The sequence below is a fragment of the Neisseria sp. 83E34 genome (assembly GCF_001308015.1).
Lineage (GTDB): Bacteria > Pseudomonadota > Gammaproteobacteria > Burkholderiales > Neisseriaceae > Neisseria.
The window spans coordinates 57,672-115,342 of record NZ_LGYH01000002.1 but is presented as its reverse complement, the minus strand read 5'-3'; the positions used below and the strand labels follow the sequence as shown (position 1 = coordinate 115,342).

Below are 57,671 nucleotides of genomic sequence, written 5' to 3'. Positions count from 1 at the left end.
GTATTAAAGTGCTGCTCAAGTTCTTTGACAATATTTGCTTTTTGACCTTCGCCAGCAAACTCATATGCACTATAAATAACCGCCTTTTGGGCTTGGTTACGTGATAAAGTCAAATCTTGGTATTGGGTATAAATTTCAGGTAAAACCTGAAGGCGCTTCTCTTCAGCCACAACATAAATAAAGTTTCGAAATGCTTCACTTTTCATAGCTTCAGACTCACTCAACAACCGGGCAAGTTCATCTGCTTTTTGAGTGCTACTCATCTCGGTTTCTTCAATCATTGCGGCAACCGGAGTTTGCTGCACAGACCATGCTAATTCTCTTAGTCCGCCCAACCAAGCTTCAATTTGATTTTTCTCAACTGCCAGCTCAAATAATGCTTTCGCATAAGGTCTGGCAATGGTTGCGAACTCGGCCATAATATTACAGCTCCTGTTTCAGATTGCTTAACAACTGAGCGTGCTGTGCTTCATTTACTTCGCGACGCAAAATTGATTCAGCACCTTTCACAGCCAAGACAGCTACCTGTTCACGCAAAGCTTCGCGTGCGCGATTAGCTTCTTGTTCTACATCAGCTTTAGCTTGTTCTGCAATACGGGCAGCCTCTGCAGAAGCTTGGTTTTTAGCCTCTTCTACAATTTGCGCTGCACGTTTTTCGGCATTGGTTACCATCTCGGTAACTTGGTTACGCCCTTCGGCCAAGAGTTCTGCAACTTTCTTTTCTGCCTGCTCAAAATCACTTTTTCCTCGCTCAGCTGCCGCCAGGCCTTCTGCGATTTTGTCGGCGCGCTCATCTAATGCTTTAGCGATCGGAGGCCACACAAAACGCATGGTAAACCATACCAAACCGATAAATACAAGAATTTGCGCAAATAAGGTTGCATTAATATTCATTACTTAACCTTCGCATTTAGGGTTAATCAAACAAACGGATAAATATCGTTTGTATCGAAACAGTTTTCTGTTTTGATTAGCCTTGGAACGGGTTAACGAAGGCAAACAACAGGGCAATGGCCACACCAATCAGGAAAGCCGCATCAATCAAACCTGCAATCAGGAACAGTTTAGTTTGCAAAGGACCAATCAGTTCAGGCTGACGGGCAGAAGACTCTAAATATTTAGAACCAACCATGGCGATACCGATAGAAGCACCCAAAGCGCCCAAAGCCACGATCAAACCACAAGCGATAGCAATCAAACCCATCTCAAAAACTCCTTAAAATTGAAAGAAAAACTAAAGGTTAAAACAACGTTAAAAAAAACGACTAAACTAAACAACTTGAAAAACTTAAATTAGTGCGCGTCATGCGCCTGGCCAATGTAAACAAAAGCCAAAGCCATGAAAATAAAGGCTTGCAATGTAATAACCAAAATATGGAAAATAGCCCAAATCAAACCTGCAATAAGATGGAAAACAAACATAATCGGGTCTAAAACACCTATGCTACCAGATGCAGCCCATGCACCACCCAATAATGCAATCAGCAAGAAAACCAATTCGCCCGCATACATGTTACCAAACAATCGCATACCGTGCGAAACAGTCTTCGACAAGAATTCAACGATATTCAAGATAAAGTTTGCAGGACCTAGCTTCGGGCCAAATGGTGCACTGAACATTTCATGTAACCAGCCGCCAAAACCTTTAATCTTAATATTGTAAAATATACATATTGCCAATACACCGATAGCCAACGCCAAAGTAGTATTCAAATCTGCTGTAGGCACAACACGTAGCAAGGCATGGTGCTCACCGGTAACGGTTTGCCAAGCTACCGGTAACAAATCTACCGGTAGTAAGTCCATGGCATTCATCATGAAAATCCAAACAAACAAAGTCAAGCCTAATGGCGCAACCAGTTTACGGGACTGCTCATTATGAACAATGCCCTTACACATATCATCGACAAATTCAAACAGAATTTCTACTGCTGCCTGAAAACGTCCAGGAACACCGGCAGTTGCCTTCCGCGCGCCAAGCCACAACAGAAAACTACCGAATATACCTGTTAATACGGCAAAAAATATCGCATCTATATTGATAAATGAAAAATCAGCGATATTTTTCAGGCCTTGCCCTTGGGTCACATCCGACAAACTGGTCAAGCTTTGCAAATGGTGCTTGATGTAGTCGGCAGCGGTCATTGATTCACTTGCCATAACGTTGAACTTTCCAAAATACTAAAAAAACCACATGACTGACTGCCAGCAAACCGAATAAAAACGGAATAAAAACCAGCGTTTGATGCCATATTGCAAACACAATTAACATCATTACCAAAGCCAGTACTATTCTTAAGCCTTCTCCGAGCAAAAACCCATAACCTGCAAATTTCGGGTAGGGATTAAAAAGCCTTAAGACTAATACCGTTACAGAGGAAGGCACCAAGTAACACAAGCCGCCCGCCAAAGCCGACAACGAAGCCGGAACACCGCCTACAACACCTAAAATTGCTGATACGATAAGCAATACGCCTGCTTGCAATATTAAAATCTTACCCATGTTTATCCGCAATTTTGTAGCACGCAGCGGCCATATATTTAACGGCCCTACTATAATAAAGAGCAGTGTGAGCGTCAAGAAATTTGTTAATTTTCGTCAACCTTTTGATGCCTTTTTTTATTAGACGCCAGCTAAGATTTAGCTTCAAAAATCTTTGAAATTTCCTGCTTTTCATCTAGCCCGTATTTCATCTTAATTCCCTTAAAATTACAATAGATTACATTAAAATCGCAATAAAATCTTACAGTATACAAAAAAGATGTCATTTACTCACACATTGCCACATCAATCCAAAACTACAAAAAATAGCTTATTAATTCAATATAAATTTAATTTTTAGTATTAAATTAATTTTTTGGAAAAAATTTAATTCGATATTTCATTTACAGCAAATTATCTCTTAATTCTTTTTAAGAACCAGCCGCAAATTCATGCCATGTTTTTCAAGTAAGAAAAATATCGTTATGCCAATTTTACATTTGAATAAACTAAGAATGCCTGTCTGAAAACAGGCTTGCTTTCAGACAGGCATTTTGCAAACGGTTAAATATCATTAAAATGATAATCGAAAACCTTTAAATATATTAAGAAGTTACTCAATCAAATTGAATACCCAATTTGTGTAGCAAAGAATCCAATGTTTCAGGACTATCAAAGTGCAAAACAATTTTGCCTTTTTTATTATTTGAGCTACGTATCTCTGCATTTACGCCAAGCGCTTCTGTCAGTAAATCGTTAAGGCGCTGAATGTCAGGATTATTCTTTTTTAATGATTCTGTTTTCTTGCCGTGTTGTGACAATTGGCTTCTGCGCTCCACTTCCCGCACCGACCAACCATATTTCACAGCTTTTTGTGCAAGCTCAAGTTGTTCTACAACCGGCAAAGTCAATAATGCTCTGGCATGTCCCATTTCCAATCGGCGCTGATACAGCATGTCCTGCACCGGCACAGGCAAGCCAAGCAAACGTAAACTATTAGAAATGGCGCTGCGGCTTTTCCCAACTGCTTTGGCAATGGTTTCGTGCGTAAGGCTGAATTCATCTGCAAGACGTTTCAAACCTCGGGCTTCTTCAATAGGGTTGAGATTTTCCCTCTGCAGGTTTTCAATCAGACCCATTGCCAGCGCAGTTTCATCGCTGATACTTTTAATTACAACCGGAATTTCGGTTAATCCCGCCAATTGGCTGGCGCGCCATCTGCGCTCTCCTGCGATCAACTCATATTGTGAAAGCCCGTGCTCACGCACGATAACCGGCTGAATCACGCCTTGTGCTTTAATAGATTCAGCCAATTCCTGCAAAGCTTCGTCATCCATTTGTACACGCGGCTGGTAACGACCGGGCTTAATGTCGCCGATGGGAACAGTAGTTAGTTTGTCGCCGCTACTATCTTCTATATTGCCGGCCAATAATGAATCTAAACCTTTGCCGCCAAGGCCGCCTTTTGGTTTTGCCATAATGATGTTTCCTGTAATTGTTGCGGCTATTTTAGGCATTAGTTTTCATCGTTTGACTTCCGATTTTTATCACACGCCGCGATTAATCGAAATATTGTTGCGTACGGTTTGTATTTGAACTGATTGACTGTACCAGTAACAAACACATCTTTCTGTGAACAATAAAATGCAAAGCTACCAGTGATGCCGCTATGACCGCAAATCTCACGAACGCCACCCAAAAAATATGCCACCAACGATGCAACTGTTAGCTGCATCATGCCGCTTCCGTATTTGAGGGGGCGGAACTGGATGGGGTGGAATGTCGGGCGGGCAATATGCGAGGGGCTGAAAAGCTTACCACCAAAAAATGCACGCGTAAAGCGCATTAGCTCACTGTTAGTTGCAATGATGCCGCCTTGATAAACTTGGCTTGCAAGGTACTGTTGACAGGCAACTACGTGTGCGCCGTTATATATTGGTGCTATTTTTTCGCTACCATCCGCCCAATGTGTCCGCACAAGATCAAGTGGCCGGCAAATATGATCAGCCAATAATTGCTTGGCAGATTTGCCGGTGATTATTTCAGCAGCTTTGCCTAACAGCATAGCATTGACATCAGCGTAGTATGCCCTTTGTCCGCCCAGCTTTGATTTTGGTAACAGCCGGGAAACAATCTCAAGCACCTCCTCAAATTCTACCCGCCGATCATGTTGAAAAATCTCATTCATCAACACTTTACCATTTGGCTGGCGATCCATTTCATAATTAGGGAAACCAGTATTCTGGTCAACAAGATGGCGGATCGTTACATCCTCAACCTGCGGTAAATGTTTGGTAATATCGCGCGGCAAAACATCAGTCAATTTTGTTTCATAAACCAATGCGCCACCGTCAATTAGCTGAAAAATCAGTGCATGCGTATACAGCTTTGAAACACTGGCAATGGCAAACGGCGAATCATTAGTCATACGGCCTTTAGACTCGTCAATACACTTGGCATCACCGCGGTATACCAACAGCGTAGCATCGTGAATAGCCTTATTTTTTAGAAAATTTGTCATCACTGCATTCTTTTCTACTTCTCTTTCGTTTTAACATCTCTGGTTAAAAACCAGAAACCGCTCTCACTGGCAACACACTCACAAGAGAAAAGCATCTATCCCATCTTTAACTCTCCTCTCTCAATTAACAACATCGTTATGCTCTCTATAATCCCCCTTCTAATTTAGACGATATATAGTGCATCAACCGTATGCCTTACTCCGGAATAAAACACGCCTGTCTGAAAATATTTTCAGACAGGCGTATGGAAATATCTGCTACACGCTGTGTTACACACGGCTTCGGTTTGCCTCAGCCAGCAATTCAAGCAGCGCTTCAGTTTCCCCCCAACCGATACAGGCATCCGTAATACTTTGGCCATAAGTTTCAGGTTTGTCCTGACGGCCTTCTATCAAATGGCTTTCCACCATAACACCCATGATGTTGTTTTCGCCGTTACGAAGCTGCTGTGCAACATCTTGAGCCACTTCCATTTGACGTTTGTAATCTTTACGGCTGTTCGCATGGCTGAAATCAACCATCAATTTTGGGGTTGCGCCCGCTTTAACCAACTCTTCTGCCGCCGCTTTCACATGCTTGCTGTCATAATTCGGTTCTTTGCCACCGCGCAAGATAACGTGGCAATCTTTATTACCGGCAGTATGTACGATGGCGCTGTGGCCGGTTTTGGTAACCGAAAGGAAATGGTGCGGATGTGAGGCTGCGCCGATGGCGTCGATGGCGATCTTCAGATTGCCGTCTGTGCCGTTTTTGAACCCAACCGGGCAAGACAAGCCGGAAGCAAGTTCTCGGTGAACCTGACTCTCCGTTGTGCGGGCACCGATAGCGCCCCACGAAATCAGATCAGCATAATATTGCGGCGTGATCATGTCTAAGAACTCTGTAGATGCCGGCATACCCAAGGTGTTTAAATCTAATAATAATTTACGCGCTTGGCGCAAGCCGAAATTAATGTCGAATGTACCGTCAATGTACGGGTCGTTAATCAAACCTTTCCAGCCTACGGTGGTGCGCGGCTTTTCAAAATAAACGCGCATCACAATCAGCAATTCTTTTTCATATTTTTTCCGCAGCGGCAGTAAGCGTTGCGCATATTCGATTGCGGCTTTCGGATCATGTATGGAACACGGCCCGATGATGACCAACAAGCGGTTGTCTTTCCCATGTACCAAATCAGCAATTTCCTGGCGGGTTTTCACAACCAAATCAACAATTTGATCGGTAACCGGCAGCTCGTATAAATGGGCAATCGGCGGCAATAATTCATCAATAGCATTGATGCGTACATCATCTGTTTTTTGTAAGCGGTTCATATTATTCTCAATTTATTTTTGGTAAATAATGCTGCTTAGGTTAGCGTTTTTATCAGATTTTGACAAGCTGTTTTCCGTTTGATTTGTTATTTAATTGCGTAAATTTCTTATATTTCATTAATTATAAAATTTAATTTCTACAATTCTCACAAGTGAAATATAAAATGCCTGCCTGAAATTCAGACAGGCATTCTCAACTACCGGGCCAATTCCGCATCAATCTGCTGATACAAAGCTGAAAAATCCGGTTCTCCCACGAAAGTCTTTAACACTTCACCATTTTTATTAATCAATACAGAAGTCGGGTATACCATCGTATTAAACGCTTTTCCTACTTTACCGTCTGCGTCGTACATAACAGGAAAAGGCAACGCCCGGGTTTTCGCGTAGTTTTCCACGCTTTCCAACGGATCCATCGGCTGGGCGACTCCATATACTTGGAAGTTTTTACCTTGATAATCCTGCGCCATTTTAATAACTTTCGGCATCTCGCTCACACAACCGTGGCAAGTAGGAAACCAAAAGTTAATGAAGGTCACATTACCTTTCAGACTGGCATTGTTATACGTTTTACCGTCTAAACCCTTTAATGAAAAATCAGGCGCAGGATCTGCTTTCGGCATTAAAACATAGGCAATCAAGCCTCCAATCAACACCAACACAGCCAATATCAAAATTTTTTTCACACATCCCCCTCAAACAAATAACTCAGCTTTTCTCTCAAAGACGCAGGCAAGCTGACAGCTTTTCCATTTTGTGTACTCAACAAAGTTACTTCCGCTTCTACCGCCGCTTTTCCCCCTTGAACAAAAAAGATAGCCTGTTTAAATTTAATCTGGCGCGGCAGAATTTCAGTCAAGCGGGTACCCGTTTCCAAAACATCACCTTCAGTAGCGCTGCGCCGGTAGCGGATATCAATGCGCGACACCACCATCTGTATGCCTTGCAAAAGATCAGACAACCCTTTTTGCTCAAAAAAAGCCCAACGCGCTTCTTCGAGAAACTCAAGATAGCGCGCATTGTTTACATGGCCATAACCATCGAGATGATAGCTTCGTACGGAAATCGTCATATCAGCTTAACGTAATCGGCTGGAAAGATTCACGCGCCAAAGGCTCGGCAGATAAATCGGTAACGATGGTGGAAAGTTGGATATCAAACCATTCTTGAAAAATATCAGGGTGAAAGTCCGGCCACAGGCTTTCATCTTCACACCAGTCAGCCAACTCGGCAGCAAATATCTCTTCAAAACGTGATTCGATTTCTTCCCACACCTGCTCAACATCATCACAAGGGCTGATCAGATAGGAATTCGCATCAGCTTGCAAATCTTCTAAAGTAAAGTCTTCTGCATCCACACCAATATCTTGCAACCAGTTCCAGAAAGGATCCAGCGGAATCAGCAAAAATACACTTCGGTTTACTTCATACATAGTCTTTTCCTTTAAATCACAACCGGCTTGGTTGGTTAATGATAATGCGAAACGGCCTGCACGTCATTACTTGCAGCTAAATTAGAGGGCTGGCATTCAGCTATTGAAATAGCCTTAAGCAAAAAGCCGGGACATATAGTGAAATTCCCGATAAACCGGCACAACGTCATGCCTGTCTGAAAAGAAAGTTTTCAGACAGGCATGCTCATCATTCATATCATTTACCTGCATATTCAAACTTGCCTCGAGCATCTCTTTATAGCTGTGAAATAAAAAGCAAAAAAAGAGCTTCTTTAATAATACTATTAAAGAAGCTTTAAGTTAGAAATACAGCTTAAATTATCAAAGCAAACACCCCCTGTCTGCCCGATAATGGATTGCAGGCACAAATCCATGCAAAAATATTTATGCCTGCCAGCCGGATTACAGATTTTCCCCCGATCATACTGCTCAACCGACTGAATCCTTTAACTGCGGATCTTAAACCAACGGATTACGGTGATTCCGATAACCCACTGCGCCCGCATTAGATAGTGCATTGACTGCTTAATGTGTTTGGCCTGTGTTCTTTTTGCGCTTTTTACTGCTGACGCTTTCCCCTTAATGTATTTGGCCTATTGTTTCCCTTGAATTAATTTTTTGAGTAATCAGACGTTTCCCTAATAATGTATTTACTTAACGCTTCCCCTTTCCTGCTTGATTCCGTGATGTGTTTGGGTATTTTTCTTTCTTTAAGTTTTTTTTTGCGTTTGAGACGCTTACCGTAATGTGTTTTGGCTTTAATTAAATTAATTTCCCTTAATTGTGTCTGCGCTGCTTTGCAGACATAAAATATCCAGCACTTATCATGCCAATTTATAAATTAAATTAGAAAAATATTATATCTTATTGTTTTTAATAAATATTAAAAAATTACGAACAAATTTTCCAACTGATTGACCAATTACTTCCTATCATGATGCGTCTATTTTTTGCCATTTTTTGTCATAACGAACATTTACTGCCAAATTGCCGATGACATTTTTTGTCATATTTCTTTCATATAATGATAAAACTCAATCTTTATATAGAAATATAGAGAATGCCTGTCTGAAAAATACTTTCAGACAGGCATTCTCTAATATGGCAGTATAAAAATCAGAATTAATCTACTTGCGCCACCGTTATCGGAAGATTACGGATCGCAGAGAGCATGGTATCTGATTTCTCACGTTGCTGATTGAAATGCGCCATATTTACTTGCTCCATTTTTGGTGTAGGCAAGGCAACTGTTGTAGGGTTCACATGTTGGCCGTTAATACGCGCTTCATAATGCAGGTGCGGGCCGGTAGAGCGGCCTGTGCTGCCCACATAGCCGATTACATCTCCTGCTTTCACAGCAGAACCTATCGGAGCATAAGCACTCATGTGTCCATACAAAGTTTCCACACCATTCGCATGCATCAGCATAACGGTATGGCCGTAGCCGCCTTTCCAGCCTTTCCATGTTACTGCACCGTCGGCAGGTGCACGAATCGGTGTACCTTCAGGCGCGGCATAATCAATACCCGTGTGCATTTTTACCGTATGAAGCACCGGGTGCATACGCACACCATAGGGCGACGAAATTCGAGTATATTCAACCGGCTTCACATTAAATGCACTGGTATGCTTTAATGATTTTCCGCGCTCGTCATAATAGCTACCGCCCTCATCGCCTTTATCATAATAGTAGGCTTTGTAGGTTTTGCTGCCTTTAATCACTTCAGCTGCCAAAATATCGCCTGCAGCCATCTCCTGACCGCGGAAATACATGCTGTTATACAACAAGCGGATTTGATCGCCCGGACGCAGCTCGTCAACATTTACTTTGTCGCTGAAAATATCGCGCAAGGATTCACGCAACTCAATGCCGACACCGGCCTGCGCCAAGGCACCTTGTGCAGATGTGCGCACAACGATAGAGCGCAAAGACGGCATAGTCTTCATGGTAATTTCAGATGTAGAAGCCTGCCATTGGCCGTTGACTTTCTGAATGGCTACCAAGTTGCTTTCGCCATTATCGTCATTGGAGAAAAACTGGATATCTGTGGCATCGCCTGTTGAATCCAAACGGATACTTACAGTTTGCCCCGGATTCAGTTTTTTCAGATTGTTATCGATTTTACTTTGCTGTAAAGCTTTCTTAATGCTGCCTTCCGAAATACCCGCGCGCGCCAGCACATCGGTCAGACTGTCGCCGACCTGAACGGTTTCGGCAGTCCAATAACTGCTTTGCACTTCATTACTTTTTACAAACACAGCCGGCAGTTCTTGCGAGACACGCTCAGCTTTATAAAGCCCTTTGGGTAACGGCTCGGTCACAGCATAAGTGGTCATTACGGCGGACACGGGCAGCATAATGCCCAATAGAGTCCAGCGGATCGGTTTTTTAACTGTTGTTGCTATTGGTTTCTTTTCTGTTGTCACGGTTCTGTCCTGAATGTTTCGTGGTGCGGGTTGCGCACCGTTTACGCCTTCAAGATGACGTTTCACAATTTGAATTAATGTCAGATAAATAAATTTTCGTCAGTATTATCAGGGCTATCTGTCGAATTGACATTATCGTTTGCTCTTTTTTACCCAATTTATCTCAATAAATATTTTAACATAAAACTGCCTCCCGCTTCGAACGCACATACACCAAACTACGGCAAGCGCTTAAAAAATAACGTAGAATGCGGTTTTTACATTTTTCGTTGTACCCAGCATGGAGCTAACCATCGCCCTTCCGGCACTAAATCAAAACAATCCGGCGCAGATGCCGGCCTTGCATACGCCTGTTTTAAACGAGCTGTTGCGTTTCGGCACACTTATACACCGCCCTGCTGATGCTTCTTCATTTTTTGCATCTTTTCTATGGCAAGGCAGCTTGATTACACATGCCAAACAAGCACTTAGTATCGCGCCTCAGCAAAACGCCGTATTTGCCAGCCCGGTATGGCAACAGATAGGTATGCACAACGCCAGCATGTTGGGCGGTTCGGGCTTAGGTATTTCAGCGCAGCAAGCTGAAGATTTTTGCCGGGGATTAAATCATTTTTATGCAGATTCAGATTGGCATTTTCATGTTTACCGGCCGGACTTATGGCTGGTAGAAACATCCAACCAACCCGACTGGCAGGTTCCCTGCATACTTGATGTTTTGGGTTCGCTAGACGGCGCAACACGCGCGGAAGGTGCCGACTCAACGCAATGGATGCAATATGAAACCGAAATCCAAATGTGGCTGCACTCATGCAGCATCAACACTGAACGTGCCGCCCAAGGCCAGCCTTCGGTTAACGGCATTTGGTTATGGTCCGACCTGATTGGCACACAAACCCTTGCTGCACCGCTTGCTACCGACAACGAATGGGCTCAAGCCCACACCGGCCCGAAATTCGATGCTCCTTACGACTACGCTGCCTGGCAACATTTGGTAGCAGAAGCGCCTGCTTCAGACAGGCATCTTATCTTTCTGGACGACTTGGCCAACACCGCCCATACCAGTGATGTATGGACATACAAACATACCTTGGAAGCTTGGGACGAACGCTTTTTCGCCCCGGCATGGCAAGCGCTAAAGCAAGGCCGATTAAAGCAGCTTACACTGGCCACCGACGGCCCTGCCGGCGGCACATTAAACATCAAAGCCAAAGCCGGGCGCGCTTTCTGGAAACGCAAACGTAATTTCCAAGGCAACTGGAGTCAGGCTTAAATTTATCAATGCCTGTCTGAAAACCATGTTTCATACAGACATGCAAATATCCCAAACGTGCATTATTCTTTATAATATAGCCGTGCATTATTAAATACCGAATATTTTTCAGACAGGCATTCAATGCCTGTCTGAAAACATCTTACATTTAAAGAAATACAGTTATGAAATTTATAGACGAAGCAAAAATCGAAGTTGCAGCAGGCCGCGGCGGCAATGGCGCAGTCAGCTTCCGCCGTGAAAAGTTCGTACCGCGCGGCGGCCCAGACGGCGGCGACGGCGGACGCGGCGGCAGTGTTTACGCAATGGCAGATGAAAACATCAACACCCTCGTCGAATACCGCTTCGTCAAACGTTATCAAGCTAAAAACGGCGAGAAAGGCCACGGCTCCGACCGCTACGGCGCAGGTGCCGACGATATCGAACTGCGCATGCCGGTGGGCACCCTCATCCGCGACGCAGACACCGATGAAATCGTGGCCGATCTAACCCGCCACGGCCAAAAAGTCTGCTTAGCCAAAGGCGGCAAAGGCGGCTTGGGCAACATCCATTTCAAATCTTCGGTTAACCGCGCACCCAAGCAAGCCACGCCCGGCGAAGAAGGTGAAGCACGCAGCCTGATTTTGGAACTGAAAGTGTTGGCCGACGTCGGTTTGCTGGGCATGCCCAATGCCGGCAAATCCACCCTTATCCGCGCCGTTTCCGCCGCCCGCCCCAAAGTGGCAGATTACCCGTTTACCACATTACACCCCAACCTCGGCGTAGTGCGGATCGATGAAAATAACAGCTTCGTTATGGCCGACATTCCCGGCCTGATTGAAGGCGCAGCAGAAGGCGCAGGCCTCGGCCACCGTTTTCTAAAACACCTCTCCCGCACCGGCCTCTTATTGCACGTTGTAGACTTAGCCCCGTTTGATGAAAGCGTCGTTCCGGCTGAAGAAGCCTTGGCCATCATCAACGAATTGCGCAAATACGATGAAGAGCTTTACGACAAACCACGCTGGCTCGTGTTGAACAAACTCGACATGCTCTCGCCCGAAGAAGCAGAAACCCGTGCAACCGGGTTTCTAGACGCAATCGGCTGGGATTATCCCGAGCCCGACGACCGTTTCGGCTTCGACATGACCACCCCGCGCCTCTTCAAAATCAGCGCCCTAACCCACGAAGGCACACAAGATTTAATACATCAAATCAGCCTGTACCTTTCAGAGAAAAAACGGTTGGCAGCCGAAGCAGCCGAAGCAAGCGACTCGGAAATCCCTGCTTCACAAACTGATACTTCGATATTCAAAGCAGAATAATGCCTGTCTGAAAATCATTTCAGTCAGACATCGCAAGCAGCATGGTTTGCATAGCCGAAAACTTATGTATCCCGCATAAGTCGAACCAACGCTGTGAAACATTCCGATATTTTCTTTATGGTTAAATATGGTTAAAATAATTTAAGCACCTATAAAGCAGAATGGTAAATCATTCAATGCCAAAGCAATTTGGGGCTACCGCCCGTATAGCGGCAAAACCTACCATTTATAAACCTAATCACACGCAGATAGCATCGGGCAGGATAATACGAAACGGCAGTTATATATTCCAATTAATATAATAAGCCGCATCATTTTCCAAACAAATTCCCGAAACACTTACCCAACTTCCAACACAGAGTCAAACTGTATGCTTACTGTTTACAACACCCTAACCCGTCAAAAAGAACAGTTCGTTCCACTCAACCCCGAAAACGTGCGCATGTATGTATGCGGCATGACCGTTTATGACTATTGCCATTTAGGGCACGCCCGCGTAATGGTCGTGTTCGACATGATTGCCCGCTGGTTGCGCCAGTGCGGCTATCCGCTCACTTATGTGCGCAACATCACCGATATTGACGACAAAATCATCGCGCGCGCCGCAGAAAACGGCGAAACCATCGGCGAACTGACCGCGCGTTTCATCCAAGCCATGAACGAAGATGCAGCCGCTTTGGGCGTGATCCGCCCCGATGTCGAACCCAAAGCCACCGAACATGTGCGGCAGATGCTGGCTATGATTCAACGCCTGATTGACAACGGAAAAGCCTATCCCGCCGAAAACGGCGACGTTTATTACGCCGTACGCGAATTCTCCGCCTACGGTCAGCTTTCCGGCAAATCGCTGGACGACCTGCGCGCCGGCGAGCGTGTCGAAGTGGACGGATTCAAACGCGATCCTCTGGATTTCGTGTTATGGAAAGCCGCCAAGCCCGGCGAGCCGGCCTGGGAAAGCCCGTGGGGGCAAGGCCGCCCCGGTTGGCACATTGAATGCTCAGCCATGAGCGAAGAATTATTCGGCGATACTTTCGATATCCATGGTGGCGGCGCAGATTTACAGTTCCCCCACCATGAAAACGAAATTGCCCAAAGCTGCGGTGCCCATGGCGGCAGCTGCGGCCACAACCACGGCGGAAAAACCATTGAAAGCCACGTTAAATACTGGCTGCACAACGGTTTTATCCGTGTAGATGGCGAAAAAATGTCGAAATCATTGGGCAACTTTTTCACTATCCGCGATGTGCTGAAAGCATATGATGCCGAAGTGGTGCGTTTCTTCATTTTACGCGCACACTACCGCAGCCCGCTGAACTATTCCGATGCCCATCTGGACGATGCCAAAGGCGCGCTTACCCGCCTCTATACCGCGTTGAAAAACACGCCACCTGCGGAATGTTCAGTAAACGAAAACACCAACGACTACACCCGCCGCTTCTTCGCCGCCATGAACGATGATTTCGGCACGGTGGAAGCCGTGGCCGTATTGTTTGAGCTGGCAAACGAAGTCAATAAAACCAACAGTGCAGAGCTTGCCGGATGCCTGAAAGCATTGGGCGGTATTATCGGTTTGTTAGAGCGTGATCCGCTGGAATTCTTACAGGGCTGCGCCGCTTCAGGCTCACTTTGCAATGAAGAAATAGAAAACCTGATTGCCCAACGCAAACAGGCACGCGCCGAGAAAAATTGGGCCGAGTCCGACCGCATCCGCGATTTGCTCACAGCAGAAAACATCATTCTCGAAGACGGTGCCAACGGCACAACTTGGCGGAGAGCATAAGTTTAACCAACAGCCAATATGCCTGTCTGAAAATAGCCGCTATGTCTGAAATGAAATAAGCTCGGACGTAGCGGTTATTTTCAGACAGGCATTCCCATTACAATGAAAAACTTGCCAAAACACCAATAAGTTGCGATAATCCCGCCCTTATCTCATCTGAAGCATAGGCACAACCCCTATGCCCGCTAACCAAAAGGAAATGAAAATGAAACAAGGTGTTCATCCCGATTACCATGATGTAAACGTAACCTGCTCTTGCGGTAACAAATTCGTAACCAAATCTGCAATGGAAAAAGAAAACTTCACCATTGAGGTTTGCTCACAATGCCATCCTTTCTACACCGGCCAACAAAAAATCGTTGATACCACCGGCCGAGTGGACAAATTCAAACAAAAATACGGCAATATGTTCAAACGTTAATCTTTGGATAAATTGCAAAAAAGGCTGCTTCGGCAGCCTTTTTTAACCGCTGGCGAAACAGCCGGAAAATTCAGAAACCATTACACTTTAAAGTAATTTCACAATAATCCTGCTAAACTCTTTCCATCAAGCAACACGCCTATCGCATTATGCTGACTTATCTGCCCCCCGACCAACGCCCTCCCGCCCCTACCCATGAGAAACCGTGGCTGCTACTGCTACTGGTATGTGCTTGGTTGTGGCCCGGCGTGTTTTCACATGATTTATGGAATCCTGCCGAACCTACGGTTAATGCCTCCATCAATGAAATGTTGGCTGGTGGGCGCGCTTGGCTGCCTACTGCATTGGGCGAGCCGCTTTACAAAGTATCACCTGTATATATCTGGCTGGCTGCAGTCTGCCGCCAACTCTTTTCACCTTGGCTGGCAGATGCTTATTCCGCCTCCCGATTCGCCAGCGTGATTTTTACCGTTATAGGCCTGACTGCCTCAGGCATGGCTGGCTTTCATTTGCTTGGCCGCCATCAGGGACGCAGCGTAGTGCTGATTATGGTCGGCTCGGCAGGCTTGATTGGCGCGGCACATATGTTGGGTAATATGTCTGTACAATTTGCCGCGCTGGGCTTGATTTTATATGGATTTGCACTGGCACGTACCCGCGTTATTATGGCCTCCTTGCTCTTGGGTGTCGGGCTGGCATTACTTTCACTTTCTGCCGGCTATTTAGTGCCGCTGGCTGTTGTACTAACCGCGGTTTCTTTGCTGTCCAGCCCGCATTGGCAGCATAAACGGTACTATATTTCGCTTTTTGGCGCACTGGCAGTAGGCTTGCCGCTGATGGCGGTTTACCCTTCCGCTTTGTTTAAAACCGACCCCGTCGCATTTGAAACATGGCGTTTGTATCACGCGTTTGGTAGCTTTGGTGGATTTGAAAACTTCCGAGTAGCATTTAGCGCGGGATATTATCTGAAAAACCTGTTATGGTTTGCCTTCCCCGCTTGGCCTCTGACTATTTGGACACTTTTGCGCGGCGATCTGGCAAAAGAGCCATGGATGGCGCTTTCCTTGGCATGGCTGGCGGAGATGGGGCTGCTGTTAGCCGCAGATCCGTCGTCTCATCAAGATAATTTGCTATGGATTTTGCCACCGCTCGCGCTTTTGGGTGCCGCTCGACTCGACAGCCTACGCCGCGGCCCTGCCGCCTTTCTCAACTGGTTCGGCATCATGACTTTCGGCTTAGCCGCCGTGTTTCTATGGGTGGGCTTTTTTGCTATGAATTATGGCTGGCCTGCCAAACTGGCCGAACGTGCCGCTTATTTCAGCCCGTTTTACACACCTCATATTGCGCTGATTCCCATGCTGGTGGCTGTTTTATTCAGCCCGATCTGGCTATGGGCCATCACGCGGAAAAATATCCGCGGGCGACAAGCTGTAACCAACTGGGCCGCAGGCATGACATTAGTATGGGCATTACTAATGACCCTGTTTCTCCATTGGCTGGATCAGGCTAAGAGCTACCGCCCGGTAGTTGAGCAGATGGAAGCTGCCGCACCTGCTGATTTACAAAGAGGCACAGCATGCATCAACATTCCTAAAAATGAACACACCGCGCGTTTGGCATGGGGCGAATACAGCCGCCTACCTTTACGCATTCAAGATGAAAGCTGCACTTACAAGCTTGTCCGTACCCATATTGAAGATATTCCACCTTCCGGCTGGCAGAAAGTATGGCAAGGCAACCGCCCGCGCAGCAAAGAAATGGTTTTTGTATTGACGAAAAAGCTTCACAATACTGAACACTGATTTTTTACGACAATTTAAATAAATAACCAATGCCTGTCTGAAAATGTTTCAGACAGGCATTGGCTTTTCAAAATCTATAGTCAAATCAATCCGCTTATGCCCCTCTGAAACCGACTTTCAAAAAAATAGCGCATGATTCACATAGACTTACATAATATCGGGATACACTATAGCTACGGGCATTAAACTTATTTTTACCACTATAATCAATCAACTTAACTTGTACTGTCTTCGGCTTGCTGCCTGGTATCAATGTGTTGATTGACTATACAAGTTTCATGGCCACAGATCGCCCGCTTTCTTAACAAATGGTGGCACTTTAAATTACCAAAACCAAAAGATTACATGCCAAGCCTATGTTTTTCTTATCCATGCCGATTGATTTCTATTTTGAAGCCTATCCTGCCGTAGCCGCCGCTACTGCTGAATCTGCTCAAACCTTCGCAACCAGCCACATCCCTCAGGGGCAGCGTTTTAAAATTGTTGCCAACCTCGGTGAAGCGCAAAAAGCCGCGCAAGACCCGGCACTGCGTTACCTGATTATCAGCGATGGCAAACATCATGCCCTGTTTCAAAAAGACGGCAACGGCGATACCAACGCAGGTCTCAGCGGCTGGAGTGCTTATTTTGCCAAAGCCGGTTATGTACCGGCTGCCGCTTTTTACAGCGGCAGCGGCGAAATTTCAGCTGCCGTCAATAAGGCTATGATTTCCGCGAAAAAAGCAGGATTAGGTGTGAAACTGGGTGTCAATCAAACTTACACCAGCGAATCTCAAATCAAAGTTTTGCAAGGCGTGAAATATCTGCATGGCAACGGCAGCACGATTCAGGTTGGCGCCGGAGTGCGCGAATCAGCCGTAAAATTTGAAACCGGCTTGCAAAACTCAACCATCGACGGCTTGGTGCTGAATATGAACAACCGCCCGCTAAGCGGCATTCTGGCGCAAGGCACGCAGCACACAACCATCAGCAACAACACGGTTTACAACACCGGCGCCAATGACAAAGCCGCCATCTCCATTACCGGCGTTTCCAACCCCAACAACCGCTTAAGCACCAACAATGTATCCGTCTTAAACAACCGAATCATTATGCCCGACGGCAAAATGGAGCGCGGCAGCGGCGGCACGGCCATTTATGTGGGCGGCTATCCCATAGCGCCAAAAAGCAAAACGCAGGCCGAGAAGCGCCTATATGAAGCAGCGGCAAAAGATGTGCCTGCCGGCCAAGACTTAGGCCGCTGGAGCCTTTACGCCAAAGGTAACGGCAAAGTAGCAGAAACCAATCCGGAGGCCAAAGCAGCCAATATCACCATTCAAGGCAACTATATCGATGGCGGCCGCTACGGTATCGGCTTTAACGAAGTAAGCGGCAACAGCACCATCAGCCACAACTACCTTACCAACAATACCCGCAACATTTCCCTACAAAACAACGTGTTTAATGTCGCCATTAAAAACAACCTGCTCACCGACGCCCTATCGGCCGGTGTGTTACTCGGTTACAACGCTGATCACAATACCATCAGCGGCAACATCATCAACAGCACCCGCTTTGTCGGCCAAGCATTAATCATTGCCGTGCAAGGCAGCAATCACAACACCATTACCCGCAACCACCTCGATGCAGCCAAACCGTCAGGCAGGCATGAGCCGGGTAAATGGCTGATTTACGCAGGCTCCGATACCAGCGACAACAACATTACCGACAACATCATTTCCGGCTCCGCCAAAGGCAGCGCGCTGGGCTTGGAAGCCATTTGGGACAGAGCTTCTGCTTCAGGCGAACGCGCTGCCTATACTACCGGGCTGCCGATACATTACAACGGAGGCAACGGCAGCACCAAAAACGTGAGCATTTCCGGCAACATCATTGCCCCCTCCTTTCCTGCTGCGCCCGTATTGTATGTGGGTGCCGACACATCCAAAGGTTGGAACAAAAAAAGCAGCGACGGCTCATTCGATTTCCCGGCCAGAAACATCATCGGCCACATTACCGGCCTAAGCCTGAAAAACAACATTGTTTTAGGCACACAAGGTACGCATTTCAGCGAGCTGATCCGCAAACATGAAAACGGCGGCGCAACAGTAAACGGAGGAAAAAAATTGGAGGGCTTGCAGGTCGGAGCAAACGGCATCACCCGCCGCAATCAAACTGTATATGCCATTCACAACCACAGCTTAAACGGTAAAGACAACACCTTGGTGTTAATAGGTAACCAAGCCATCAACGGAAGCGGCGGCCCACAAGATGACATAATCACCGGCAACGCCCAAGCCAATGTATTAAACGGCGGCGCAGGCAACGACACTCTGGATGGCGGTTACGGACATGACGTATTAAACGGCGGCGCAGGCGCGGACACATTCGTGTTCAGCAGCAAATTGAGCGACACGGAAAATATAAACATACTGAAAGACTTCAATCCCAACGAAGGCGATAAAATCAGCCTGCATCCCGCCCTCACCGGCAATAATCCGCCGGCAGCCTGGTTTGCCAAGGCAGGTGCGGAAACACCCGCCACGCGCGTTATCCAAAAAGGCAATACTCTTTATTATGATGCCGACGGCAGCGGCAGCGCATTCCAACCGGTAAAATTTGCAGTTTTGCCTAACAATGTCCAGCTTAATGCAGGGCATTTCAAATAGCCTTCAATAAAACAATGCCTGTCTGAAAACACGTTTTCAGACAGGCATTGTTTTAAGAAAGCTTAAACAGTTATACGGCTTTGAAACTTATACATGATATGTAGTTGAAGCCGTATCACCGCCTTTTCCGGTCCAATTGGTATGGAAAAATTCACCGCGCGGTTGATCTATGCGCTCGTATGTGTGCGCACCAAAGTAATCGCGCTGGGCTTGCAGCAAGTTGGCGGGCAAACGCTCGGTGGTATAGCCGTCAAGAAACGTAATAGCGGAAGCCATGCAAGGCATGGGCAAACCGGTTTCAATAGATTTTGCCACCACTTTACGCCATGCGGGCAGGCATTGTTCCAAAATGCCTTTAAAATAAGGGTCAGCCCCGAGGAAAATCAAATCGGGATTGGCTTCGTAAGCATCACGGATATTGCCCAAAAATGCACTACGGATGATGCAGCCTTCGCGCCAAAGCAGCGCGGTTTTACCGTAATCCAACGACCAGTTATTGATTTCGCTTGCTTCACGAATCAGCATAAAGCCTTGTGCATAAGAAATAATTTTTGAAGCCAGCAAAGCTTGGCGCAAGGCCTCCACCCATTCGGCTTTATCTCCGGCAACAGGCCGGATGGTTTTACCAAACAGCGCGTGCATTTCACAACGCTGCGCTTTAAATGCAGACACGCAACGGGCAAACACGGCCTCACTGATTAAGGTGAGCGGGATACCCAAATCCAGTGCATTGATACCCGTCCATTTTCCTGTGCCCTTTTGGCCTGCGGTATCGAGGATTTTTTCAACCAGCGCACCGCCGTTTTCATCTTTGAAACCAAGAATATCGGCAGTAATCTTGATCAGGTAGGAATCCAACTCGGTTGTGTTCCATTGGCTGAATATTTGGTGCATTTCCTCATAAGACATGCCCAAGCCGTCTTTCATAAACTGGTAAGCTTCACAAATCAGCTGCATATCGCCGTATTCGATACCGTTATGCACCATTTTCACAAAATGACCGGCACCATCTGCCCCCACCCAGTCACAACAAGGCTCGCCGTTTGGCGTTTTGGCGGCAATCGCCTGCAAAATCGGCTGCACATGCGGCCATGCCTCGGCATTCCCGCCCGGCATAATCGACGGGCCGTTGCGCGCACCTTCTTCACCGCCGGAAACGCCGGCACCGACAAATAAAATGCCTTTTCCGGCCAACTCGTGTGTTCTGCGGGTGGAATCGGGATAATTGGCATTACCGCCATCGATAATGATGTCACCTTTATCCAAAAGCGGTACCAATTGCCGGATGAATTCGTCAACCACGGAGCCAGCACGAACCATCAGCATGATTTTTCTGGGTTTTTCCAGCTTTTCTATAAAATCTTGCAGGGAATAAGCGCCGATAATCTGAGTGTTTTGTGCGGCTCCGTTGATGAATTCGTCTACTTTGGAAGTGGTTCGGTTGTAGGCAACAACTTTAAAGCCTTTGTCGTTCATGTTGAGAATCAGGTTCTGGCCCATTACAGCCAAACCGATTACACCAATGTCGCCTTTCATTGTTTATCCTTGTATTTGTGAAGCCTTAATCCGTTTTAAATCAACGGATGCTTAATTTTTTAGGCCGGCAGAATGCCGCTTTCTGAAGGCGATACTTTACCTTATTCGTGCTTATTACTACAAGATTTCTTCGACTTTTTTGTTATTTTACAACATGCTTTTTTATTTTCTTTCCCTTTAATTAGGCAAATGCCTGTCTGAAAATTTTTCAGACAGGCATTGCTTCAAACCAACTCACTGTACGCGGATATCTATATAAGCGTTTTTATGCAGATCCTGTAGCAATTTGTAAGTGGCAGTCTGGGCTTTTTGTTGCTCTAAAGCGCGGCGTACGGCCATATGTGTGCGCTCTTCGGGTGTACCGGCCTCACGCACTTCGTTCAGCTTAACGATGTGCCAGCCAAATTGGGAACGTACGGGCGGGCTGACTTGGCCGGGTTTAAGCTGATGCACGGCATTTTCAAATTCAGGCACCATTTGACCGTCAGTAAACCAACCCAAATCTCCGCCCGCTGCAGCACTGCTGTCTTGCGAATATTGGCGTGCAAGTTGGTCGAAGTTTTTACCGCTGCGCGCCTGTTGCCAAATTTGACGGATAGCCGTTTCTGCCGTCGGGTCATTCTGACCTGCTTTCACCAAGATATGTTGTGCACGGTATTGGCGGATGGCTTCGCCTTCGGGCAGCGCCTGGCCTTTAGCCTGTGCATCGGCAATCGCTGCATTTACTTCGGCATCGCTGACGCGGGCATTTTCTGCGGCAACTTGCTTCTGCACTTTATTCGCAATGATGCTGTCTGCCACATTTTGACGCAAGGCATCGCGGCTTAAACCGGATGTGGCATACAGTTTCTCTACGGAAATTTTGCGGCTGGCAGCCGTTTGCGCAATCACGCTATCAATTTCTGCATCTTCAGCCACGATATTGCGGCGCTTGCCTGCTTGGGCCACCAACGACTGATTGATTAATTGGGTGAGCACTTCTTTGCGGTGATCCGTATCGCTCATGCCTTTCGGCTTCACGCTGCGCGCAATCGCGGCCTGCAGGTTGCGCTGTGTAATCACGTCGTTATCGGCAATAGCGGCCACTCCGTCAACGTATTTGATGTCGGCAGCCTGTGCGCCGATGGCGGTAGCGGCCACTAAAGCCAGAATCAGTTGTTTTACTTTCATTTTTTTATCACCTCGTTGCTTTGGCTGTAGCCGGGAATCGCGCGACTCAGCTCGTTGTAGGGGTTACTGCCGATATTGCTTAAATCTTTCAGCTGGAGATTGAGAAACACAGCGTTTTTGTATGTACTGTTTTTAGCCGAATCCAAACCGTTTACATAACGCTGCGCCACCACGCTGGCGCTCCAACAACCGCAGCCGCTCTTGTATTCCAGCCCGATAAGCTGCTCCAGAGGTTTTTTCACATCCAAGCCGTAATTAAAGCGGGCAACAGCATAGAGATTGGGACGTAACGGCCATTGTGCGGCCAGATCAACCTGCCTGAGCTTTTCATACACATATTGCGATGTGCCGTCGGCGTTTTGCTCCAAGTAAATCGGTTCGTAGCGGCCATATTTATAACGCGCGCTCAATACCTTGCCTTGCTCGGGATTGTAACGCAACCCGGTATCGATGTTGTCGAAACGCTCTTTGTTCTGATTGTAATGCACCAAAGCATGGCCGCTTACGGTGTCGGTGATGCGACCGTGGCCGAACGCTATCCAATCGGAACGGTTACGCGGATACTCTTCAATACGCCCGCTCAAAGCCACGCTGTCGGTAGTGAAATAAAATTTCTGCCCGATACCGGCGCGAAAACGTTCTGCGCCGGTTTGCCGGTCGAGATAACGGGTTTGTATGGCAGTGGCCAAACTGTTGGACGAATTGATGCGGTCGTTACCCGAATAAAGGTTTTCACGGAATAATTGCTCGTAGCTGAAGCTGTTTTCCGACGAATCAAAATTGGGCAAATCATTTTGCGACTTGGTAGGAATATAGTTATAAAACAAGCGCGGTTCCAGCGTTTGCACATAATCTTTACCCCATAATGAAGTAGGGCGTTCGAATGTCATACCTGCATCTATATTAATGACCGGCAGCACTCGGGAAGCTGAACGGCTGTTTCTACCGCCAAATGCATCAAGATTGTAATGAGTGTAATGTACGCCGACTTTAGGCGTCACAAAGCCCCAATCATTATGGAAGTTCCAGCTTGCGCTCGGGTAAACCACTATACGGTTACCCGACTGCTTGTCGTCATGCTGGAAGCGGGTAAACTGGCCGAACGCATTGAATTGCAGATTGCCGAAATTTTTTTGCCAACGGGTACTCAACCGCGGCATCAGGGCATAAGGTTCGTCTTTGTAGCCGTTAGCATTGGCCAGCGTTTGGTATTTTTGCACAGTAGCGTAGCTATCGAGCGAGCCGTCGAGCAGGCGCATATTGTGGTTCAGCCATATTTGGCGGTTGAGATTGACATTGGTGGCAATGTCGTTTCTGCCGTAAAAATCGCGGAAATAATCGTCATCTGACACTTGGTTGAAATCCACGCCCGCGCTCACAGACGGCGTGATGGTTTGCTGGTGTTGCCATTTGGCATGATAGCGGTTGTTATGTTCGCTGCGCCTGTCGTTCGGCATCCAAGTTGCAGAGGTTTCACCGCGCAGTTTCGGCGTGAGATAGCGGAATTCACCACGCAATTTCACACCCCTGCCTGAAATCAGACCCGGCGCAAGCGTTGCATCATAATTCGGCGCCAAGTTGAAATAATATGGCAGCTCAACTTCCGTGCCGTCCGAACCTATTTTTAAGGTAGGCACCAGCAAGCCGCTTTTGCGCTTGCCGTTAAGCGGAAAATCCGCCCACGGCATGTAAAGCACCGGCACGCCGCCGAATACCAATTTAGCGTTTTTGGCTACGCCTACACCTTTTTCGTAGTCCGCTTCGATGCTGCTCGCGGCAATATACCAGCTGGCATCACCACGCGAGCAGGTGTTGAATTTGGTGTTGTGCAAAACATATTGGTCTTTGCCTTTCAATTCAGCTTTTTCGCTTACCGATTGTAGGCGGCGGCCTTCATGTTCGGCTTCAAGACGGGCGTTCTCGGTAGAGCCCGTACCTTTCGCCAGATTGTATTCAAGCTTTTCGCCGGTTACAGTCGAACCGTTTTCATACAGCACAAACGAATCGCCGGCACGCACGATGTCACGGGTTTGGTCATATTCCACCCATGCCGCATTGAGCACTTTATCGTTATGCTCCACGATGACATCACCCTGCGCCGCCACGGCAACCTTGCTTTGCCCTTGCACCTTATCCGCCGTGATTCTCGTGTAATCGGCAGGCAGTTTATCTTCGCCGCTGGTTTTCACCTGCGGTTTTTCTCCGGCAGCAGCCTGAATTTTCTCCGGATTGCAAAGCAGGCAGGTTTCGCCCAAAGAAAGGTCATCGGCATAGACCGACCCTGCGCTAAAAGCCATGCCTAAAGCGAGTACAACGGGTTTTAATGTAAACAAGCGTGCCAAAATATCACCTTAAATCGGTTTTGCCAGTTAAAATAACGTTTATTTTAACCCGAAAACACCTATGCAACGAGAAAACGAATTAAAAAACTGGCTGGAAACGGTTTATCCGGCCGATCAGTTTACCTTGTCTTTTGCCGCGGCGGATGCGGATTTCCGCCGCTATTTCCGCGCCGTATTCGACGACGGGCGCAGCATTGTCTGCATGGACGCGCCACCCGATAAAATGAGCGTAGCGCCTTATCTGAAAGTGCAAAAGCTCTTTGATATGGTAAATGTACCGAAAGTTCTGCACGCGGATGAAGCGCAAGGCTTTGTTGCGCTTGGCGACTTGGGCAATACCACGTTTTTAACCGCCATGCAGATTGACCCGAGCGAAGCAGCGCATAAGGCGCTGCTGTTGGAGGCAATCGACGAACTGGTGGTTTTGCAGCAAAACAGCCGCCAAGGCGTGTTGCCGGAATATGACCGCGAAGTGATGTTACGTGAAATCAATCTATTTCCTGAATGGTTTGTCGCCAAGGAATTAGGCAAGTCATTAAACTTCAAACAGCGCGGATTATGGCAGCAAACCGTGGAAACGCTGCTGCCGCCACTTTTGGCGCAACCCCAGGTTTATGTGCACCGCGATTTCATCGTGCGCAACCTGATGCTGCAACCGGGCAGACCGGGCGTATTAGACTTTCAGGATGCGCTTTACGGGCCGATTTCTTATGATTTGGTATCGCTGCTGCGTGATGCGTTTATCGAGTGGGAAGAAGAATTCGTGCTGGATTTGGTCATCCGCTATTGGGAAAAAGCCCGTGAAGCCGGGCTGCCTGTGCCTGCCTTGTTTGATGAATTTTACCGCTGGTTCGAATGGATGGGTGTTCAGCGCCATCTGAAAGTGGCCGGTATCTTCGCCCGCTTATACTATCGCGACGGCAAAGACAAATACCGCCCTGAAATTCCGCGCTTTTTGAATTACCTTCGCCGCGCTTCCCGCCGCTATGCCGAACTTGCGCCTTTATACGCAATTTTAGTGGAGCTGGTCGGCGATGACGAACTGGAAACGGGCTACACTTTCTAAGCCTGCCCATCTGTCTTACACAGCAAATGCCTGTCTGAAAACCTGCGTTGCTCGTTTTCAGACAGGCATTGATAAACAATCAACCAGTCATAATTTGGTTAACCTGATTTTCACAACATCATGAACTTACTCAACGCGCTGGCCAAAGTCAGCAGCCTAACCATGGTATCGCGCATACTCGGCTTTATACGCGATATGATTATTGCACGGGTTTTCGGCGCTTCGGCCGCTACCGATGCTTTTTTTGTGGCGTTCAAACTGCCCAATATGTTGCGTCGTATTTTTGCAGAAGGCGCATTCTCACAGGCTTTTGTGCCGATTTTGGCCGAATACAAGCAAACCCGCTCGCCCGAAGCAACCCGTGATTTCGTGCAGCACGTCGCCGGGATGCTCACTTTTGCGCTGACCATCGTTACCGCCATCGGCGTGTTGGCCGCTCCGTGGATTATTTATGCCACGGCCACCGGCTTTGCCAAAACGCCGGAAAAAGCCATGCTGGCCTCAGACCTTTTGCGCGTGATGGCGCCTTACATTCTGTTTATTTCCCTCTCTTCTTTTGTCGGTTCGATTCTAAACACCTACCATAAATTCAGCATTCCTGCGTTTACACCCACGCTGCTGAATATCTCGTTTATTGTGTTCTCGCTGTTTTTCGTGCCCTATTTCGACCCGCCGATTATGGCTTTGGCATGGGCAGTGTTTGTAGGCGGCCTGCTGCAATTGGGTTTCCAGCTGCCTTGGCTGGCCAAGCAAGGCTTTTTGAAAATACCCAAGCTCGATTTCAAAAATGCCGCCGTTATTCGCGTGATCACCAAAATGGGGCCGGCCATTTTCGCTGCCAGTGTTACCCAGATTTCCTTGATTATCAGCACTATTTTTGCTTCTTTTCTGCAAACCGGCAGCGTAACTTGGATGTATTATGCCGACCGCTTAACCGAACTACCCACCGGCGTGCTCGGCGTAGCTTTGGGTACCATTCTGCTGCCCACACTCTCAAAACACGCCGGCGGACGCAATCCGAAAGAGTTTTCCAAGCTGCTCGACTGGGGTTTGCGCCTGTGTTTCCTGCTTTCCGCGCCGGCCGCCGTGGCTTTAACCGTGTTGGCTTTCCCGCTGATTTCCACGCTCTTCATGAGCAAAGGCTTTACGGTTTACGACGTAACCATGACCCAAAAAGCCTTAATGGCCTACTCATTCTGCGTGGTCGGCCAGATTATGGTAAAAGTGTTGGCGCCGGCATTCTATGCCCAACAAAACATCAAAACACCGGTAAAAATCGCTCTTTTCACACTGGTTGTTACCCAATTGATGAACTTGGCTTTCGTCGGCCCGTTGCAACACGTCGGTCTTTCGCTTGCCGTAGGCTTGGGCGCCTGTTTGAACGCGGGTTTGCTGTTTGTGCTGCTACGCGTTAAAGATATTTACCAACCCGCCAAAGGCTGGGCATCGTTTCTATTAAAGCTGGCAACCGCTTTACTGGTAATGGGCGGCGGCTTATGGGCCGCACTGAATTATCTGCCTATGGATTGGGTTAACGCCGGTAGCGGGCGCAAAGCCTTACAGCTTCTCGGCTTGATTGTGCTGGGTGTAGTGCTTTATTTCTCAACTTTAGGTATATTGGGCTTCCGACCGCGAGATTTCAAACGCTCCGAATTGCAATAATAAAATGCCTGTCTGAACCATTTTCAGACAGGCATTGCTTCAACCTGTATCGCCTTTACCACATCATGCATTCTTCATCGCTCATCTTGCGATTTTCCACCCTGTTTTATTTTTTTCTTTTAATTCAATAAACTAAAAAATAAAATCATTTAAAATAATTTCAAATAGCAATAATCATCCACCTTTACCTTACTTTAACCAAAGCGCAGCCCCGCCAAGCTTTTTCTCTTGTGCCATTTCCTTATAATTGATTCCTCATAAATTTCACGGCTGAAAGGCTCGGTTTAACAGCCTATCGCCGCTTTCACTCATTCCGCAACACACTACGTTACAAGGAAAACATCATGAAACATACTTACCGCAAAACCGCTTTGCTGCTCGCCGCATTAACCGCCGTTTCCGCCCCGGCCTTGGCTGCCGGAGACAAAGGCTTTTATATACAAGGCGATTTGGGCGTTTCACGCGTTAAAGCCGATGCCAAAGTGTTGGAATTCAAAAAAACCGGCTTCACACCGCGTATCGGCGCCGGTTATGACTTCGGCACCATCCGTGTTGCCGCCGATTACACCCACTACCAAAACATGAGCGCCCACCATCAAAATGGCTTGAACGCCGAAGTGAAAGCCAAAAGCGCCGGCATCTCCGTAGTTTACGACATGCCCGTTTCAGACAATTTCGAGCTTTATATGGGTTCGCGCCTGGCAATGAACAACATCAAAATGGACGCTTCCCGTGCAGGAGACCGTGCTGCCTCTGATGAAACCAAATTCGGCTCGGGCTTTTTAGCCGGCGGCGCTTATCAATTTAATGAGAACCTAACGCTCGATGTAGGCTACCGCTTCAACCGCTTGGCTGCTGATTTCAATGCACATGAAGTGAGCGCCGGTTTGCGTTATAAATTCTAAACTGCCTTTAATCAAAATGCCTGTCTGAAAACAAACAACGCGGGTTTTCAGACAGGCATTTTTTGTATGACGACAGCCAAACTACTTATTTAATAACACACCGTCATATTATTTCTAAGCTGATTCTCTATATACCTTTAGCATGGGGAATCAATCCACTAATTGGCGACGTGCACCGCAATATCCGCCACATCATCCGCACTATGCGGCATGGCCAGCGTGCGCGCGTTCTTTGCCCAAGTCAGGCACTGTTCGCGCGTGAGGCCGCCGAGAATAGTGGCAAGTTTGTCTGCCGTGAGCTCGTTTTGCGGCAGCAGCAGGCCGGCATCGGCTTTCACCATAAAGCGGGCATTGGCGGTTTGGTGATCGTCAACCGCATAAGGATAAGGCACCAGCAAAGCACCCACGCCCGCAGCGGTCAGCTCCGCAATCGTCAGCGCGCCGGCACGGCAAATGACCACATCGGCATGGCTATATACTTTTACCATGTCATTGATAAATTCCCTGCACTCGGCTTCAGCACCATGTTTGGCATATGCCGCCTGCAAAGCCTCCAGTTTGCCGCGCCCCGACTGATGGTACACAATCGGCCGTTTTTCCGGCGGAAGCATACCCAATGCGGCAGGCACGGTTTCGTTTAATACTTGCGCACCCAAGCTGCCCCCCACCACCAATACTTTCAATCGGCAATCGCGCTTGGCAAAACGCGCCTCCGGCTCAGGCATGCCGGAAATTTCGGCACGCACGGGGTTACCGACCAAGCCGTCGGGTGCGTCAAATGCTTTGGGAAACGCATACAGCACACGGCGCGCCCAGCGGGAAAGCATCTTATTCGACAAACCCGCCACGGCATTTTGCTCGTGTATCACCAACGGCACGCCGGCTAATTTGGCCGCCACTCCGCCGGGAAACGTCACAAAGCCGCCGAAGCCGATGGCACAGGCGATATTGTGTTTTCGGATAATTTCCTTCGCTGCGGAAACGGTTTTCATCAAGGTAAGGGGCAACATCAGCTTACGCTTGAAGCCGTTACCGCGCACGCCCTTAATCGCCAGTGTTTCCAAAGGAATATTATGCTGCGGCACGATGCGCGTTTCCATTGCGTCTTCGCTCCCCAGCCACACCACTTTGTGCCCGCGCTTTTGCAAAGCCTGCGCTACCGCCAACGCGGGGAAAATGTGTCCGCCCGTGCCGCCTGCCATCACAAGAAAAGTTTTACCGCTCATGTTTTATCCTTCAATTTTATAGCCGCGCATTTTCTGGCGGTTTTCAAAGTCTACCCGCACCAAGAGCGCCATGCACACCAGCATCACAATGACCGCCGAGCCGCCGTATGACATCAGCGGCAGCGTCAACCCTTTGGTGGGTAACAGGCCGATATTCACGCCGATATTGAAAAAACTTTGAATACCGAGCCAAATTCCGATGCCTTTGGCAACGAATGCGCTGAAATAAAGCTCCAAATCCCGCGCCTGTTTGCCGATGGAAAACGCGCGCAACACCAGCCACGCATAGCAGCAAATCAACGCCAGCATTCCGAAAAAGCCAAATTCTTCAGCTATTACCGCCAGAATAAAGTCGGTGTGCGCTTCGGGCAGGTAAAAGCGTTTTTCCAAACTCGCCCCCAACCCCACGCCGAACCATTCGCCGCGTGCAATCGCCATCAAAGCATGGGCAAGCTGATAACCTTTGCCCATCGGGTCTTCAAACGGGTCGAGAAACGAGGTGATCCTCGCCATACGGTAAGGCGCAATCACAATCAATGTGCCCATTCCCATCACGCTTACCGACACAATAATACCAAACCATTTGAGCGGCAGGCCCGCCAAGTAAACCAAACCGAGAAAAATCGCCGAAGCCACTACCGTCGAACCGAAATCCGGCTCCATCATCAGCAAAAACAAGCCGATTACCACCGGCAGCCCCACATACCACACTTTTTTCAAATCGCGCAAAATCTCGGAGCGCCGCGTGAAGAAGCTTGCCAAATAAAGAATGGTGGTGAGCTTGAACACTTCCGAAGGTTGTATATTAAACGGCCCCAGAGCAATCCAGCGCTTGGCGCCGTTAATCTCCCGCCCAAACAGCACCACTATTAGCAACACCAAGCTAATTATCAGCAACACAGGCGTAGCCTTTTTCCACACCCGCATAGGCACTTGAGTGGCAGTAATCCACGCCGAAGCAGCACCTATGCCGACAAAAATCATCTGGCGCGTTAAATAATGCCACTGGCTGCCGCCGTCGTGTCCGGCGTACGCAATGGATGCCGAATAAATCATCATCATGCTGAACGCCGTCATCAGCACCACCACCCAAATTAAATTTTGGTCGTAGCGGTAGCCTTTTCTGAGGATTTTTCGGTCGAGAAGTTTGGATTCGGTAATCATGATACAACTTAATCTAATTTGAATAATCGGTGTTCAGACAGGCATTGGCAAGGTTAGATACTCAATGCCTGTCTGAAAAACTGCTGTCGTTATTTCACTACTTAAAGAGTTTTTCACCATCGAAGAGTTTCAGACAGGCATATAAACTATGCCAAAGCTTTCTCAGATGATTTTCTTTTAGGCAGCAATGCAGAACAAATAAGCGCCGAGCCGCCGCCGGCCACAACAAATAACAAAGAAGCAGTACCCAGGCAAATACCAAACACGCCGGCAAACAGCATGCCCAGCACAGTCATAACGGCGCTGCCCCAAATGCTTCTGAACAATCTCAGACCCATCACGGCAAAACCTGTCATCATGGCCGGCAAAGCACTAACCAACCAGCTTGCCAGCATAAAGATGCCTAAATCTTGAAAATATAAATTGCCGGGCAAAAGCTCGTGATAAAACAATCTGGTGATGAACACTACCACCATTCCCAAAGGGCCGCCGAAAAGGCTCATAAGCAGTAGCAAAGGCAAATAATCCCGCTCTTCCAATGGTTTGGCCGATTCTTCGGGCTGATGATTCACAATGTTCATTCAATTTTCCCATCCCCTGCAAACATCGGATTCACCGAGGGCATGTCATGACACGCACTTTGTCTGCTTTCCCGTCCAACCGGTGCTTCTTTGTTTTAGTTTCTTTTGTAAAAGGCCTGTCTGAAAACCCTTACAACGCCTCAAACGCCTCGACAAACACCTGCGCCCGATGGGCATAGCCTTTGAACATATCAAAGCTCGCGCAAGCCGGGCTGAGCAAAACGATATCGCCGCTTTGCGCCAGCTTGTAGGCCGTCTGAACCGCTTCTTCCAACGTTGCGCAGTCAATCAAATCCACGCCGCAGCCGGTCAAATCGCGGCGGATAAGCGGCGCATCCACACCGATCAGCAGCACGGCGCGGGCTTTGTTGTGCAGCGCGGCGCGCAGGGGCGTGAAGTCCTGCCCTTTTCCCTGCCCGCCCGCAATCAACACCAACGGGTTTTGCAAACCGGCAATCGCGGCCGCGGTGGCGCCGACATTGGTACCTTTGCTGTCGTCGATAAACGTGATGCCGTTTTTCTCGCCGACTTTTTCTACGCGGTGCGGCAAGCCTTTAAAGGTTTGAATATGTTGCAGCAATTCGGCTCGCGGCAGGCCGACGGCTTCGCACAAAGCCAAAGCCGCCAACACGTTCGCCGCGTTGTGCAAACCTTGCAGGGGAATGGCGGCGGTGTCCAACAAATCGTCCGCGCCGGCTTTCAGACGGCCTGCTTGAACATCTGCCCAATAATCGGCCTGCCCTTCCAAAGAAAACCATTTGATGTCGCGGTTCGGGCGTTTCATGGCGCGGCACATCACATCATCTGCATTGAGCACCTGCACGCCGCTGCCGCGGAAAATTTTGTCTTTGGCATGGGCGTAGTCGAGCAGATCGTCGTAGCGGTCGAGATGGTCTTCGGAAATATTCAGCACCACCGCAGCATCGGCGGCAAGATGGTCGGTGTTTTCAAGTTGGAAACTGGATAACTCGAGCACCCATACGTCCGCCGCTTTGCCGCCGCGCTGCATATAGGCTTCCAGCACGGGTGTGCCGATATTGCCCGCTACCACGGTGTCCAGTCCGCATTTTTCGCACAGATAGCCGACCAAACTGGTCACGGTGGTTTTGCCGTTGCTGCCGGTGATGGCGATGATTTTGTCGCTTTTGCCTTTCAACTCGTGCGCCAAAATTTCCACGTCGCCCAACACCACGCCACCGCTTTGCTTGAATGCCTCGATTTCAGGCGTGCGCTCGCTGATGCCGGGGCTGAGGGCGAGGATATCGAAGCCGTGCGCCAAAGCATCTTTCAGACAGCCTGTATAGCAGCTTAAGCCGTTAAACCGCTGCTTTAATTCCGCCTCACGTTCAGTTTTCAGACAGGCATCATAAGCCGCCACCTGCGCACCCTGCTGCTGCAAAAACGCAATCATCGAAACACCCGTGCCGCCCAAGCCGGCGACTAGGATTTTTTTGTTTTGCCAGTTCATTTTATTACTCTGAATGTGTTCGTCATACTCGGGCTTGACCCGAGTATCTTGTTATCTGTCAGGCCGTCTGAAAAACCTCTCCCTGCCGTTTGGGAGATACTCGGGTCAAGCCCGAGTATGACGGACGGTTTCCATATCAATCATGATCGTTTTCAGACGGCCTCAAAAAAACCCGCCACACCAAACGCCTTCAACACCGCTACCAACTCCGGCAGCCTATCCTCAGGATTCCCCGCCATCGGCGGCATGGGCGGCGCGTGTTCCGGTTCGTTTTGGTTGCGCATCCAATCGGCCAATACAAACAAGCGCAGCAGCAGCGGTTGTGCCCATGCGGGCTTGACCGACAATTCCTGCAAGGCTTGGGCGAAACAAGCGATCCATTGGTTGCGCGTGTTCATGCTTACGGCAAAGGGAAAATGCCGCTGGCGCAAGCGCGGATGGCCGTGCGCCTGCTCATACAGCGGTGGGCCACCGAGCCAGCCGCTTAAAAATTGGAACAGGCGTTCGCGGGCATAATCCAGCGTTTCGCCGTGTTGTCCGCGCAGTTCGGCATATTGCGGCTCCAGATCCATCAAATCGTAGAAGCGGTCGGTCAATTCCTGCACACCCGCTTCGCCGCCCAGTAAGTTATAGAGGGTTTGTTGTGTCATATCGTTTCAGACGGCCTTAACGCACCTTCAGCGTACTCAAGCCGATCAGCACCAATACGATGGTAATAATCCAAAAGCGCACCACTACTTGCGTTTCTTTCCAGCCTTTTTGTTCGTAGTGGTGGTGAATCGGCGCCATCAGGAAAATGCGTTTTTTCGTGCGTTTATACCAGCTCACTTGCAACATCACGGAAACGGCTTCCACCACAAACAGGCCGCCCATAATCACCAGCACGAATTCTTGGCGGATAATCACGGCCACGGTGCCGAGTGCCGCGCCCAAGGCCAGCGCGCCCACGTCGCCCATAAACACTTGCGCGGGGTAGGCGTTGAACCACAAAAAGCCCAAACACGCGCCGCACATGGCCGCGCAGAAAATCACCACTTCGTTCGCGCCCGCCACATACGGCTGCTGCAAATAGGCGGCAAATTCGGAGTGGCCGCTGGCATAAGCAAAAATCGCCAAACCACCCGCCACCAACACCACGGGGAAGGCGGCCAAGCCGTCCAAACCGTCGGTGAGGTTCACGGCATTAGAAGTGCCGACAATGGTTAGATAAGCCAACACAACAAAGCCGAACACGCCCAGCGGCAAGGCGACTTGTTTGAAGAAAGGCACAATCAGGATATTGTTGGCCGAGTTCTGTGCCACATAAAACAGCAGCAAGCCCGCCGCCAATGCCACGCCCGACTGCCACACCATTTTGAACCGCGCCGACACGCCGTTCGGGTCTTTATAAACAACCTTGCGCCAGTCGTCGTAAAAGCCCAGCGCGCCGGTAGCCAGCAACACCAGCAGCAGAATCCAAATATAGATGTTGCCGAGATTACCCCACAGCAGCGTAGACACGGTAATCGCCGTAAGAATCAGCGAGCCGCCCATCGTGGGCGTGCCGGTTTTAATCAGGTGGGTTTGCGGCCCGTCGTGGCGCACGGCCTGGCCGACTTTCAGCTCGGTAAGCTTGCGGATGGTCCACGGGCCGAGTAAGAGTGAAAAGACCAAAGCGGTCAACGCCGACATCACCGCGCGGAATGTGGTGTATTGAAAAACGTTCAGCGCGGAAATCCAGTCGCTGAAGTGTGCTAACCATAGAAACATGGGGTTTACTTCCTTTTTTGTTGTCGTATTTTTATATTAATTAGGCCGTCTGAAAAAGCTTCAAATATTCTCAAACCTGTTTTCAGACAGGCATTTTATTGATCGGTTTTGTGTTCAATCACGCATATCGGATAACCGCCGGGCTGCTTGCCGCCGCCTAAATCCAGACATAAATCATCATAAACATAGGCTTGAAATTTCATGCCTGCGTAAAAAGCAGCCACCAGAGCGGCGATGAAAATAATGGTTTTGAGTGTTTTGTTCATATTTAAGATTTTTGAATTTAATTACCTATTCATCCAAAGGCGTAAAAGCTTCATCTTCGATAATCAGCCCTGTTAAACCGTTTTCACAACGAATTTCTACGAAACGGTCTGTTTTTCCATATTTTTCATTACCTAAAAAACAGATACTTCCTTTGGGTATCATGAAATCTACAGTTGACAAGTCCACCTCACCCGTATCAGATATACTGTAAGCAGCATCCGTACTGTTATATCCGGGTACATTTCTTAAAGCTTTTACTTTGATTTCTTGTGAATGGCACGCACTCAACAGGAAAAATGCCATACAAAAATATTTTTTCATTTTTTAGGATAAATCCTTCTTTTAATTACTCGAGGAGATTTATTTAAGCCATCCATTATGTCTGATGGCGAGAGCATCCCACCAAAACTCCAACGCGGGTCAACAATAAGAATGTCGGTTACACCAAATACATTTACCATGGCGGAAGAGCAACTATTATCAATTAAATTGTATGGCTTATTCTCTTTTCTCTGCTTTTGTATCTCGTTTAAAATTGCATCTTTTTCTGCTTTGGTAACAGCAAGTGTATAACCCCAAGTGTCCCTACGCATATTTACCTGCTGTCTTAAGATATAGCTAACTTTATGATTAACACTCCAAATACTAACCGCTCTTCCATAAACAGTTCCGTCAATATCAACTGCAACATGCCCAAATTGAGACCCCATATGCCTTCAGCTTGAATCGCTAACTAAAATTTCAACAGTTTCTTCCATAAAACACTCCCTATGTAAATATAGTCAAAGTAATAAATAACTAAAAATTGCTTACTTCTTATTTACTCTCATTCAACAACGCCTCAACCACTTCTTCCATCTTCATAAAGCGCGAGCCTTTCACCAACACATTCGCTCCTTGCGGCAAATCGTGCGCCAGCACTTGAATCAGCGGGTCTTTGTCGGCGAACCACAGGCCGTTGCCGCCGAAGGTTTCCGCTGCGTGCGCGCTGTCGTTGCCGACAAAATAGGCCGCTTCGATGCCTTTGCTGCGGGCGTATGCGCCTACTTCGGCGTGCATGGCGGCGGCTTCGTCTTCGCCGAGTTCGCCCATATCGCCCATCACAAACACGCGCGGGGCGGGGAGTTGGGCGAGCACGTCGATAGCGGCTTTCATACTGTCGGGGTTGGCATTGTAGGTATCGTCGAGCACGGTTGTGCCTTTGATGCCTTTTTTGATATTCAGACGGCCTTTGATGTTGGCAAAACCGGCGAGGCCGTCTGAAATTTCTTGCAGGCTCAATCCGGCAGCTTGGGCGAGCGCGGCGGCAGCCACGGCGTTGTGGACATTGTGTTTGCCGGGCACGGGCAGTTTGACAGCGGCGCGCTCTCCGCCGCACACCAAATCAAATTCGCAGGAAAGCGGGTTCAACACGATATTTTCCGCGTGGATACCGCCCTCTTCCGCGCCGAAAGTTTGGTATTTTAAGCCTTGTGTTGCGGCTTGAAAAACAGCGGCATTCGGGTCTTGGCAGGGAATCAGGGCGAGGCCGTCTGAATCCAGCCCTTGGTAAATCTCACTTTTTGCTTTGGCAATATCGCCCACGCCGTCGAAGCCGCAGCCGACATGGGCGCGCAGGGCGTTGTTGACCAAAGCCACATCGGGCTTGGCAATGCGTGTGAGTTCGGCCAACTCGCCGAAATGGTTCATCCCCATTTCAATCACGGCATAGCGGTGCGCAGACGTGAGTTTGAGCAGAGTCAGCGGCAGGCCGATATGGTTGTTGAAATTGCCCGCCGTCGCCAGCACGGCTGCTTCGCCAAAGCGGTGGCGCAACACGGCAGCCAGCATTTCTTTGACGGTGGTTTTGCCGGACGAACCGGTGATGCCGAACACAAACGGATGGATATTTTCCCGCCACGCGTGCGCCAAATCTTGCAGGGCTTTGAGCGTATCGGCCACTTTCAACGCACCCGGCAACGCGGCACAGTCTTCACGCGACACCACGGCTGCGGCCGCGCCTTTTGCCAATACGTCTGCCACAAAGTCATGCGCATCGAAGCGTTCGCCCGCCAATGCGAAAAAGACATCGCCGCTTTGAATGTCGCGGCTGTCAGTAACGATGCGTTTGACGGTTTGGTTGTCAGACGGCATCGGCAGGTTGAGGGTTTGGCAGATGAAGTTTAGGTTTAAGGGTTTCATGTTGTTTTTCAGTTTTCTTTATTAAGCCTGTCGGCACTTCACACTTTTATAAACACTTTTTCATTGATTAGATAAGTACTTTTGTGTATTATCAGAAATGACATGACCGTCGCCTCTGCACAAAATTGTGTACGCGGCGGTTTTTATTTTTGCCATAAATCCCATTCTTTGTAATTCTCAAGCAAACCGAACTTGGTCAAACTCACTCTACTGTTTTCCTTACTGTCGGGAAATTCACGCATTAAATCATCAAATCTCACAGACCAATTTGAATTGGGGCAAAGTATTTTCATCATTTTCTGCATAATGCAAAAATAGAAAAAAGGTTGTTTGCTATCAATTTGTTTCCAGTATTGGTCTTGGGTTATCGGTGCGGAAGAACGCGAAATTTTAATGTTCCACAAACGGTCGTGATGGGCTGCAATATTACGTATTTCATTTAAGCTGTTCAGCCATTGTGCAAAAATATCTCCGTTTACTGCACCATATTTTCGAGCAATCTTGTTTTTATCATCATGCTTCAATCCGCCGTACAGCCAAGTCATCGCACCGAAATCCCATAAACAGCTTGCCACCCAAATCGGCAGGCAGCCATATTTTTCCATATTGTGCTTGAGTAGCAGCAAATCCCTTTTTTGGCTTGGCATACTAACTTTTCAAACCGTTCCAACCATTCTTCATGGCCTGTTTTGCCGCTATTTTTATTTTGCCGTTTTGTAAAATTACCATGCAGGCAATCAGGATTGGTATGTGCCATCGGATCACGCTCTCCCAAAAGATGAACTATATCCACCTTAATAGCCGTTTCGATCCTTTCAAGTGCGTCCAAAGCTGAAAAGCGCAGTTTTTTATCAAACAAATACAGCGACAATACCGTTTCAAAATCACTTTCTTCAGAAAAATCGTCCAACAGCTTGCTTTGTGAATCATCCCACTTTCGAAAAACATGAAAATATCCACTCAACCGGTAATAACCTATCCGACTCAAATACTTTTCTGCCCTCACAGCATCCGGTACATTCATTCCCCTACTTTGCAAAAGTCTTACCAAATCTGAGAAATCACGCCAAGGCTTCAACTCAATATATTTGTTTTCTTCATTATTATTCATATATTTGATTTAACTATAAGCAGTATTTGTTATTTCAGACGGCCTATCTACCCTGATCGATCAACGGATAAGGATTCACCGCTCCGCTTGGCAAATAAACACCGTAATGCAGATGCGGCCGTGTTTTTTTAGCGTTGCCCGTATCGCCCACATAACCAATCACTTCGCCTGCTTTCACGCGGCGGTAGAGTTTGCGGCCGGCGAATTTGTCCAAATGAGCGTAGTAATGCCACGCACCCGGGCCTTGTATGCCGACCACTTTGCCGCCCAAGCGGTTTTTGCCGAGTTTGGTAACAATGCCTGCAGTGGTACTACGTACCGGCGTGCCTGTTTTGGCGAAAATATCCACACCCTCGTGTTTACGACCGCCGCTGCGCGGTGCATGCCAACTGTCGTCGAAAGAGTGGCCTTTCACGGGGTTGATCAGGCTTTGCTCGGTGGGCGCAGGCATAGATCTTAATGCGGCTAATTCTTGGGTTGGCCGCGGGGCGTGTTTGGTTTGGCAACCCCATACAAAGATTAAGCAGATAATGCACAATATCCGGCCGGTGTACTTCGACATCATTTGGTCAACATCCTTTCTTTTTATTCAGACGGCCTTTCTGCGGTAAGGAGGTCGTCTGAAAAAGTTGCCTGTCTTACTACATGGTTTCCCGTATATGTTTCATTAACGTTTTCGGCGTAGCAAACGTTAATTCATACATACTGCTTAAGGCGGCGGCTTGGGTAGCTTCCAAATCCGTTGCCAATACGATAAACCGCTCGGCAGGCAGGTTTAGCCGTTTTTTCAAACGGACGTATTTTTCAATGTCTTTGCGGAATTCGCCCGACTTGCATTCAATAATCAACGGTGGCTGCCCAAGCGGCATTAAAACCACATCCAACTCATAAATATCTTCATTGCCAAACTTGATTTTTACATTGCGAGCACAAGAAAAAGTATAGGTTTTACCCCGCTGCTTGGCCTCAGTCAGCATTTTTCCCAAAACGTACCACTCCAGCCAACCACCGCTAAAGAAATGTTTGATGGCCGCGGCTTTTTGTAAATTCAACCGGATAACTTTTTCCTGTTTTTGATAAAAATATTTCGCAAACAATGTATGGCTGTAAAACTGACGGCACAAATTATTGATTAATTGCGCATCTTTTTGCGCCATTTTGCCGACATCAATGTTGATGCCGGTATGGCTGTTGCGGTATGCCCATCCGATACGCCCTAAAATGTCTTTGGTAATGTGGTATTTATCGCCGATTTCTGCTGCAGCCTCATCGAAATAACCGCTCATATCCACTGCGGAATAATCAAATGCAGGCACAATATTTTGCTTAAAAAACCATTGTTTCAGCGGCTCGTGCTGTTCTGCCGTAGCTAATACATCGGTGGCAGCAAGGTTAACACCTATCAATAAATTACTTTGCTCATGTTCCGCCTGCTGTGCTTGTTGCTGATTATGTTCTTCTGTGGATTCCTGCTCTTGGATTTTTAAAGCCTGCAACTCCCGATTTACCGCAAAATAACGCTCTAAAAGTTTTTGAACAAAAAACAAAGTGTCATAAACCTTATTGGGTGCATGACATTTAGGACAACCTACTTCCGCCATATTCGGCTGCCAAGCATGTTCTGCCAAATGTCCACATTTGTTGCAACGATAAATACCCATACGTTTTCCTTTCTGTTTTGTTTAGTGAGTTTTAAATATTTTTATTGTTCAGACGGCCTTTTCAGACAGGCATTTGAAATACGCCCATACTAAGGCCGTCTGAAAGCGAACTTTGTGAGCTTCGCTAAAATTATCTTCCCGCCAACGCTTTTTGTGCTTCGTCAAAATCGGAAAAATAATGCTTCTGACCCTGCACGTCCTGATAGGTTTCATGGCCTTTGCCGGCAATCAGGATGATGTCGTTGGCGGCGGCGTGTTTAACCGCGTATTCGATGGCTAGGCGGCGATCTGTTTCGACGTGTTCGGGCTGGGGAACGGCGGGCAGGATGTCGTTGATGATGTCGGCAGGCTCTTCCATGCGCGGGTTGTCGCTGGTAACGACCACTTTATCCGCGCCGGCAACGGCAGCCGCGCCCATCAGCGGGCGTTTGCCTTTGTCGCGGTTGCCGCCACAGCCGAACACGCACCACAGGTTTGCGCCTTGCGGTTTGATTTCCTGCAAGGTGGCGAGTGCTTTTTCAAGGGCATCGGGGGTGTGGGCGTAATCAACTACGACAAGCGGCTTGCCGGGGTTCATGATGCAGTCCATACGGCCGGTGGCGGGGCGGATTTGAGCAAGCACGTCCAACACTTGCGCTAAAGAATAACCGTCGGCACACAATACGCCGACGCATGAAGCGAGGTTTTGGGCATTAAAGCGGCCGAGCAGGCGGGTTTTGACTTCGCCGCTGCCCCACGGAGTGTCGAGCTGCACGGCCATGCCGTCTGAAGAGGCGGCAAAATGAGTGATGCGGATGTCGGCCTGTTCTGAAAAGCCGTAGCCGTACACTTTTAATTCGGGGCGTTCTTTTTTCAGACGGCCTGTTAATGCTGCGCCGAACGGGTCGTCCACATTAATCACGGCGTGCTTCAAACCTTGCCAGTAAAACAGGCGGGATTTGATTTCGCCGTAGGATTCCATGCTGCCGTGATAGTCGAGATGGTCGCGGGTGAGGTTGGTGAACACGGCCGTCTGAAAAGGCACGCCGTTCACGCGGAATTGATCGAGGCCGTGGCTGGACACTTCCATCGCCACGGCTTTTGCGCCTTGCTGTTTAAACCGGTGCAACAGGGTTTGCACGGATACGGGATCGGGCGTGGTGTGGGTGGCTTCCTGCAATTCGCCCCAGAAACCGTTGCCGACCGTGCCGATGATGGCGCATTTTTCATTCAGCAAATCAGCCGCCTGCGCCAGCCATTGGGTAACCGAGGTTTTGCCGTTGGTGCCGGTTACGCCCCAAACTTTGAGGCCGTCTGAAAGATTGCCGTACACTTCGGCCGCTACGATGCCTGCTCTGTGACTCAAATCGGCAATACCCTGATTCGGCACGTTCCATTCGGGATTCCACGCGAATTTACCGTCGTCGTCCCAAAAAACAAAAGCCGCGCCGTTGGCAACGGCAGCGGGGATATACTCGCGCCCGTCGGTGTATTCGCCCTGACAGGCAATGAAAATGTCGCCTTGTTTGATTTTACGGCTGTCTGAATGCAACAAACGCCCTGCTGCGTTTTCACACAGCAAGGGCGGTAAGTCGGTTTCAGCTAAAGGAACCAAGTCGCTGAACATATTAATACTTCTCTTATTCTATTTAAATCATGCGGTTTAATTTGATTTTTGGGCAACATGAATGGTGGTGGTGTTAGTCAGCTGCTTGGTAGGCGCCACCCCTAAAATATTCAGACTGCCAGACATAACACTTTTGAATACCGGGCCGGCAACCGTGCCGCCGTAATAGCCGTTTTTAGTCGGCTCATCCACGTTCACAGCCACAATCACACGAGGATTTTCCGCAGGCGCGAAACCAACGAAAGTTGCCATATGCTTGTCGCTGGCATAACGACCGTTAACCAGTTTGCGCGCCGTACCGGTTTTCGCTGCCACGTTAAAACCTTCTACCGAACCGGCCGTACCCGTGCCGCCCGGCTCGGTTACGGAAACCATGATTTTACGCATCAAAGCTGCGGTTTCAGGCTTAATCACCTGCTCACCCTTCGGCGCCATCAACTGCTTCTCAAAGCTGATGGGTAATAAGCGGCCATCAGTGGTAAACACGGTATACGAGCGGGCAAGCTGCAAGAGGCTGGTTTGCAATCCGTAGCCGAACGACATAGTTGCCTGACTAAACGGCTGCCAGCGTTTCCAGTTATGCAAAATACCGGCGGTTTCCCCCGGGAAACCCGAATGCATGCGTTTGCCAATGCCTACGCTGCTGTAAAACTCATACATTTCCTGCGGGCTGAACATGGCCGAAAGTTTACTGGTGCCTACGTTGGAAGATTTCTGCATAATGCCGCGTAGGTTCAAGGCCGCATACACATGGGTATCGCGCACCACGTTACCGCCGATTGAATAAGGATGCGTGTTGAACCAAGATGTTTCATTTACTTTGCCCGAATCAATGGCTTTCGCAATTGGGAAAGGTTTCATAGTCGAACCTGGTTCAATCATATCGGTTACCGCGCGGTTGCGGCGCTGCTCACTGCTCGCCTGGCCGGGGCGGTTCGGATCATAAGCGGGGCTGTTGACCAAAGCGAGAATTTCACCGGTTTTGGCATCCAGCACAACTGCGCTGCCGGCTTTGGCATTGTGATGATCAATGGCTTTGTTCAACTCATCATAGGCAAGCGTTTGGATACGCTGGTCGAGTGACAAAACCAAATCATTGCCGTTTTTCGGGTCACTGTTGCGCGGGGAATCCAAGCTATCGACAATATTGCCTTTGTTATCGCGCAAAACCACTTTGGCGCCGTTAACGCCGCGCAATTCTTCTTCGCGCGAAAGTTCCAAGCCTTCCTGGCCTTTGCCGTCGATATTGGTAAAACCAATTACATGCGCAAACAGATTACCCATAGGGTATTGACGCTTGGCTTCTTTTTGGAATGCCAAACCTTTAATCCCCAAATCTTCTATCTGCTTGGCTACTTCATGCGGCAGCTGGCGCTTGATATATACGAAGTCTTTATCTTTTTTCGACAGCTTTTCCTCAACTTCGCTTTCAGGCACACCTAACAATTTCGCTAGTTTGATGATTTGCGCATTAGTCGGCATCTCATCCATTACAGAAGGAATAGCATACAGTGATTCCGTAGGTGCACTCAAAGCAAGCGTGGCGCCGTTTCTATCGGAAATCATGCCCCGTGAAGCCGTAAGCGCAACTGTACGCACAAAACGGCGATCCCCCTGATCTTTCAGAAAAGCATGTTCGCTGGTTTGCAGATAAACGCCCCGGCCGATTAAGGCCACGAAAGCCACTGCCAAACCGCCAAGCACAAACAGGATACGCCCGTTGGTGCCGACTCCTTTCGGCACCTTAGGCTGTTTGGCCAGCATTTTGGGTTTATATTCGTTTTTGATTAACATGCAACTATTCTCTAAATTATTTTACTTCCACGATCTGCGTATCCTCTTGAGCGGGCGGACGGAGATTTTGTTCTTTTGCCGCCACCTTAATTAGCTGGTGGTTCGCCAACTTGGCCTGCTCGAATTTCAAACGGGCATATTCCTGCTCCAGCACCGTTTTCTGCTTCTGCGCTTTATCCAGCGCGATAAAATACTGTCGCGACTGGTTTTGCACGGTTACCACTGACACGCCGGATACCAAAGCCAATGCCAGCAGCAAAATATTCAACTTATTCATAGCAACTTTTTCAGACAGGCATAGCACCTGCCCTGATTTTATACATCTTGTTCAAACACACCGCTTGTGCGCTCCGCCACACGCAACACCGCAGAGCGCGCGCGGGGATTCATTCTGATTTCTTCATCAGAAGGCTTAACAGCCTTACCGATTGCCTTCAAAGGCGGCTGCGGTAAATCCGCTTCCCTTATCGCAGCCCATTTAGGCAGCGGCGCATGAGTGGAATACTGCTTGATAAACTGCTTCACGATACGGTCTTCCAACGAGTGAAACGCAATCACCGCCAGCCTGCCGCCTTCATTTAATCTTGCTACCACTTGCGGCAGCACCGCTTTTACTTCTTCAAGCTCACGGTTGATGAAAATCCGAACGGCTTGGAATGTCCGGGTCGCCGGATCTTGACCGCGCTCACGAGTACGGACGGCTTGTGCCACGAGTTTCGCCAGCTTGCCGGTTGTATCAATAGGGCTTTCCTCGCGTTGCGAAACAATGGCGCGCGCAATCTGGCGACTAAACCGCTCTTCACCATAATTCTTAATCACCTCATGTAATTCTTGCTCTTGGGCCACCGCAATCCATTCGGCAGCCGATATACCCCGCGTCGTATCCATCCGCATATCCAGCGGCGCGTCATAACGGAAGCTGAAACCGCGCGTACCATCGTCAATTTGCGGAGAAGAAATACCCAAATCAAACAGAGCGCCGTCTATTTTATTTATGCCCAATTCATTCAAGGCTGTCTGAAACGTGGCAAAACCATCATGCACCACGCTCACACGCTTATCATGCTCCGCCAGCACCAGCGCCACAGCAATTGCCTGCGGGTCTTTATCAAACACCACCAAACGGCCCGCCTCACCCAGCTTCGACAAAATCAGACGGGAATGCCCTCCCCTGCCGAAAGTACCGTCTACATAAATGCCGTTTTCACGAACTGCCAAAGCATCCACCGCCTCGTTCAGCAAAACGGTTACATGCTGGAATGCCGCCTGCTCCGTCATAGCTGCAAATCCGTTTGCGCCAATTCCATTTCCAGATCTTCAGGATCGGCATCCAAAGCCTGCTCCATTTCAGCCTCCCAATGCTCGCGACCCCAAAGCTCCAAGCGGTTGGCGCGACCGACCAAGGTAACTTCTTTATCGAAATCAACGCGTTTTCTCAGGTTGGCAGGCAGCAGGATGCGGCCGGCGCCATCCAACTCCAAAGTATCGGCATTGTGCAAAAGCAGGTTTTGATAACGCTGCAACACAGGTTTCCCGGCCACGGGCAAAGCCAAAAGCTGCGCCGCCACACCTTCCCAAACACTTTCGGGATAAATCAGCATGCGGCTGCGCGAATCCAACGTAACCACCACAGAAGGCGTATAGCGGCGCAGCAAAAGCTCGCGGAACTTGGCAGGAATCGCCAACCGCCCTTTGCTGTCTATGCTTAATTCATGAACGCCGCCAAACAAAATGCTTCCTCCTGAGGTCGGAATAATATTCTTTTGGGATTTTGGTGCACTTTAATACACTTTACCCCACTTTGTGACACTATAAAAAAAATCTTCTTATTGGTCAAACGCATACAATCCAAAAAAACAACCGCTCAGACAAGCACTTACCTTTCATTACTGACACATACTCTATCCTTACACGCCAACCCCGCATGAAAAACCCAACAAACACTTACACATAGGCAAAATGCCTGTCTGAAAAGGCTAATCAGCGGGGCATACACAGCAAACAGCTTCACACGTTATAATAAGAACAAACACTCTTATTTTTACAAAATATAACAATATGAAAACAACACTTCCGCCACCATCCGCAGAAGCGGCTGCCGCCAGCGAACAACTGCAAACCATGATCCGCGAAGAAATCCAAGCCCAAAACGGCTGGATTCCGTTTTCACGCTTCATGCAACTGGCGCTCTACGCCCAAAAATACGGCTATTACACCGGCGGCGCCCACAAAATCGGTGCAGCCGGCGACTTCATCACCGCCCCCACCCTCACCCCGCTATTCGGGCAGACACTCGCCCGACAACTCAACACCCTTTTACCGCAAACCGAAGGCAATCTTTACGAATTCGGCGCAGGCACGGGCGACTTGGCAGCTACCTTGCTGCAAAACTGCGCCGAAACCCTCTCGCACTACTACATCATCGAACTTTCACCCGAGCTTGCGGAGCGCCAAAAACAGCACATCGCTACAGTTGCTCCCGAACATGTCGGCAAAGTTACCCACCTCAGCTGCCTGCCCGAACAATTCAACGGAATCGTCATCGGCAACGAAGTGCTGGATGCTATGCCATGCGAACTCGTGCGATATAGCAGCCAACATTACCAACGCCTCGGCGTCAGCCTTTCAGACAGGCATTTCACGCTTACACCCCAACCGCTTGAACACCCCGGCCTGCAAGCTGCCGCCGAGCAATACATTCCGCCGCAAGAAGGCTACACCAGCGAGCTGCACCCGGAGCAATACGCATTTGTGCGCACGCTGGGCGACCGTTTGGCGTGTGGCGGCATTATCCTGATTGATTACGGCTTCGATGCCGCCCAGTATTACCACCCGCAACGCAACGAAGGCACGCTGATCGGCCACTACCGCCACCACAGCATTCACGATCCTTTTTTCAACATCGGCCTCACCGACCTGACCGCTCACGTTAACTTTACCGACATCGCCCAAGCCGGTACCGATGCCGGCCTCGACCTTATCGGCTATACCACGCAAGCCGCGTTTCTGTTGAATTTGGGCATTACCGAATTATTGGCCGCAACATTTCCACCGCAAAAAACCGATTCACCCGAATACATCCGCGAAGCAGCCAATCTGCACAAACTAACCGCGCAGCACGAAATGGGCGAATTATTCAAAGTCATCGCATTCGGGCGCGGCATTGATGTGGACTGGCAAGGTTTTGCTTTCGGTGATATTTGTCACAAACTGTAAGCCGCTTGTTCATAAAAAATATGCCTGTCTGAAAAATCTTTACCGCGCTTTCAGACAGGCATTATTTTCAATAAAATCAAACAATAACAAAATCCCACTAAAATACTGTTTGACAAAATACAAGCAAACCATTAAATTACGGCCTCTCAAACAAGGCGAATTAGCTCAGTTGGTTAGAGCAGAGGAATCATAATCCTTGTGTCCGGGGTTCGAGTCCCTGATTCGCCACCAAATTCCGGGGGTATAGCTCAGTTGGTAGAGCGCTTGCATGGCATGCAAGAGGTCAGCGGTTCGATCCCGCTTACCTCCACCAGTGAAACGAAATCGAAGCCTGCTGATGTTCAGCAGGCTTTATTCATTTCCAGCTTTCCGGTGTATCCCTATAACAAATAAACTTATTTTTGATAAAGGGCAGCAATAACGGGCGCACAAGTTAAGTTTATTTATCATAATCTCTATGCCTGTCTGAAGCCGGTTTCAGACAGGCATTTATTTATGCTGAAAACATGGCATAATAATCTGCACACCATAACCAAAATCCTGAATATAAAAAGGAAACAAGGAGAAAACCATGGAGCGTTTCGACTTCGGCTATGCCCCCTACGACAGCCTGAGCAGCCAGCAGCGGCGCATTTTGCAGGAAGCTGTGGATATTGCGTTTTTCGATGAAGACGCCTGTATTATCGAGCCGCAGCAGCCGATTGAGCATTTATATGTGGTAATCAAAGGCTTAATCAAAGAAATCAATAGGGACGGGGAAATAGTGGCGCTGTATCACGCGCATGATACGTTTGAAGCGCGTGCACTGGTGGAAGGCGTCAGCCAGAATCAGTTTGTGGTGGCGGAAGAAGCCTTGGTTTATCTGATTCCGAAAAAAGTGGTAACCGAGCTGGTGGAATCCAATGCCCAATTCGGCGCTTATTTTTATGCATCGGTAGCGGAAAAACTGGCCAGTTTGTCGGGCAACAAGAGCGAGGAAGAGTTCGCCAGCCTGTTTACCGCCCGCGTACGCGATGCTTACCGCCAAAACAGCGTTTGGTTGGACGGAAATGCCAGCATTTTAGAAGCAGCCGTTGCCATGAAAGAAGGCAAAACCAAATCGCTGCTTATCCGCCATGAAGGCCGCGTGGGGCTGTTTACAGAGTCGATGTTCCGCAATATTTTGATTGACGGCATCCCTTCAAGCGAAGCGGTGCATAAATGGACGACGTTTGATTTAATCAGCGTGGACATCGACGATTTCGTGTTTAACGCCTTATTGCGCATGATGGAGTTTTATATCCAGCGGGTGGTGGTTACCGAAAACGGCGAAGTGATCGGCTCGCTGGAGCAGATAGACGTATTGGCTTATGTGTCTAACCACAGCCATTTGGTAGCCCAGCGTTTGGAGCGTGCCGACAGCATTGATGACTTGGTAGGCATTGCGCAGCAGATGACCGAATCCATCCGCGCACTGCGTAAAAACGGCGTGCGTGCGCCGCAATTGGCGCAACTGATGCAGGTATTAAACTCCAGCCTGTTTGAAAAAGCCTGGCGGCTGATTGCTTCGCCTGCTTTATATGAGAATTCCTGTCTGATTGTGATGGGTTCGGAAGGGCGCGGCGAACAAGTATTGAAAACCGACCAGGATAATGCGCTGATTCTGCGGGAAGGGTTTGACCAAGCTGAAGCCGCTGCCGCCGCCGAACAATTTTCAGACACGCTTTCCCGGCTGGGTTATCCGCCTTGCAAAGGCAAAATCATGGTTAACAATCCGGAATGGCGCAAACCTGTCACTGAGTTCAAAAGCATGGTTGCCGGCTGGGCGCGCTCGCCAAGCCCTGCTTCCATGATGAATTTGGCGATTTTCATTGACGCCAAAGCCGTGGCGGGTGATGCCTCACTGCTGTCGGAAGTAAACGCGCATTTGCGCAAATATTTAGGCAACGATGTGGGCATGCTGATGACGTTTGCCCGCGCGGTAGAACAATTCGACAGCCACGAACAAGGCTTTTTCTCGCAGCTCTTGCGACGCGACCGCCAAGAAAAAATGGACATCAAGAAAATGGGGCTTTTCCCGGTGGTGCACGGTGTACGGGCGCTGGCGCTGGAAGCGCGTATCGAAGATACCGGCACGTTCGACCGCCTGCAAAAGCTGGCTCATATGAACGTTATCGACGAACATCTGGCCAAAGATGTGGCCGAAGCGCTGCGCTATCTGATGGAAATGCGCCTCAAGGCCGGACTTTTGGGCATGCATAACGGCCATGTTACCGAGCCGAACCAAGTGGATTTGCAAAGTCTCACCACGCTTGAGCGCGACTTGCTCAAAGAAGCGCTGCAAGTGGTTAAACGCTTCAAAAACGTGGTGCGCCACCATTTCCATTTAAACACTTAGGAGCGCGGCGATGGGTATTTTCGATACATTCAAACACAACCGCAACCGCCGCAAACTAACCGACCCGAGCTTTGATTTCTTATTCGACGAGCATCCCGACGAGTTGGTGAGCTTTGATTGCGAAACCACCAGTCTGGACGTAAAAGAAGCGGAAATTATTTCCATCGGCGCGGTAAAAATTCGCGGCAACAAGGTACTTACCAGCGATTCGTTTTATGTGTTGGTCAAACCGGAAGGTATGATGGAAGCGGCCAACGTTACCATTCACGGCCTGCGCCCCAAAGATTTGAGCAACGGCTTACCGGTAGAGGAAGCTTTGCGCCTGTTTCTGAATTTTATCGGCGGCAGGCCGGTGGTGGGCTACTTTCTGGAATACGATGTGGCGATGGTGAATAAATTCCTCAAGCCTATGCTCGGCATTCAGCTACCCAACCGGCAAATTGAAGTTTCGAGTATTTACTACCGGCAAGAAGTTAGGAAAAAGTTTTACGACAGCTATGTCGATATGCGCATGGCGCCGATGATTAAGAAACTCGGCATTCCGGATCTGCCGCGACACGATGCGATGAATGATTCGATTAATGTGGCGATGATGTATCTGGCGCTGCAAGCCCGCAGCAGACGGTAGGCATTGACATGTTACGAAAAACTTTCCGGCTGCTGCTCAATAGCCTGCTCACGCTTTTGCTTATTACCGGAATTTACTTCGCATCGGCATGGATACTCGGCCGTATTCCTATGAATCACGAGCGCGTCGAACAAGGCGACATCACCATTTTTCTGCTTTCCAACGGCATACACGTTGATATTGCCATGCCGCTGACCAGCAGGGAATTCGACTGGCGCACGGTCATCTCTCCCGCCGATACAGGTAATCCGCACACCCCGTCCGATTATGTAGCGCTCGGCTGGGGCGACCGCGCTTTTTATTTGAACACGCCTCGTTGGGCGGATTTAACTGCCTCCACCGCTTTCAAAGCACTCACCGGCCTGAGCCGAACCGTTGTGCACGCCACTTTTTACCCGACACCGCAAACCAACAGCCACAGCATCGAAATCCGGATCACGCCTGCCGAATACCGCAAGCTAATCAACAGCATTCTGCCCCAATTCCAATACCGAAACGGCCGCACCATCGTCATTAAAAACGGAGGATACGGTAGCAACGATGTGTTTTACGAAGCGCAGGGCAGATACAGCCTTTTTATGACCTGCAACACTTGGGCGAACACGCATTTGAAAAACAGCGGCCTGAAAAGCGTGGTTTGGACACCTTTTGCAGACACCATCATGGATGTTTACCGTAAATAAACCAATGCCTGTCTGAAAACAGTCTTATGGCGAAACAGCTTAAGCAGAAACCCACGTTTACCCTTTTTCAGACAGGCATTGCTTTCCAATTACCCTTCAAACCATTATTTCCCAATATTCACAACAAATCTGCTGGCTTGTAAAATCCTGTTAGGTTATGATTTGGGTTTTGTTAAAACCGGCTTTCAGACAGGCATTTAGCATTTCCTCTATATAAACAGGCCGGCAACGCCTACACGCCTCAAAGCGGTTTTAACTGAACCTTATCAAAAGCATTGGAGAAACTAAACAATGAATGCAGTAGTGATTGCCGTAGTCATCATGCTCGCTTTGTCTGTTGCCCGGGTGCATGTGGTGCTCAGCCTAGTGGTAGGCGCGTTTGTCGGCGGCCTGGTGGCAGGCTTGCCGCTTGCCGACATCAACAATGCAGCAGGAGAGGTGGTAACCAAAGGCGTGATGACCCATTTTCAAGACGGCTTGGCCGGCGGTGCAAAAATCGCCCTTTCCTATGCCATGCTCGGTGCGTTTGCCATGGCGATAACCCATTCCGGCCTGCCCCAACAGCTGGCCGGTGCCGTGGTGCGCAAGCTCGACGGCGGCAAACAATCTGACCATATTTCTACGGGCGCAGGTGCGGTGAAATGGGTTTTGCTGTTTGCCATCTTGATTATGGGCATCCTCAGCCAAAATGTGGTGCCCATCCACATTGCTTTCATTCCGATGATTATTCCGCCGCTGTTGCTGGTATTTAACCGGCTGAACGTTGACCGCCGCTTGGTCGCTTGCGTGATTACTTTCGGCTTGGTCACCACTTATATGTTCCTGCCCTACGGCTTCGGCGCCATTTTCTTAAACAAAATCCTGCTGGCCAACATCGAATCTTCCGGCTTGAGCGTCAAAGGCATCAATGTGATGCACGCGATGGCGATTCCCGCACTCGGCATGGTCGCCGGCCTGACGCTCGCGTTTTTCAACTACCGGAAACCGCGCATTTATGAAAACAAGCAGGTTGATGTTGAAAGCAACGAAGCCGCCGCACGCCAGCCGAAAGTTTCCGGCTACCGCAGCCTGGTTGCGGCTTTAGCCATTTTGGTGTGTTTCGCTATCCAGTTAATCTACAACGACGCCCTGCTCTTGGGCGCCATGGTCGGCTTCGCCGTGTTTATGGCGCTGGGCGTGGTACGCCGCGACGAAGCCAACGATGTATTCGGCGGCGGTATCAAAATGATGGCGATGATCGGTTTTATCATGATTGCCGCACAAGGTTTTGCCGCTGTGATGAAAGCTACCGGCGAAATCCAGCCGCTGGTTGACGCCAGCGCCGCCATGTTCTCCGGCAATAAAGCCATGGCGGCTTTAGCCATGTTGATGGTGGGCTTGCTGATTACCATGGGCATCGGCTCTTCTTTCTCTACCCTGCCGATTATCACCGCGATTTATGTGCCTTTGTGCCTAAGCCTCGGCTTCTCGCCTTTAGCCACCATTGCCATCATCGGCACGGCAGGTGCGCTCGGCGACGCAGGCTCTCCCGCTTCCGATTCGACGCTCGGCCCGACCATGGGCTTGAATGCCGACGGCCAACACGACCACATGCGCGATTCCGTTATCCCAACTTTCCTGCACTACAACCTGCCCTTAATGGCAGCGGGCTGGGCAGCCGCTATGGTGTTATGATGAACGACAAAACCGCTTTGGAAAACCGCATCACCGAGCTGGAAATCCAGCAGGCTTTGCAGGAAGATTTGCTGCAAAGCCTGAGCGACACCATCGCCCGTTTGCAGCAAACGCTGGATTTGCAGCAAGCCCAACTACGCCTGCTCTACAACCGTTTGCAAGACAAAGGGCAGGATGATGATGCGTCTTACAGCCTGTCTGAAAACATTCCGCCGCATTATTGAATGCGGTTGCATACGCCGAAAAGTTCACAAGCATGGCCGCAAAAAAGCGTAATGAAAAGTGAATATGTCGGACAGCAGGTAAAAAGATGTACACACTGTTGTCATACAACATAGCCCTCTACTATGATTTGAACCGCAATGAAACAAGGAAGCCTTCAGGCTTCCTTTTTTGTCAGGCTTTTTTTAAAGCCACGGCTATTTGAAACACCTTATCCGAGCTTACATGCTTAGCGATAAATCACTTTAAAACAGGCTTCAGAAAGATAGTTTGATGAAATACCCAACCAAAGCCGCCGCGCTTACCGGCATTCTCGCTCTGTTTTCCAGCAGCGCATTTGCCACCTCTCCGATTCCGCACGAAATTTACAGCCCTGCCGATGCCGTTGTCGTTAGATCAGAGCTGCCCGGCAGCGGCGAGTTTGAAGTGAAATTCCGTGTCAACAGCCGCCACACCAGCGTAGAAAATCTGGCACAAGCCGTACGCAGACATGCCAAAAGCCATGGCTTTAAAGAAGTTCGCGGAGCCGTGCAGCAGAACGACGCCGATTTAAAATTCAAACGCAAAAACCAAGAATTGGATATTTCCATTGAGCAGAAGCAGCACGGCATTATCGAGTACAAGGCCGATTTGGAACTCGATAAAGCATAGCGCCTGCCCAACGTGTTTATGATGCCTGTCTGAAAACTTTTTCAGACAGGCATTGTTTTACAGAGTCGATCAACTTAAGAAAAAGCACATACGTCATACTCGGGCTTGACCCGAGTATCTTGAGTTTCAGTAAATTTTGGGATACTCGGGTCAAACTCGAGTATGACGGGGCTGTCATTAAGATTAAGCGGTTTAACTATAGCAAACAAACAAAAGCTTTCTTCCGGCATTTCTCCGCCGATTGATATTGAGCGATAAGACTCCCTATTGTTAAAACGCTTGGCAAACACCCCTCACAAGCCTATGATTTAAGAATCATTCTTATTTAGGAGCAGTCATGACTACCCGTTTTTCGCCCGACTCCATAACCGCGCTTTCCGAAACTATGTTGATCACATTATGGGCGAAAGCAACCGAAACCATGCGCGCCAACGGCATTTTGCACGATGCCGAAGCCGTTCGGATGATGGGTTTGATCGAGTATGACTTTGATAAATTTACCAAAGCCAAATCCTCTCAGGTAGGCAGTTGCGGCCGCGCATACTTAATCGACAATATCACCCGCAACTTTATCGCAGAGCACCCGCAAGCAGTGGTTGTTCAATTAGGCGCAGGCTTAGACGCACGCTTCGAGCGCTTGGGCAGACCGGCTATCGCCGCATGGTATGACTTGGATTTACCTGAAGTGATTGAAGTGCGGCGCCGTTTGCTGCCCGAAAGCAGCAACCATTATGTTGGGGCATCATTGTTTGACGAAACGTGGGCAGACACCGTGGCCAAGCATGGCAAGCCGGTATTGCTGATTTTGGAAGGCGTGTTGATGTATTTCGAAGAGCATGAAGTAAAAGCCTTTTTCGATATGGTTTCCCGCAAGCTGCCGGGGACGGAAGTGGTTCTGGATATCTTGCCCAAAAAACTGGTTGGGCACGCTAAGCAGCATGATGCGCTGAGCAAAATGAATACCAAGCCGCCCGAGTTTAAATGGGGCGTTGCTCAAGCTTCCGATTTAGAACAATTGCACAGCGGGATTAAATTGCTGTCGCAAACAGGTTTAAGCAGCATTTGCCGGAAACGCTACCCGTGGCTGCTTCGCCTGATTTATCTGACGGCTTGGGGACTGCGCAATCTGGATATGCAGATTGTTCATCTGCGTGTGGCGGGCTTTCAGACAGGCATTCGCTGATTTTGCTTTACAAACTCTACTAGCAATTTTAGTCTTCGGGCGAGATGAAAGTTTGGGCGATGAGTTGATTAGTTAGCGCCAGAGATTGGGTATCGTTCATAATTTGTGGCTCTTTTCTCTTCATACACTTTCTTAAGCATATTTGCTTAAGCTGCTTTAACTGATTTATCTCTCTTATTACGAACAAACATTTGTGAGCGATTTTCGGATAGTTTCGTTTCAAATATATCAATTGCTCTAACAAGGTCACCTAATTTTGAATATCCATAGTTTTTACTATCAAATGATGACTGGTTGTTAATAATTTTCCCCACTTCATTCAAACCTGCCCAACCATCTTCATCGCGACAATGAGCAATAGCATCACGCAATAGATTCATTAATGAAGTATTGCTTTTTAACTCTGTTCCGGTCCGCTTACGGATGCCTGTTTCTTGTGCTAATTCATTATTGTCATCCAGAAATAAAAATTTGTTACATGCAGCAACCAAGGCTTTGGATGACTTATTTCTCTCACCGAAACCAATTACCTGTTTTCCTTCCATTTTGATACGCATCGCTAATGGTGTGAAATCACTATCAGAAGAGGCAATGCAGAAAACATCTATTTTCCCTTGAAACAATAAATCCATAACATCTATTGTCATTGCCATATCAGTGGCATTTTTTCCTGACGTATAGTCAAACTGTTGTACGGGGGCAAGAGCATAATCTAATAATATTCCCTCCCAACCTTTCAGGCTTTCTTTTTTCCAATTACCATAAATTTTTCTAACCATTACCGAACCATAGCTCGCTAATTCATTAATTATAAATTCAATTTTTTTAGCTGGAGCATTGTCGGCATCAATGAATAACGCAACTATTGATTGTTCTAAATGGTTCTTCACTCAGTTCCCCTTAAATGGATTTTTCAATAATTAAAACTATTATATCAAGGCTGTCTGAAAACTTTTCTTAAAGAGGTTTTAGCGAAGCTCACAAAGTTTGTTTTCTGACGGCCTTTGGTTTGTTATTCGTAAAAGTAAAGTCAATCAACTTAAAAAATTATATCGTTAAATCATTAGCAAATCTTGGCTATTGTCTGCCCGCCGGCGCCGCCGAACGGAGCGGGATTTTCGGGAGAACAAGGCTGCTCCCGGAACGCAGAGACTAACGGCCGCCCCGAAAATGCCGTACAGTGAGGGCAGTTTGCGCAGCAAACTGGCAACCGCGGTCGCCTTTCTTTGTTTACTTTCTTTGTCGAAACAAAGAAAGTAAGTGGCCGCTCGGACATGAAGTGCAATCTTAAAATAACGGGAATACAAAAAATTAAAGGTACGCGTTGCCATACCAATTTTTAAGTTGATTCACTATCAATATTCCTGTCTGAAAAAAGCGAACAAGATACACACTTGTCCGCTTTTTTATAGCCGATTGAATTATTGAATTAATGAATACTGCCAAAATGCCCGCTTTTAAAGTCTTTAACAGCTTGGCGGATTTCCTCCTCAGTGTTCATAACAAACGGGCCATACCCCACCACCGGTTCGTCAATCGGCACTCCGGAAAGCAACAGAATTTTCACTTCGCCACCCTCCGCTTTGATGCGCACCTCGCCGCCGCCTTGCTCAAAACCGACCAACTGCCCCGCTCCCGCCCGCTCTTTGCCGTTAAACACCGCATCACCGCGCAACACTACCATAGACAGGCTGTGGGTTTCGGGCACAGCAATCACCGCTTCACTGCCTGCATTCAACACCACATCCCACACATTCATTTCGGTAAATGTGTCGGCCGCACCTTTAACGCCTTCATGTTCGCCCGCAATCAGACGCAAATAGCCGGCTTGGTTGGGCAGCGGCACCACAGGAATATTTTCTTTGGCAAGATGTTGGTAGCGGGCGGGCGCGTTTTTGTTTTTAGCAGGCAGGTTCACCCATAACTGCACTATTTCAAACATGCCGCCCGTTTTGCTGAAAGCTTCGGAATGAAATTCTTCGTGAATGATGCCTGCACCAGCCGTCATCCATTGCACATCGCCTTCTTTGATAACCCCGCCGCCGCCGGCTGAGTCCCGGTGCGCCACCTCGCCCTGATAAGCGATGGTTACGGTTTCAAAACCTTTGTGCGGATGTTGCCCCACACCGTGCGGCTGCCCGCGGTTGGGCGCGAATCGGTAAGGCGCGGCATAATCCAGCATCAGAAACGGATCAGTGCCGCGGTCTTCGCCCATGTGGGAAAACAAAGGCTGAACCAGAAAGCCGTCGCCCACCCAGTGTTGACTGTTAGCACGGTAGATTTGGCGTACATTACGCATAGCATGTCCTTTCGTTTTAATCAAAACCTATGCCTGTCTGAACATCATTCAGGTTCTAGGTTTTCTATCGCTTTAGGTGTATTGTACGCAGTACAAACCTATTAACAAGTACGCACATTTTTTATACTGCCAACCCAAGGAAACAAACATGGGCATACACGTCGACGAACACGATCTTGCCGCAGGCTCCTGCCCCGTGCGCACCACGCTCGAGATCATCAACAGCAAATGGAAAGTGTTGATTCTGTATCATCTCAGCACCCAAACCCGGCGTTTCAACGAGTTACAGCGAATTTTGTCGCCCATCACCCAGCGCATGCTCACATTGCAACTGCGCGAATTAGAAGCAGACGGCATCGTTCACCGCGAGGTATATCCGCAAAAACCACCCAAGGTAGAATACTCGATAACCGAGCTGGGTCTCACCCTGATGCCCGTGATTGAAGCCATGCACCATTGGGGCAAAGCATATGCCGAAGAATACAAAAAGCATAAAAAGCCCGATGTTTAAACTGACCAATGCCTGTCTGAACCCCTTTCAGACAGGCATTGTCCGGCCAAACCGGAAAGTCATCACCAATATCCGTTGTGCATTTTCCACATTCATATCAATGATGTTCATAAAAGCTGGCTATTTATTCTCTATCCGTTTAGAATAAGATATGCAACTTTTCATATACTTCTACTCCAAATGAAGTGCTTTTCACAACCCTTGATTCTCAAGGGTATTTTTTTTCCGCCCGATATGCTCGAAATCCTCTACCGCGACGAAACCTGTATCGCCGTAAACAAACCTGCCGGCATGCTGGTACACCGCAGCCCGATTTCCCCTCAAGAAACCCGCTTTGTCCTGCAAACCCTGCGCAACCAAATCGGACAACACGTTTACCCAATCCACCGCCTCGACCGCCCCACATCCGGCGCACTCCTGCTCGCACTCACCCCCCACACCGCCCGCCTGCTGACCGAACAATTCGAAAACCAGCACATCCAAAAAACCTATTGGGCCGTTGTACGCGGCCATCTACACGGCAGCGGCACCATCAACTACCCCCTCAAAGAAGAATACGACGCCTACGGCGCACCGCACATCCACCCCGAGAAAGCCGCCCAAAGCGCCATAACCGATTGGCAAAGCCTTGCCGTGGCCGAGCTGCCGTTTCAATCCGCCGCACGCTATCCCACCTCGCGCTATTCATGGCTCGCCCTCACACCACACACCGGCCGCCGCCATCAACTTCGCCGCCACATGAAACACATCTTCCACCCCATCATCGGCGACACCACCCACGGCGACGGCCGCCAAAACCGTGCCGTTACCACATTCTGCGGCATCAACCGCCTGATGCTGCACGCCCGCAGCCTAAGTTTCACCCACCCCCACACCCGGCACCACATTACCCTCGAAGCCGAAGCAGACGATAACTGGCAAAGCCTATTCAAAGCATTCGGTTGGGCTTCCTGCTGAATTACAATCCGGTTAGAACTGACTTTGTTACTGTTTGAGCAGCTTATAAAACCGTTCTATACAAAAGCAATGCCTGTCTGAAAACAAGCAACGCAAGTTTTTGCGAAGCTAAGCCTCTTTCAGACAGGCATTTCAATCATCAATCAAACTTTACCAACTCTGCGCCAATTTATCCGCCTCTGCCAACCGCTCGACCGTACCCACATCCAGCCACAGGCCATCGTGTACTTCCCCGCTAACCAAACCTTTGTTCATCGCATCACGCAAAAGCGGAGCCAATTTTGCAGGCTGTTTAACAGGTGTATTGCAAAACAGTTTCGGGTCATATACGCCCATGCCGCTGAATGTCATGCTCCGGCTC

56 protein-coding genes and 2 tRNA genes (2 of these 58 cut by a window edge) are annotated in these 57,671 nt (G+C 48.7%); 21 read left to right on the top strand and 37 right to left on the bottom strand.

Features of this window, described 5'->3' with window-relative positions:
- The 12 genes from AKG09_RS02815 to AKG09_RS02755 form a co-directional block, all read right to left on the bottom strand.
- Positions 1-419: the 5' portion of a F0F1 ATP synthase subunit delta gene (locus AKG09_RS02815; RefSeq protein WP_054617974.1), read on the bottom strand. Its footprint begins 130 nt before the window's first position; the window shows 419 of its 549 coding nt (coding positions 1-419); its start codon is at positions 417-419; its stop codon lies off the left edge, out of view.
- A 4-nt stretch (positions 420-423) separates the two neighbouring features.
- Positions 424-894, bottom strand: coding sequence for a F0F1 ATP synthase subunit B (locus AKG09_RS02810; protein ID WP_054617973.1), 471 nt, complete (start codon positions 892-894; stop codon positions 424-426).
- 76 nt (positions 895-970) lie between these two features.
- Positions 971-1,204 carry a F0F1 ATP synthase subunit C gene (gene atpE / locus AKG09_RS02805; RefSeq protein WP_002642492.1) on the bottom strand — a complete coding sequence of 78 codons (234 nt, stop codon included), beginning with the start codon at positions 1,202-1,204 and terminating at the stop codon, positions 971-973.
- 89 nt (positions 1,205-1,293) lie between these two features.
- Positions 1,294-2,160, bottom strand: coding sequence for a F0F1 ATP synthase subunit A (gene atpB, locus AKG09_RS02800; protein ID WP_054617972.1), 867 nt, complete (start codon positions 2,158-2,160; stop codon positions 1,294-1,296).
- The gene (locus AKG09_RS02795) at positions 2,150-2,503 is read right to left on the bottom strand and encodes an ATP synthase subunit I (RefSeq protein WP_054617971.1); all 354 of its coding nucleotides are present in this window, start codon (positions 2,501-2,503) and stop codon (positions 2,150-2,152) included. Before AKG09_RS02795 ends, atpB begins: the two co-directional genes overlap by 11 nt.
- A gap of 596 nt (positions 2,504-3,099) precedes the next feature.
- Entirely contained in the window at positions 3,100-3,960 is an 861-nt protein-coding gene (locus AKG09_RS02785) for a ParB/RepB/Spo0J family partition protein (RefSeq protein ID WP_054617969.1), read from the bottom strand.
- A gap of 38 nt (positions 3,961-3,998) precedes the next feature.
- On the bottom strand, positions 3,999-5,003 hold the full coding sequence (locus AKG09_RS02780) for a serine hydrolase (protein WP_054617968.1): 1,005 nt from the start codon (positions 5,001-5,003) through the stop codon (positions 3,999-4,001).
- Between the two features lie 270 nt (positions 5,004-5,273).
- The gene (gene aroG, locus AKG09_RS02775; protein ID WP_054617967.1) at positions 5,274-6,317 is read right to left on the bottom strand and encodes a 3-deoxy-7-phosphoheptulonate synthase AroG; all 1,044 of its coding nucleotides are present in this window, start codon (positions 6,315-6,317) and stop codon (positions 5,274-5,276) included.
- Between the two features lie 197 nt (positions 6,318-6,514).
- Positions 6,515-7,003, bottom strand: a complete 489-nt coding sequence (locus AKG09_RS02770) for a peroxiredoxin (protein ID WP_054617966.1) — start codon at positions 7,001-7,003, stop codon at positions 6,515-6,517.
- A complete protein-coding gene (locus tag AKG09_RS02765; RefSeq protein WP_054617965.1) occupies positions 7,000-7,389 on the bottom strand; it encodes a thioesterase family protein in 390 nt (129 codons plus the stop codon). Before AKG09_RS02765 ends, AKG09_RS02770 begins: the two co-directional genes overlap by 4 nt.
- A 1-nt stretch (position 7,390) precedes the next feature.
- Complete coding sequence (locus AKG09_RS02760) at positions 7,391-7,750, bottom strand: hypothetical protein (RefSeq protein ID WP_054617964.1); 360 nt, start codon at positions 7,748-7,750, stop codon at positions 7,391-7,393.
- Between the two features lie 1,143 nt (positions 7,751-8,893).
- Positions 8,894-10,129, bottom strand: a complete 1,236-nt coding sequence (locus AKG09_RS02755) for a LysM peptidoglycan-binding domain-containing M23 family metallopeptidase (protein ID WP_369814077.1) — start codon at positions 10,127-10,129, stop codon at positions 8,894-8,896.
- 349 nt (positions 10,130-10,478) lie between these two features.
- Between AKG09_RS02755 and AKG09_RS02750 the strand changes: the two genes are divergently transcribed.
- The 6 genes from AKG09_RS02750 (at position 10,479) to AKG09_RS12160 (ending at position 19,420) form a co-directional block, all read left to right on the top strand.
- On the top strand, positions 10,479-11,468 hold the full coding sequence (locus AKG09_RS02750) for a hypothetical protein (protein ID WP_054617962.1): 990 nt from the start codon (positions 10,479-10,481) through the stop codon (positions 11,466-11,468).
- Between the two features lie 164 nt (positions 11,469-11,632).
- Entirely contained in the window at positions 11,633-12,769 is a 1,137-nt protein-coding gene (gene obgE, locus AKG09_RS02745; RefSeq protein ID WP_054617961.1) for a GTPase ObgE, read from the top strand.
- Positions 12,770-13,139: 370 nt separating this feature from the next.
- Complete coding sequence (cysS, locus tag AKG09_RS02740; RefSeq protein ID WP_054617960.1) at positions 13,140-14,549, top strand: cysteine--tRNA ligase; 1,410 nt, start codon at positions 13,140-13,142, stop codon at positions 14,547-14,549.
- Between the two features lie 205 nt (positions 14,550-14,754).
- Positions 14,755-14,970 carry a 50S ribosomal protein L31 gene (gene rpmE / locus AKG09_RS02735; RefSeq protein WP_040666761.1) on the top strand — a complete coding sequence of 72 codons (216 nt, stop codon included), beginning with the start codon at positions 14,755-14,757 and terminating at the stop codon, positions 14,968-14,970.
- 149 nt (positions 14,971-15,119) lie between these two features.
- Positions 15,120-16,772 (top strand): glycosyltransferase family 39 protein, encoded by a 1,653-nt coding sequence (locus tag AKG09_RS02730; RefSeq protein WP_054617959.1) that lies wholly within the window; start codon positions 15,120-15,122, stop codon positions 16,770-16,772.
- Between the two features lie 356 nt (positions 16,773-17,128).
- Complete coding sequence (locus AKG09_RS12160) at positions 17,129-19,420, top strand: NosD domain-containing protein (RefSeq protein ID WP_054617958.1); 2,292 nt, start codon at positions 17,129-17,131, stop codon at positions 19,418-19,420.
- An 87-nt stretch (positions 19,421-19,507) separates the two neighbouring features.
- Here AKG09_RS12160 and gnd read toward each other — a convergent pair whose 3' ends face one another.
- The 3 genes from gnd to AKG09_RS02710 all read right to left on the bottom strand — a co-directional run bounded on the left by gnd (position 19,508) and on the right by AKG09_RS02710 (position 24,468).
- Positions 19,508-20,956 (bottom strand): decarboxylating NADP(+)-dependent phosphogluconate dehydrogenase, encoded by a 1,449-nt coding sequence (gnd, locus tag AKG09_RS02720; RefSeq protein ID WP_054617957.1) that lies wholly within the window; start codon positions 20,954-20,956, stop codon positions 19,508-19,510.
- Between the two features lie 234 nt (positions 20,957-21,190).
- On the bottom strand, positions 21,191-22,126 hold the full coding sequence (locus AKG09_RS02715; protein WP_054617956.1) for a peptidylprolyl isomerase: 936 nt from the start codon (positions 22,124-22,126) through the stop codon (positions 21,191-21,193).
- Complete coding sequence (locus tag AKG09_RS02710; RefSeq protein ID WP_054617955.1) at positions 22,123-24,468, bottom strand: LPS-assembly protein LptD; 2,346 nt, start codon at positions 24,466-24,468, stop codon at positions 22,123-22,125. The genes AKG09_RS02715 and AKG09_RS02710 overlap by 4 nt, the downstream gene beginning before the upstream one ends.
- A 61-nt stretch (positions 24,469-24,529) precedes the next feature.
- On the opposite strand from AKG09_RS02710, the gene amgK reads away from it, so the two are divergent.
- The 3 genes from amgK to AKG09_RS02695 all read left to right on the top strand — a co-directional run bounded on the left by amgK (position 24,530) and on the right by AKG09_RS02695 (position 28,101).
- Positions 24,530-25,534 (top strand): N-acetylmuramate/N-acetylglucosamine kinase AmgK, encoded by a 1,005-nt coding sequence (gene amgK / locus AKG09_RS02705; RefSeq protein WP_054617954.1) that lies wholly within the window; start codon positions 24,530-24,532, stop codon positions 25,532-25,534.
- A 120-nt stretch (positions 25,535-25,654) separates the two neighbouring features.
- On the top strand, positions 25,655-27,196 hold the full coding sequence (murJ, locus tag AKG09_RS02700) for a murein biosynthesis integral membrane protein MurJ (protein WP_054617953.1): 1,542 nt from the start codon (positions 25,655-25,657) through the stop codon (positions 27,194-27,196).
- A 344-nt stretch (positions 27,197-27,540) separates the two neighbouring features.
- Positions 27,541-28,101, top strand: coding sequence for an opacity family porin (locus AKG09_RS02695; protein ID WP_054617952.1), 561 nt, complete (start codon positions 27,541-27,543; stop codon positions 28,099-28,101).
- A 158-nt stretch (positions 28,102-28,259) separates the two neighbouring features.
- Here AKG09_RS02695 and murG read toward each other — a convergent pair whose 3' ends face one another.
- From murG to mraZ, 19 genes are all read right to left on the bottom strand, one after another.
- Positions 28,260-29,327, bottom strand: a complete 1,068-nt coding sequence (gene murG, locus AKG09_RS02690) for an undecaprenyldiphospho-muramoylpentapeptide beta-N-acetylglucosaminyltransferase (protein ID WP_054617951.1) — start codon at positions 29,325-29,327, stop codon at positions 28,260-28,262.
- Between the two features lie 3 nt (positions 29,328-29,330).
- Positions 29,331-30,491 (bottom strand): putative lipid II flippase FtsW, encoded by a 1,161-nt coding sequence (gene ftsW / locus AKG09_RS02685; RefSeq protein ID WP_054617950.1) that lies wholly within the window; start codon positions 30,489-30,491, stop codon positions 29,331-29,333.
- A 146-nt stretch (positions 30,492-30,637) separates the two neighbouring features.
- Positions 30,638-31,072 (bottom strand): hypothetical protein, encoded by a 435-nt coding sequence (locus AKG09_RS02680; RefSeq protein ID WP_054617949.1) that lies wholly within the window; start codon positions 31,070-31,072, stop codon positions 30,638-30,640.
- Between the two features lie 130 nt (positions 31,073-31,202).
- Positions 31,203-32,540 (bottom strand): UDP-N-acetylmuramoyl-L-alanine--D-glutamate ligase, encoded by a 1,338-nt coding sequence (gene murD / locus AKG09_RS02675; protein ID WP_054617948.1) that lies wholly within the window; start codon positions 32,538-32,540, stop codon positions 31,203-31,205.
- A gap of 152 nt (positions 32,541-32,692) precedes the next feature.
- Positions 32,693-33,190 carry a group II truncated hemoglobin gene (locus AKG09_RS02670; RefSeq protein ID WP_054617947.1) on the bottom strand — a complete coding sequence of 166 codons (498 nt, stop codon included), beginning with the start codon at positions 33,188-33,190 and terminating at the stop codon, positions 32,693-32,695.
- Positions 33,191-33,206: 16 nt separating this feature from the next.
- Positions 33,207-34,289: a phospho-N-acetylmuramoyl-pentapeptide-transferase gene (mraY, locus tag AKG09_RS02665; RefSeq protein WP_054617946.1), complete on the bottom strand. Its 1,083-nt coding sequence runs from the start codon at positions 34,287-34,289 to the stop codon at positions 33,207-33,209.
- 95 nt (positions 34,290-34,384) lie between these two features.
- On the bottom strand, positions 34,385-34,555 hold the full coding sequence (locus AKG09_RS11830) for a hypothetical protein (RefSeq protein ID WP_156320779.1): 171 nt from the start codon (positions 34,553-34,555) through the stop codon (positions 34,385-34,387).
- A 25-nt stretch (positions 34,556-34,580) separates the two neighbouring features.
- Complete coding sequence (locus AKG09_RS02660) at positions 34,581-34,877, bottom strand: hypothetical protein (protein WP_054617945.1); 297 nt, start codon at positions 34,875-34,877, stop codon at positions 34,581-34,583.
- Positions 34,874-35,266 carry a DUF4105 domain-containing protein gene (locus AKG09_RS02655; RefSeq protein ID WP_054617944.1) on the bottom strand — a complete coding sequence of 131 codons (393 nt, stop codon included), beginning with the start codon at positions 35,264-35,266 and terminating at the stop codon, positions 34,874-34,876. The genes AKG09_RS02660 and AKG09_RS02655 overlap by 4 nt, the downstream gene beginning before the upstream one ends.
- A 106-nt stretch (positions 35,267-35,372) precedes the next feature.
- The gene (murF, locus tag AKG09_RS02650) at positions 35,373-36,737 is read right to left on the bottom strand and encodes a UDP-N-acetylmuramoyl-tripeptide--D-alanyl-D-alanine ligase (protein ID WP_054617943.1); all 1,365 of its coding nucleotides are present in this window, start codon (positions 36,735-36,737) and stop codon (positions 35,373-35,375) included.
- Between the two features lie 143 nt (positions 36,738-36,880).
- Complete coding sequence (locus tag AKG09_RS12320) at positions 36,881-37,342, bottom strand: Abi family protein (RefSeq protein WP_197272101.1); 462 nt, start codon at positions 37,340-37,342, stop codon at positions 36,881-36,883.
- The gene (locus AKG09_RS12315; RefSeq protein ID WP_197272100.1) at positions 37,279-37,848 is read right to left on the bottom strand and encodes an Abi family protein; all 570 of its coding nucleotides are present in this window, start codon (positions 37,846-37,848) and stop codon (positions 37,279-37,281) included. Before AKG09_RS12315 ends, AKG09_RS12320 begins: the two co-directional genes overlap by 64 nt.
- A 43-nt stretch (positions 37,849-37,891) precedes the next feature.
- Complete coding sequence (locus AKG09_RS02640; RefSeq protein ID WP_197272099.1) at positions 37,892-38,413, bottom strand: M23 family metallopeptidase; 522 nt, start codon at positions 38,411-38,413, stop codon at positions 37,892-37,894.
- A gap of 76 nt (positions 38,414-38,489) precedes the next feature.
- Positions 38,490-39,509 carry a zinc ribbon domain-containing protein gene (locus AKG09_RS02635; RefSeq protein ID WP_054617942.1) on the bottom strand — a complete coding sequence of 340 codons (1,020 nt, stop codon included), beginning with the start codon at positions 39,507-39,509 and terminating at the stop codon, positions 38,490-38,492.
- Between the two features lie 130 nt (positions 39,510-39,639).
- On the bottom strand, positions 39,640-41,115 hold the full coding sequence (locus tag AKG09_RS02630; protein ID WP_054617941.1) for a UDP-N-acetylmuramoyl-L-alanyl-D-glutamate--2,6-diaminopimelate ligase: 1,476 nt from the start codon (positions 41,113-41,115) through the stop codon (positions 39,640-39,642).
- A 36-nt stretch (positions 41,116-41,151) separates the two neighbouring features.
- Entirely contained in the window at positions 41,152-42,909 is a 1,758-nt protein-coding gene (locus AKG09_RS02625; RefSeq protein WP_054617940.1) for a penicillin-binding protein 2, read from the bottom strand.
- A gap of 16 nt (positions 42,910-42,925) precedes the next feature.
- Positions 42,926-43,186, bottom strand: coding sequence for a cell division protein FtsL (gene ftsL, locus AKG09_RS02620; RefSeq protein WP_009115449.1), 261 nt, complete (start codon positions 43,184-43,186; stop codon positions 42,926-42,928).
- A gap of 38 nt (positions 43,187-43,224) precedes the next feature.
- The gene (rsmH, locus tag AKG09_RS02615; protein ID WP_054617939.1) at positions 43,225-44,187 is read right to left on the bottom strand and encodes a 16S rRNA (cytosine(1402)-N(4))-methyltransferase RsmH; all 963 of its coding nucleotides are present in this window, start codon (positions 44,185-44,187) and stop codon (positions 43,225-43,227) included.
- Positions 44,184-44,639, bottom strand: coding sequence for a division/cell wall cluster transcriptional repressor MraZ (gene mraZ, locus AKG09_RS02610; protein WP_009115447.1), 456 nt, complete (start codon positions 44,637-44,639; stop codon positions 44,184-44,186). Before mraZ ends, rsmH begins: the two co-directional genes overlap by 4 nt.
- 328 nt (positions 44,640-44,967) lie before the next feature.
- On the opposite strand from mraZ, the gene AKG09_RS02605 reads away from it, so the two are divergent.
- The 10 genes from AKG09_RS02605 to AKG09_RS02560 all read left to right on the top strand — a co-directional run bounded on the left by AKG09_RS02605 (position 44,968) and on the right by AKG09_RS02560 (position 53,543).
- The gene (locus tag AKG09_RS02605) at positions 44,968-46,125 is read left to right on the top strand and encodes a class I SAM-dependent methyltransferase (RefSeq protein WP_054617938.1); all 1,158 of its coding nucleotides are present in this window, start codon (positions 44,968-44,970) and stop codon (positions 46,123-46,125) included.
- Positions 46,126-46,279: 154 nt separating this feature from the next.
- Positions 46,280-46,356, top strand: a tRNA-Met gene (locus AKG09_RS02600).
- Positions 46,357-46,362: 6 nt separating this feature from the next.
- A tRNA-Ala gene (locus AKG09_RS02595) sits at positions 46,363-46,438 on the top strand.
- 258 nt (positions 46,439-46,696) lie between these two features.
- Entirely contained in the window at positions 46,697-48,502 is a 1,806-nt protein-coding gene (locus AKG09_RS02590; protein ID WP_054617937.1) for a DUF294 nucleotidyltransferase-like domain-containing protein, read from the top strand.
- 10 nt (positions 48,503-48,512) lie between these two features.
- Positions 48,513-49,130 (top strand): 3'-5' exonuclease, encoded by a 618-nt coding sequence (locus AKG09_RS02585; RefSeq protein WP_054617936.1) that lies wholly within the window; start codon positions 48,513-48,515, stop codon positions 49,128-49,130.
- Positions 49,131-49,138: 8 nt separating this feature from the next.
- On the top strand, positions 49,139-49,813 hold the full coding sequence (locus tag AKG09_RS02580) for a TIGR02117 family protein (protein WP_054617935.1): 675 nt from the start codon (positions 49,139-49,141) through the stop codon (positions 49,811-49,813).
- A 291-nt stretch (positions 49,814-50,104) separates the two neighbouring features.
- Complete coding sequence (locus AKG09_RS02575) at positions 50,105-51,487, top strand: Na+/H+ antiporter family protein (RefSeq protein WP_054617934.1); 1,383 nt, start codon at positions 50,105-50,107, stop codon at positions 51,485-51,487.
- Positions 51,487-51,711 carry a SlyX family protein gene (locus tag AKG09_RS02570; protein ID WP_054618131.1) on the top strand — a complete coding sequence of 75 codons (225 nt, stop codon included), beginning with the start codon at positions 51,487-51,489 and terminating at the stop codon, positions 51,709-51,711. Before AKG09_RS02575 ends, AKG09_RS02570 begins: the two co-directional genes overlap by 1 nt.
- A gap of 271 nt (positions 51,712-51,982) precedes the next feature.
- Positions 51,983-52,360 (top strand): hypothetical protein, encoded by a 378-nt coding sequence (locus AKG09_RS02565; RefSeq protein WP_009115438.1) that lies wholly within the window; start codon positions 51,983-51,985, stop codon positions 52,358-52,360.
- A gap of 337 nt (positions 52,361-52,697) precedes the next feature.
- Positions 52,698-53,543 carry a class I SAM-dependent methyltransferase gene (locus AKG09_RS02560; RefSeq protein ID WP_054617933.1) on the top strand — a complete coding sequence of 282 codons (846 nt, stop codon included), beginning with the start codon at positions 52,698-52,700 and terminating at the stop codon, positions 53,541-53,543.
- Between the two features lie 146 nt (positions 53,544-53,689).
- Here the strand turns inward: AKG09_RS02560 and AKG09_RS02555 are convergent, their stop codons facing one another.
- Together AKG09_RS02555 and AKG09_RS02550 are read right to left on the bottom strand one after the other, a co-directional pair.
- Positions 53,690-54,433, bottom strand: coding sequence for an NYN domain-containing protein (locus tag AKG09_RS02555; RefSeq protein ID WP_054617932.1), 744 nt, complete (start codon positions 54,431-54,433; stop codon positions 53,690-53,692).
- 539 nt (positions 54,434-54,972) lie between these two features.
- Entirely contained in the window at positions 54,973-55,842 is an 870-nt protein-coding gene (locus AKG09_RS02550; protein ID WP_197272098.1) for a pirin family protein, read from the bottom strand.
- A 148-nt stretch (positions 55,843-55,990) separates the two neighbouring features.
- Here AKG09_RS02550 and AKG09_RS02545 point away from each other — a divergent pair, with 148 nt between their 5' ends.
- A complete protein-coding gene (locus tag AKG09_RS02545; protein WP_054617931.1) occupies positions 55,991-56,353 on the top strand; it encodes a helix-turn-helix domain-containing protein in 363 nt (120 codons plus the stop codon).
- Between the two features lie 234 nt (positions 56,354-56,587).
- Positions 56,588-57,310: a tRNA pseudouridine(65) synthase TruC gene (gene truC / locus AKG09_RS02540; RefSeq protein WP_054618129.1), complete on the top strand. Its 723-nt coding sequence runs from the start codon at positions 56,588-56,590 to the stop codon at positions 57,308-57,310.
- A 150-nt stretch (positions 57,311-57,460) separates the two neighbouring features.
- Here truC and murU read toward each other — a convergent pair whose 3' ends face one another.
- Positions 57,461-57,671, bottom strand: the final stretch of a protein-coding gene (gene murU, locus AKG09_RS02535) for an N-acetylmuramate alpha-1-phosphate uridylyltransferase MurU (RefSeq protein ID WP_054617930.1). It continues 485 nt past the right edge of the window; the window shows 211 of its 696 coding nt (coding positions 486-696); its start codon lies off the right edge, out of view — the gene reads right to left on this strand; its stop codon occupies positions 57,461-57,463.

What these genes read in the sequence shown, in the direction of transcription:
- AKG09_RS12315 (WP_197272100.1), bottom strand. Translation starts at nt 37,848, where the DNA reads ATGAATAATAATGAAGAAAACAAATATATTGAGTTGAAGCCTTGGCGT.
- atpE (WP_002642492.1), bottom strand. Translation starts at nt 1,204, where the DNA reads ATGGGTTTGATTGCTATCGCTTGTGGTTTGATCGTGGCTTTGGGCGCT.
- AKG09_RS02605 (WP_054617938.1), top strand. Translation starts at nt 44,968, where the DNA reads ATGAAAACAACACTTCCGCCACCATCCGCAGAAGCGGCTGCCGCCAGC.
- AKG09_RS02585 (WP_054617936.1), top strand. Translation starts at nt 48,513, where the DNA reads ATGGGTATTTTCGATACATTCAAACACAACCGCAACCGCCGCAAACTA.
- AKG09_RS02590 (WP_054617937.1), top strand. Translation starts at nt 46,697, where the DNA reads ATGGAGCGTTTCGACTTCGGCTATGCCCCCTACGACAGCCTGAGCAGC.
- gnd (WP_054617957.1), bottom strand. Translation starts at nt 20,956, where the DNA reads ATGAAAGGCGACATTGGTGTAATCGGTTTGGCTGTAATGGGCCAGAAC.
- AKG09_RS02575 (WP_054617934.1), top strand. Translation starts at nt 50,105, where the DNA reads ATGAATGCAGTAGTGATTGCCGTAGTCATCATGCTCGCTTTGTCTGTT.
- AKG09_RS02810 (WP_054617973.1), bottom strand. Translation starts at nt 894, where the DNA reads ATGAATATTAATGCAACCTTATTTGCGCAAATTCTTGTATTTATCGGT.
- AKG09_RS02785 (WP_054617969.1), bottom strand. Translation starts at nt 3,960, where the DNA reads ATGGCAAAACCAAAAGGCGGCCTTGGCGGCAAAGGTTTAGATTCATTA.
- truC (WP_054618129.1), top strand. Translation starts at nt 56,588, where the DNA reads ATGCTCGAAATCCTCTACCGCGACGAAACCTGTATCGCCGTAAACAAA.
- atpB (WP_054617972.1), bottom strand. Translation starts at nt 2,160, where the DNA reads ATGGCAAGTGAATCAATGACCGCTGCCGACTACATCAAGCACCATTTG.
- AKG09_RS02755 (WP_369814077.1), bottom strand. Translation starts at nt 10,129, where the DNA reads ATGCTGCCCGTGTCCGCCGTAATGACCACTTATGCTGTGACCGAGCCG.
- AKG09_RS02660 (WP_054617945.1), bottom strand. Translation starts at nt 34,877, where the DNA reads ATGAAAAAATATTTTTGTATGGCATTTTTCCTGTTGAGTGCGTGCCAT.
- AKG09_RS11830 (WP_156320779.1), bottom strand. Translation starts at nt 34,555, where the DNA reads ATGAACAAAACACTCAAAACCATTATTTTCATCGCCGCTCTGGTGGCT.
- AKG09_RS02560 (WP_054617933.1), top strand. Translation starts at nt 52,698, where the DNA reads ATGACTACCCGTTTTTCGCCCGACTCCATAACCGCGCTTTCCGAAACT.
- AKG09_RS02750 (WP_054617962.1), top strand. Translation starts at nt 10,479, where the DNA reads ATGGAGCTAACCATCGCCCTTCCGGCACTAAATCAAAACAATCCGGCG.
- murJ (WP_054617953.1), top strand. Translation starts at nt 25,655, where the DNA reads ATGAACTTACTCAACGCGCTGGCCAAAGTCAGCAGCCTAACCATGGTA.
- AKG09_RS02625 (WP_054617940.1), bottom strand. Translation starts at nt 42,909, where the DNA reads ATGTTAATCAAAAACGAATATAAACCCAAAATGCTGGCCAAACAGCCT.
- murF (WP_054617943.1), bottom strand. Translation starts at nt 36,737, where the DNA reads ATGAAACCCTTAAACCTAAACTTCATCTGCCAAACCCTCAACCTGCCG.
- AKG09_RS02640 (WP_197272099.1), bottom strand. Translation starts at nt 38,413, where the DNA reads ATGATGTCGAAGTACACCGGCCGGATATTGTGCATTATCTGCTTAATC.
- AKG09_RS02760 (WP_054617964.1), bottom strand. Translation starts at nt 7,750, where the DNA reads ATGTATGAAGTAAACCGAAGTGTATTTTTGCTGATTCCGCTGGATCCT.
- AKG09_RS02695 (WP_054617952.1), top strand. Translation starts at nt 27,541, where the DNA reads ATGAAACATACTTACCGCAAAACCGCTTTGCTGCTCGCCGCATTAACC.
- AKG09_RS12160 (WP_054617958.1), top strand. Translation starts at nt 17,129, where the DNA reads ATGTTTTTCTTATCCATGCCGATTGATTTCTATTTTGAAGCCTATCCT.
- AKG09_RS02635 (WP_054617942.1), bottom strand. Translation starts at nt 39,509, where the DNA reads ATGGGTATTTATCGTTGCAACAAATGTGGACATTTGGCAGAACATGCT.
- AKG09_RS02545 (WP_054617931.1), top strand. Translation starts at nt 55,991, where the DNA reads ATGGGCATACACGTCGACGAACACGATCTTGCCGCAGGCTCCTGCCCC.
- amgK (WP_054617954.1), top strand. Translation starts at nt 24,530, where the DNA reads ATGCAACGAGAAAACGAATTAAAAAACTGGCTGGAAACGGTTTATCCG.
- murG (WP_054617951.1), bottom strand. Translation starts at nt 29,327, where the DNA reads ATGAGCGGTAAAACTTTTCTTGTGATGGCAGGCGGCACGGGCGGACAC.
- AKG09_RS02550 (WP_197272098.1), bottom strand. Translation starts at nt 55,842, where the DNA reads ATGCGTAATGTACGCCAAATCTACCGTGCTAACAGTCAACACTGGGTG.
- AKG09_RS02765 (WP_054617965.1), bottom strand. Translation starts at nt 7,389, where the DNA reads ATGACGATTTCCGTACGAAGCTATCATCTCGATGGTTATGGCCATGTA.
- AKG09_RS02580 (WP_054617935.1), top strand. Translation starts at nt 49,139, where the DNA reads ATGTTACGAAAAACTTTCCGGCTGCTGCTCAATAGCCTGCTCACGCTT.
- AKG09_RS02795 (WP_054617971.1), bottom strand. Translation starts at nt 2,503, where the DNA reads ATGGGTAAGATTTTAATATTGCAAGCAGGCGTATTGCTTATCGTATCA.
- AKG09_RS02670 (WP_054617947.1), bottom strand. Translation starts at nt 33,190, where the DNA reads ATGACACAACAAACCCTCTATAACTTACTGGGCGGCGAAGCGGGTGTG.
- rpmE (WP_040666761.1), top strand. Translation starts at nt 14,755, where the DNA reads ATGAAACAAGGTGTTCATCCCGATTACCATGATGTAAACGTAACCTGC.
- ftsL (WP_009115449.1), bottom strand. Translation starts at nt 43,186, where the DNA reads ATGAATAAGTTGAATATTTTGCTGCTGGCATTGGCTTTGGTATCCGGC.
- AKG09_RS02570 (WP_054618131.1), top strand. Translation starts at nt 51,487, where the DNA reads ATGAACGACAAAACCGCTTTGGAAAACCGCATCACCGAGCTGGAAATC.
- mraY (WP_054617946.1), bottom strand. Translation starts at nt 34,289, where the DNA reads ATGTTTCTATGGTTAGCACACTTCAGCGACTGGATTTCCGCGCTGAAC.
- rsmH (WP_054617939.1), bottom strand. Translation starts at nt 44,187, where the DNA reads ATGACGGAGCAGGCGGCATTCCAGCATGTAACCGTTTTGCTGAACGAG.
- AKG09_RS12320 (WP_197272101.1), bottom strand. Translation starts at nt 37,342, where the DNA reads ATGGAAAAATATGGCTGCCTGCCGATTTGGGTGGCAAGCTGTTTATGG.
- cysS (WP_054617960.1), top strand. Translation starts at nt 13,140, where the DNA reads ATGCTTACTGTTTACAACACCCTAACCCGTCAAAAAGAACAGTTCGTT.
- AKG09_RS02680 (WP_054617949.1), bottom strand. Translation starts at nt 31,072, where the DNA reads ATGAACATTGTGAATCATCAGCCCGAAGAATCGGCCAAACCATTGGAA.
- AKG09_RS02655 (WP_054617944.1), bottom strand. Translation starts at nt 35,266, where the DNA reads ATGGGGTCTCAATTTGGGCATGTTGCAGTTGATATTGACGGAACTGTT.
- AKG09_RS02565 (WP_009115438.1), top strand. Translation starts at nt 51,983, where the DNA reads ATGAAATACCCAACCAAAGCCGCCGCGCTTACCGGCATTCTCGCTCTG.
- AKG09_RS02780 (WP_054617968.1), bottom strand. Translation starts at nt 5,003, where the DNA reads ATGACAAATTTTCTAAAAAATAAGGCTATTCACGATGCTACGCTGTTG.
- ftsW (WP_054617950.1), bottom strand. Translation starts at nt 30,491, where the DNA reads ATGATTACCGAATCCAAACTTCTCGACCGAAAAATCCTCAGAAAAGGC.
- aroG (WP_054617967.1), bottom strand. Translation starts at nt 6,317, where the DNA reads ATGAACCGCTTACAAAAAACAGATGATGTACGCATCAATGCTATTGAT.
- murD (WP_054617948.1), bottom strand. Translation starts at nt 32,540, where the DNA reads ATGAACTGGCAAAACAAAAAAATCCTAGTCGCCGGCTTGGGCGGCACG.
- obgE (WP_054617961.1), top strand. Translation starts at nt 11,633, where the DNA reads ATGAAATTTATAGACGAAGCAAAAATCGAAGTTGCAGCAGGCCGCGGC.
- AKG09_RS02730 (WP_054617959.1), top strand. Translation starts at nt 15,120, where the DNA reads ATGCTGACTTATCTGCCCCCCGACCAACGCCCTCCCGCCCCTACCCAT.
- AKG09_RS02630 (WP_054617941.1), bottom strand. Translation starts at nt 41,115, where the DNA reads ATGTTCAGCGACTTGGTTCCTTTAGCTGAAACCGACTTACCGCCCTTG.
- AKG09_RS02715 (WP_054617956.1), bottom strand. Translation starts at nt 22,126, where the DNA reads ATGAAAGTAAAACAACTGATTCTGGCTTTAGTGGCCGCTACCGCCATC.